The following is a 57,671-nucleotide window of genomic DNA, read 5'->3' as shown; positions in this document are numbered from 1 at the left end:
AGCCGGGACATGGGGGCAGCGACGGCCGGCAGGCGACCATCGTCGATTTCGCCGCGAGCATCGGTCACGTTGCCCGCCTGATCGAATCCGAAGGCGGCACGCTGGCCGGACTGATCGGCCACTCTTTCGGCGCCAGCGCACTGGCGCTGGCAATCAGCCGCGAATTGAAGACGAGGCCCGAATTACGGGTCGTGCTCATCGCTCCGCCGGCCTCGCTAACCGCCTATTCGCATTTTTTCGCCAAGCGGCTTGGGCTGCCGGAAATACTGCGCTCGGCAATGCAGTACCGCCTCGAACAGCGCATCGGTCTGCGCTGGGATGAAGTCGAATTGCTCTCCCTGGCTCCGCGGCTGAAGCAAGCGGCCTTGTTCATCCATGACGAAGGCGACCGCGAGGTTCCGTTCGCCAACAGTCGCCTGGCCAGCGAGGCATGGCCCGGCGCAACCCTGTGGCCCACCGGCGGCTTGGGACATCGACGCATTCTTCGCGCAGGAGAAGTGGTGGATCGCTCGGTCAGCTTTCTGCGCGGCGACATGCCGGCAAGCCTGGAGCCCCCGCCGCCTTTTCCCGCACCGATCTATTGAAGCCCTCTCGCCGGGAGCAAACCGGACTCAAGCGATTGCCAGCAATACCATCCCGGCAAACACGGCATCCCGCCAATATTTTTCGTGTCCGGCGTCGAGGCAGGGCGTACACGTTATGCGAAACCGATTTACCATGCAGGCAAACCGAAAGCAGGTCAGCCCGACGAGACCCATCAACGCAAGGCACCACGCCAGGCAAGCACCGGGACCGTCGTCCTCACCCATAACCAACATGCCTCGCCCCTCAGATGGTTAGTATCACCCCACAAGAAAATATCCAAGCCCGGCCGCGCCGCTGGAAGCTCTATCTCTCGCTGACCATTCTCGCCCTCGGTGCAGGCGCCGGTACACTGGCCTGGATCGAACTGCAGGAATCGAATTTCCAGGCCAGCTATTTCAACCAAATGGCACGGACCTCCACTTGGCAGATCGAGCCAGGCGAGGACAAGAGCATCTGGCTGCCCGTGACAGGCCCCTACGACCTGCGTCTCGGTTATGCCCAGCTCAAGGCCTTCCTGCCGCGCATGACGGCGGCCGGCTACACGGTCGTTGCCCAGGCACGGCAATCCCAGGGATTCCGCGACATTGTCGGGCAAGGGCATTTCCCGATCTACCGCGAGAAATCGCGGGCCGGCCTGACCATTCTCGACCGGCACGACCAGGCGCTGTACGACAGCCAATATCCCCGCCTGCAGTACCCGAATTTCGAGGCCATTCCCCCCGTGCTGGTGGAAGCCCTGCTGTTCATCGAGAACCGCGACCTGCTCGACCCTGAAACGCCGAAACGCAATCCCGCCGTCGATTGGGGACGGCTGACCCGCGTGGCGGCCGGGCAGGCCATGCGCCAGGTCAACCTGGGCGGCAACGGCCGTGCCGGCGGCAGCACGCTGGCGACGCAGATCGAGAAATTCCGCCACTCGCCGGGCGGCCGCACGCACGATACCGACGACAAGTTCCACCAGATGATGTCGGCTGCGCTGCGCGCCTACCAGGACGGCGAAGAGACCCTGCCGGCACGCCGGCGCATCGTGCTCGACTTCATCAACTCCGTACCGCTCGGCGGCATTCCCGGCTACGGAGAAGTCAATGGCCTGGGTGACGGCCTGTGGGCTTGGTACGGCCACGATTTCGCCAAGGTCAACCAGTTGCTGAACGACCCCGGCGCCGATCTCGCCGAGCGTGCCCTGGCCTTCAAGCAGGCCCTGTCGCTGTTCGTCGCCCAACGCCGTCCTTCCGGTCTGCTTGGCGATACCAGCGGCCGCCTCAACGCGCTCACCGACAGCTACATTCGCCTGCTCGCCGAAGACCACCGGATTCCCGCAGACCTGCGCGAAGCCGCGCTCCGGGTGACCATCCACCCCGCCCGCCAGGCTCGTCCGGGCGACGAAGTCTCCTTCGTCGAACGCAAGGCGGTCAACGACATCCGGGGTTCGCTCAGCGATCTGCTCGATGTCGAAAACCTCTACACCCTCGACCGTTACGACCTGCGTGTGCACTCCACCTTGGACGGCCCCAGCCAGCAGGCGGTCACGCACGTCCTCAACCGCTTGGCCGACCCGTCCTTCCTAGCCTGTGCCGGTTTCAGGGAAGCCCGCCTGTTGGCCAATGGCGATCCGAAACAGGTCAATTACAGCCTCACGCTCTATGAACGCACAGCGACCGCCAATGTCTTGCGCATCCAGGCCGACAACCTCGACCAACCACTCGACATCAATGCCGGCACCAAGCTCGATCTCGGCTCCAGCGCCAAGTTCCGCACCCTGGTTTCCTACCTGCTGGTCGTCGCCGACCTGCACAAACGCTACGCCGATACGCCGCCTGAAGTGCTGGCCAAACTGCCGCGCCACCCGGCCGACCGCCTGAGCAACTGGGCCATCGACATCCTGCGCGCCAAGCCCGAGACCTCACTCGAAGCGCTGCTCGAAGCGGCCATGGAGCGCCGCTACCCGGCCAGCCCGGGCGAAACCTTTTTCACCGGCAGCGGTATCCATCGTTTCGGCAATTTCAAGCACGAAGACGACGGCAAGAACCCGAGCGTCGCCGAAGCACTGGAACAGTCGGTCAACCTCTCCTTCGTCCGCATCATGCAGGATGTCGTCCATTACCACGCCTACGAAGCGGCCGATGCCCCGGCGCGCGGCCTGCGCGACAAGGACGACGACGAGACCCGCCAGGCTTTCCTGAACCGCTTCGCCGAGCGCGAGGGCCTGGGTTTCCTGCGCACCTACTGGCACAAGTACCGCGATGTAGCGCCGGAGGACCGGCTGGAAGTCCTAGCCGACTCGGTCCCCGGCCGCCCGGTTCCGCAGGCCGCTGCCTACCTGAGCGTCAAGCCGGAGAGCGACTTTGCCGGCTTCGCTGCCTTCCTGCGCAAGCGACTCGGCGACAAGGCCGGCTCCGATGCCAGCCTGCGCAAGCTGTTCGACAACCATGCCACCCGCCAGTACAGTCTGGCCGACCAGGGCTATCTGGCGCGCGTGCATCCGCTGGAACTATGGCTGGTCCGCCACCTGCAAGGCCAGCCCAAGGCCACCCTGAAGGATATCGTGCCGGCCAGCGTCGAAGCACGGCGTGACGCCTCGAAATGGTTGTTTGCCCCCCGCTTCAAGCACGCCCAGCAGGTGCGCATCAACATCGTCGTCGAGGTCGCCGCCTTCGAACGCATCGCCGAGGAGTGGCGGCGCCTGGGTTATCCGTTCGAGCATCTGGTACCCTCGCTGGCCACTTCGATCGGCAGTTCCGCCGACCGCCCGGCCGCCCTCGCCGAGTTGATGGGCATCGTCGTCAATGACGGCATCCGCCGCCCGACGGTGCGCATCGACCAGTTGCGCTTCGCCACCGGAACGCCTTACGAAACCCGTCTCGAACGCCAGCAGGAGGCCGGCGAACGCGTCATGCCGGCCGAAGTCGCCCAGGTTACCCGCCGCGCCCTGCTGCGCGTGGTCAATAGCGGCACCGCCCGACGGCTCAAGGACACCTACCGCGACGAAGCGGAAAAACCCCTTGCCGTGGGCGGCAAGACCGGCACGGGTGACCATCGTTCGAAGGTCATCGGTGCCGATGGCGGCGTGCGCAGCGCCAAGGTCATGAACCGCGCCGCCACCTTCGCTTTCTACATCGGCGACCGTTTCTACGGCGTCGTCACCGCCTTCGTGCCGGGCGCCAAGGCCGCCGCCTACGATTTCACCTCGGCACTTCCCGTGCAGATTCTGAAGGAGATGGAGCCCGCCCTGCGACCGCTGATCGCCGACCGGCCGGCAGCAACAGGCAAGTGCAAGGGCTGAGCGGCGGATACTGGCGTTCCCTCCGCTCGCCAATGCCTCCCCCGCGGCTTACCGCCAGTCCGGAACTTCGGCCGGAAGCGCCAAAATAACGAAAATGCATATGCGAATCAGGTTCGCATCATTCTCCAGAGCATCATTTCTTTGTTCGGCGACACAAAAAAACAACTAGAATGATCCGCTCACGTGTCATTTTCCCCTGTCATGCCCGAGCATCCCCCTCTCCCGCCGAACGGCGCACTGCCCGACACGCTGACATTGTTCGAACACCTGGCCGATGCCGTTTATCTGATCGATCCGGAAACATCGAACATCGTCTGGGCCAACCGCATCGCCTGGGAATGCCTCGGACTGACCTCGGACGACATCCTGAACCACAGCGTTCTTAGCCTGCAGAAGGATATCCACGGCCTGCCGCAGTGGTCCGAGATCGCCGAGATCATCCGCCGCAGCAAATGCTATCGCTTCATCGGAAGACATCGTCATCGCGACGGCCACGAAATCGAAGTGGAAGCACTCACCACCTCGTTCGAGCACGCGGGCCGTCCTTATTTCCTGTCGGTTGCCCATAACCTGTCGCGCCAGATGGCGCAGCATCGGGATTTGGAGGACAGGGAAAAACAGCTGTGGTTCGCCCTGAACGAAGCCAGCGATGGCCTCTGGGATTGGGAAGTGGCGACCGGTAAGCTGTATTTCAGCCCGCAACTCAAACGCATGCTGGGCTACGGTCCGGACGAAATGGCACCGGTGCTAGACACCTGGAAACTGAACGTTCACCCCGACGATGTCGCCGATGTACTGGGGATTTTGCACGAACACATGCAGGGCAAGCGCGCCCGTTTCGAGGCAATCTATCGGTTGCGCAACCGCAACGGGCACTATCTCTGGGTGCATGACCGCGGCCGCGTCTGCGCATTCAGTCCCGACGGCGAGCCCGCCCGCGTCGTCGGCATGGTCCATGACATCAGCGACCGCAAGCAACTTGAGCTCCAGCTCCAGGAGCTGGCCTCGTTCGACCCGCTGACCGGGCTTCCCAACCGCCGCGAAGCGAATACCTTCCTCGACACCCAGGCACAGCTCTGCCGGCGCATGAATCTGCCACTCGGCATCGCCTTTCTTGATATCGACCACTTCAAGCAGATCAACGACCTGCATGGCCATCTCATGGGCGACCAGGTGCTGCGGCAAGTCGGCACGGTAATCAAGAACACCGTTCGCGGCTCCGACATGGTCTGCCGCTGGGGCGGCGAAGAGTTCCTGATCCTGGCCCCCAACACAGCGCTTCAGGACATGCACCGGGTCGCCGAGAAGGTCCGCCAGGCGGTCATCGATGCAAAACCCGGCCTGCCCATGTCGATTACGCTCAGTGCCGGCGTCTCGGCTGCCCAGGGACGTGCCATCGACATCAAGGCGCTTATCTCCGAAGCGGACTCGGCGCTCTACAAGGCCAAATCGGAGGGACGAAACCGGGTCGAATCGGCTATTCCGACCAGGCAAACCAACTAAACCCCCTGGCCATTCAAAACAGCATAGCAACGTATATTCAAGCGATCCTGCTCGATCGGCTTGACGGTTAAACCGTTCAGCCCGGCGGCAAGGCTGTGCGCCCAGTCCTCGATGATGGTATTCCTCGTCATGGCCAAGACTGAGCTCCGCTCCCGCTGACCACGCTTGTAGCGATGCTCAGGCACACCGCAAGCGACCAAAAAAAGCCCCACCCCCGAGGACGACGAGGATGGGGCTGACTGGCCGTCAGACGAATTACTTCTTCATTTCGTCCTTGGACATGCCATCCTTCTTCATGCCGTCCTTGGCCATACCGTCGTGCTTCATGCCGTCCTTGGCCATCGCGTCCTTCTTCATGCCGTCTTTCGCCATGCCGTCCTTGGCCATCGCATCCTTCTTCATACCATCCTTGGCCATGCCGTCGTGCTTCATCATGGCGCCTTCCTTCTTCATTTCGTCGGCGTGAACGGAGGCCATACCGAGGGACAGGGTAGCGGCAACGATAACGGTGAACAGTGCTTTCATTTGTGATACTCCTTCGTGGTGGTTAAAAACAAAAATTACAATCCGCTGAACCAGTTGTAGCCCTGGTCCTCCCAATAACCGCCGGGATAGTCGTTGGTGACGAAAATCGCCCGGATGTGTTTCGGGTTCTTGAAGCCCAGCTTGGTCGGCACCCGCAACTTCATCGGGAAGCCGTACTTGGCCGGCAAAATCTGGTCGGCATAGCGAAAAGCCAGCAGCGTTTGCGGATGCAGCGCCGTCGCCATGTCGAGACTGGTGTAGTAGTCGTCCTCGCACTTGAAACCGACATAGCGGGCCGAGGTATCGGCGCCGACGCGTTCGAGGAAGGTGCGCAGCGGCGTGCCGCTCCATTTGCCGATGGCACTCCAGCCTTCGACACAAATATGGCGGGTGATCTGCGATACCTGCGGCAGCGCGTACAGCTCAGCCAGGCCCCAGGTCTTGCGCTCGCGGACCAAGCCGGCGAGTTCGAGCCGGTAATCGGTGCTGTCGATGACCGGAATTTCGTCTTCGCCGTAAAAGGCATTGAAGGGAAATGGGTTGGTAATCGCCGATTCAGGGAACTCCTCTACCAGACGGGTCGGGCTAAAGAGTTTCGCCTGTACCCGGTCGTTCCAACCCGATATCGCCTGCAAGGCTTTTTCGACACCGGCGTGATCGGTGATGCTGCATCCCGAGAGCAGCGACAGCGCCCCGAAGGACAGCCCCCGGCGCAGGAAGAGGCGGCGCTCGACATCGGCGATTTCGCTGTCGCGCAATGCTGCGAAGCCCTGCCCCATGATTGTCTTCTTCATGCTTGCATCTCCTTGACGCGACCACTCAACATGGCGAGCAAGGTGCGCGGCACGAGCACGACCATGGCGACATGGACGATGACAATTCCCAACGTCAGCGCCATGGCGACAAAATGCACCAGCCGCGCCCCTTCGTAACCGCCGAACAACTGCGCCAGCAGATGGAATTGGAAAGGCTTCCAGATCGCCAGCCCGGACAAGGCGAGCAGCGCTAGGCCAGCAACCAGCGCAACATAGGCGGCGCGCTGGGCGGCGTTATAAACCGCCAGATCGTCGTGAGCGAGCTTGCCGCGCATGGCGGCCAGCATATCGGCGAGCACTGCCGCCGGCCTGATCGGCCACAGCTTGCGCCGGAAATGGCCGGAAACCAGGCCGTAAGCCAGGTAAAACAGGCCATTGGCCGCGAGCAGCCACATCGCGGCGAAATGCCATTGCAGCGCCCCACCCAGCCAGCCGCCCAGCGTCAAATCGGCCGGGAAGCGGAATGCGAACAAGGGCGAAGCGTTGTAAATACGCCAACCACTGGCCAGCATCAGGCCAAAGGCGACGACATTGAACCAGTGCATCAGGCGTACCGGCAGGCTATGCACGAGAACACAAGCCGGCTTTTGATCATGCGACGACATCGCTTGCCTCCTCTCTTACACGCAGACCGGCCGGGCCAGGGCCTGCAAGACCTCTTTGCCGCCGCGCTGGACAAAGGCGGCAACGCCAAAGTCGCTGGCCGGGGCGCTCCCCGGCAAGGTAAAAACGACCGTTTCGGCCAGCTTGCCGCTAGCCGGAATCGCCTTTGGCCCAGACCACAAGCGCACGACGAAATCGTGTCGCAAGGTCGCGCCGCTGTTCTCGCCAGCCTTGACCTGTGTTTGCAATCCGTTCTGGTAAAGCGCGATGAACAGGCTGGCAGGCTGCCCACCGGACTCCGCGTGCAGGCTGGCCTCGACCTTGAGCGCCAGCTGGCGCGGGCCGCTGCGGCTTTGCGTCAGGACGATATCGGCCACCGCCGGGCGCTGGGCCAGAGCCGCCAGTTCCGTCGCCAGCAGCCCCGCCGAGCGGTCCGGGCGCACCGACTTGCCTTGAAGGAAGAACTGCGGCGTATACACCACCGTGCTACCGGCTGCAGCGACCAAATCGCGCTGGCGATGGCCGAAACGCGACTGGGCATAAATATCCTTCCAGCCGATGTCGTCCCAGTAATCGACATGCAGCGCCAGCGGCACGAACTGCTCGCCGACACCAGGCTGCTGCCGCAAACCGCTCAGCCAGCGGTCGGCCGGCGGACAACTGCTGCACCCTTCCGAGGTATAGAGTTCGAGCAGCCCGACCCGATGCGCCGGACTACGGGCGCTGCAGGTTTCGCTAGCGAGCACCGGGCTGGATGCGGCCAGGCCGAGCGCCCCGGCCAACAGCGCGGTAAAACAGGTTTTGTGCATCATTCGCCTCGCAAAAAAATCGTTGCCGGATGGACTGAAAATGCTGCCTCGCATCCGTTGTTAGCGATTAGTCGCGACGACCAACAATTCCTTACAGGGAGGGTTGATTTTTTTTGCACGGACCGCTCACGCATGACGGCCAACCGTTCGCCCGGCCATGGCGAACGCTCGCCGGGCGTTCACCGCCGCTCACCAGATAGTCATCGAACTATCACACAAAGCCACTTTGCTGCAGTGCAGCAAGGTGGTAGGCTCTCGCCTTATAAAAACCCGTATCAAGCGAGTAACAGCATGAGTGAAATTGACCTGAAACGATTCTTCCTTGAACAGGTACGCCTGTTTGAAAACTTTCCTGACGACAAGGTCGAGGAAATCGTCATCAAGTCGCGCCTGGCGACCTACGAAGGCAACGAGGCGATCCTTGAAACCGGCGACGAAGGCCACGCCATCGGCGTCGTCGTCTCCGGCCATGCCGAGATTTCGATGACCGACAACACCGGCACCCGCTCGGTGATCGCTCAGCTCGAAGCCGGCGACGTGTTCGGCGTCATGTCCCTGCTCACCGGCGACCGCATCGTGGCCGACGTCATCGCTGGCAACCGCTGTTTCGTGCTGATGATCCCGCAGGAGGTCTTCAACAGCCACATCCTGACCAACCCGAAGGCTGTCGGCTACCTTTCCCGTCTGCTCGCCGAACGCACGCGCGCCATGTCGGTCGACCTCGTCGCCGCGCAGGCCCGCGCAGTCAGCAAATCGGATGATCCTTACGCGCTGTCGATGCACACCAACGCCCCGGGCAAGGTCGTCGCCCTCAACGTCGGCATCAGCCAGATCCATTTTGGCATCTACGACACCCGTGAAAGTGGTGCCGACATCCACGGCATCATCGACAACGCCGACAAGCAGTTCGCCCACATCACGGTCAGCGTCGGCACCCGAAAGAAGACGCTGGATCACGCACCATTCAAGCTTTCCGATCTGTTCTCGGTGATGGCCGAGGCTACCGCCCTGCTTGGCAAGGACTTCACCTTCCATCCGGAAGACGTCACCGCCATCGGCCACCGCGTCGTGCATGGCGGCAACAAATTCTCCAGCTCGGCCGTGATCACCCCGGCCGTGATTGCCGACATCGAGGAGCTCTCGCTCTTCGCGCCGCTGCACAACCCGGTCAACGTCGCCGGCATCCGCGTCGCGCTCAAGCATTTCCCGAACGTACCGCAGGTTGCCGTGTTCGACACCGCCTTCCACCAGACGCTGGCACCCTACGCCTACCTCTACGGTCTACCCTACGACCTCTACAAGCAGCACGGCATCCGCCGCTACGGCTTCCATGGCACGTCGCACCGCTATGTCTCGATGAAGGCAGCCGAAGTGCTGAACCGACCGCTCGGCGAGCTGGAGATCGTTTCCTGCCACCTCGGCATCGGCGCCTCGCTGTGCGCCATCGACCACGGACGCTCGATCGACACGACCATGGGCATGACGCCGTCGGACGGCCTGATCATGCCCAGCCGTTCCGGCAGTATTGACCCGGCGGTGATGATCCACCTGATGGAACAGCACAGGATGTCGCCGGAGCAGCTGTCGGCCCTGATCAATACCGAAAGCGGCCTCAAGGGTATCTCCGGCATCTCGAACGACATCCACGAAATCGAGGCGCAAGCCGCCGACGGCCACCACCGCGCCCTGCTCGCCCACAAGGCCTTCTGCTATCAGGTACGCAAGAATATCGGCGCTTATGTGGCGGCCATGGGCGGCATCGACGTCCTGGTCTTTACCGGCGACATCGGCGAAACCAGCGCCACCGTGCGCAGCCTGGCCTGTCAGGGCCTCGGTTACATGGGCATCAAGCTCGACGAGGAAAAGAACCGTAACCTGTCGGCCATCGGCTCGCATGCGGTCATTTCCACCGACGATTCGCCGGTCACCATCCTCGTCATCACCAACGACGACGAACGCCTGGTGGCCTGGGAGGCCCTGCGTGCCATCGAACGCAACCAGCTGCTGCTGGAAGCCAAGGCCGACGAGCCGCCGGCGATCCCGGTCGAAATCTCCGCCCATCACGTACACCTGTCGCAAGCCGATGTCGAGGCATTGTTCGGGCCCGGTCACCAACTGACGCCGATGCACGAGCTGTCGCAACCCGGCCAGTACGCCTGCGAGGAAAAGGTCCATCTCATCGGCCCCAAGGGCCGCATCGCCAATGTCCGCGTGCTCGGCCCGACCCGCAAGGAAACCCAGGTCGAAATCGCCATGACCGAACAGTTCAAGCTCGGCGTGCAACCGCCGATCCGCCAGTCGGGCGACCTCGCCGGAACGCCCGGTCTGACGCTCGAAGGCCCGCACGGCAGCACGCAGATCGAACGCGGCGTCATCTGCGCCCAGCGTCACATTCACATGTCGCCGGAAGACGCCATGCGTTTCCGCGTGCGTGACAACTACGTCGTCCGCGTGCGCGTCGAAGGCGATCGCGAGCTGATCTTCGGCGACGTGGTTGTCCGTGTGAATCCGGCCTTCCGCCTGGCCATGCACATCGACACCGACGAAGGCAACGCCGGCAATCTGAAGACCGGCACACTCGGCTACATCGAGGAAATCCAGAGCCGCGCCTGAGATCGTCGCCCACGATCCTTTCCGCCACAACGGAAAGGATCGACGTGCTCAGCCCTCGGGCTTGGCCAGCCAGCGAAGCAGCGTGGCGTAAAAGGCTTCATGACGCACCGGCTTGGCGATGAAATCGTTCATTCCGGCTTGCAGGCAGCGCGCCTTGTCGTCGGCAAAGGCGTTGGCCGTCATGGCCAGAATCGGAATGTGCGCCCCCTGTGGCATGGCGCGCAGGCGATGCGTGGTCGCCAGCCCATCCAGCTTGGGCATTTGCATGTCCATCAGGATCAGGTCGTATTCGTTCGCTTCAACCTTCTCCAGCGCGACCATGCCATCCTCCGCAATGTCAGCGACCAGGCCGATGGCGTCGAGCATGGCGAGCGTGATTTCCTGATTGATCGGCTCGTCTTCGACCAGCAGGATGCGGCTGCCGGCAAAATCCTTGCTCAGCACGATATCGGCCGCCTCTTCCTGGCCGATCTCCAAGCGCGCACCATGGGCCTCCGGCGCCCGCCTCAGGCGTGCCGTCAGCCAGAAGGTACTGCCCTCGCCCGGCACGCTGACCGCCCCCGCCTCACCATCCATGGCCAGGGCCAGTTTCCGGGTAATGGCCAGGCCCAGGCCGGTACCGCCGTAGCGTCGGGTAATCGAATTGTCGGCCTGCTCGAAAGCCGCAAACAGGCGGGGCAATTGCTCGGGTGGAATGCCGATCCCCGTATCCTGCACCTCGAAACGCAGCAGGATGCCTTGCGCGTTTTCGTCGAGACGGTGCAGGCGCAAGGTGATCGTTCCGTTTTCAGTGAACTTGATGGCATTGGTTACGTAGTTGAGCAAGGCCTGCTGCAGCCGTGTCGCATCCCCCATCAGCAGGGGAAGCGCTTCGCCGCTGTCAACGACCAACTGGAGTTGCTTGGCCTGCGCGCGATCGCCAAGCATGTCGATGATGTTCGAGAGCAGCCGCACAGGCTGTAGCGGCGATTCGTCGAGTACGAATTTACCGGCTTCGATCTTGGATAGATCGAGAATGGCGTCGATGATCTCAAGCAGGTGCTCCGAAGCCAGTTCGAGCCTGCCCAGCCGGGCCTCCTGCTCCGGCAGAAGGCCTTCGCGACGAATCAGGTGCGCCATGCCGGTAATGGCATTGAGGGGGGTCCGTATTTCATGTGACATGTTGGCCAGGAACGCGCTCTTGGCAACGCTGGCCGACTCCGCCGCCGATTTGGCTTGGGCAAGCTCGGCCGTACGCCTGGCAACCTGTCTTTCCAGATCCTGGCGATGCGCATGCAGTTCCGCCTCGTATTGCATGCGTTCGGAAATATCGTGGCTGATCCCGAACACCCCCACTACATGCTGCCCCTCATCGAACAGCGGCCACTTGCTGGTCTGCACATGCCTCATATCGCCATTGGCATCGCGGTAGGACTCGATGACGCCCAGAATCGGTCTACCTTCACCGAGAACGATGCCGTCGGATGTGATGTAGCGGGTGGCGATTTCCGGACTGAAGAGATCCGCATCGCGCTTACCCACCATGTCGCGCCACGTCGCACAATTGGCCAATGCGGCCATGGCCTGGCTGCAGAAGCGGATGCGGCCATCGCTATCCTTGAAATAGATGAAGTCGCTCGTCTCGTTCAGGAATGCTTCGAAGTCACGATTAAAATCGGCAAGTTGTTTGGCCGTACGCTTACGTTCGGTGATATCGACATCCATGCAGACGACGATGGGCTCGGCCTTGTTGTCGCCCGGAATGGCGAATTTCGTGGCCTCGACCCAGACGGTTTCGCCGTCCCGGTTGTGCGCCATGAATTCCCGCGGACCAACCGGTACTCCGCTCGCCACGACCTGCTCCGACGCACGCTGTGCCTCCGCAGCCTCGGACGGACTCAGAATCAGTTGATCGAGCCGCCGGCCCAGCGCTTCCCCGGCCGACCAGCCGTACAGGCGTTCCGACGCCTTGTTCCAGTAAATGACCCGCCCCGCCCGGTCATACCACTGGACGGCCACATTGGGCGTGCTTGCCAGGGTTGCCGACAGTTGCTGGCGCGATGCCTCGACGCGCTCCCCGGCCTGCGCCAGGAGCCCCCACGCCCGAATCAGCGCCAGGAAAGCCCCGAGGATCAGAGCGGAAATCACCAGCAACCCACCGCGCAGCAACCATAGGTTGTCGGGCATGATTTGCCAACCGCCACGCGGGATGGCAGCCAGCTGCCAGGACCCCATCGGCAGATAGATGTCGGTCAATACGGGATTCATGGTGAAGACATCGGGTCTGCCAAAAAACACGGCGCCTTTCGCGCCATCGCCGTCTTTTCCCCGAATCGCGATTTCGACCGACAGCTTTTCGTCACGCAGACCGCTGGCGGCAAACAGCTTCTCGGCATCGATCACGGCGCTGACGATGCCCCAGAAATACTCTCGCCCGCCACGATCCGTCAGATATACCGGCAGACGGGCGGCCAGCCCCTCGCCCCCTTGAACCAGCTTGAACGGCCCGGCAAGTGAAATCTGGCGACTCTGACGCGCACGCTCTACCGATAAAAACTGCTCCGGAATGCTACTGTATTGCAGCCCCAGCGCCTTCTCGTTACCAGCCAGCGGATAAACCATGCGAATGACCATGCCCGGGGCCAACGCCAAACTGCGCAGTTGCGAGCGCCCGTCGAACAGGGGTTTGGCCGCCACATTCAAGCGCTCCTGATCGATGCCCGGTGTCAGGGCAACCAGACTGGTCAGGCCACGAACCAGCTGGATATCAGCATTCAGATGCCCCTCAAGCAAATCGCGCACCCGCCCAAGCTCGTTATGAACCGAGGCACGAATCGCCGTCTCGTGCTGTGCCTGATTGATCTGTTCGGCAAAGTAGGCCGCCAGCGCCAATCCACAAGCCAGAAGGCCCGTGACGAAAAATAGTATGCGGCGGCTCACTGCCCCTCCAAAACTTAATACACGAATCCCATTAATGAATTGTATGCATTAAGTAATAGATTTAGCAAAACCGCAGACATCAACCTCCGTTTATTACACAGGGAAGCGACATCCGCCGCCCCCCTCCCCAACTTCCTCCTAGCGGGCGGCAATCACACCGCAGGCGATCCGCTTGCCGGAATTGCCGGCAGGTTGCGATTTGTAATCATCCGGATCGGCATGGATGACAACGCTGCGCCCGACCACGCCTGTCGCACCGCTCAGGCTGAGCCCTGCGATCTCACCGGAAAAACGGGCTTCTCCGGCAGCATTGGCGACCAAATTCGGCATATCGCCACCGTGCCGCTCACTGCCGGCATGATGGCCATGAGCCTTGCTGGCGGGATTGAAATGCCCCTTCGCAGAACTCGCATCCGGCGCACTGCAATCCCCTGCCTCATGAATATGGAAGCCATGCTCGCCCGGGGTCAGGCCGGCAACCTGCGCCTCGACCCGCAAACGGCCGTTCAATTCAGTCAATGTCACCTTGCCGCTCACCGCACTCCCCGAACGAGCCAGCAGGTCAGCGCTGGCCACCGGCCCCGCCGGGGTCGTGGCGCAGGCACTCAGAAGGCTTACCGCAATGGCACTCAGGAAAAAACCGGCACGCATGATCATTTTTGTCTCCTCTTTGTCATTGATGAAGTATCACCCCTGATCGGGTAACTGAACGGACCCGATAGTTCGCCAAATGTTCAAAGTCGAATGCCAATTATTTATAACAATTTGAAATAACAAGATGCTCACTTGTTCTTAATTGAGCATTAAGGTGTTGTTACAATGGCGTCCATTCGACAATCCACGCGGATTACCCAGCAATGACCCAACGTTCTACTCTCTCCCATCTGGACTGGCTCGAAGCCGAAGCCATCCACATCATGCGCGAAGTGGCCGGCCAGTGTGCCAACCCGGTGCTGCTCTTCTCCGGTGGCAAGGACTCGATTTGCATGCTGCGCATCGCCGAAAAGGCCTTCCGCCCCGGCAAGTTCCCCTTCCCGCTGATGCACATCGACACCGGCCACAACTATCAGGAAGTGGTCGCCTTCCGCGACAAGCGCGCGGCTGAGCTGGGCGAGCGCCTGATCGTGCGCTCGGTTGAAGACTCGATGAAGCGCGGCACGGTCGTCCTCAAGCACGAAGGCGAATCGCGCAACAAGCACCAGTCGGTGACCCTGCTCGAAGCGATTGAAGAATTCGGTTTCGACTGCTGCATCGGCGGTGCCCGCCGTGACGAGGAAAAGGCCCGCGCCAAGGAACGCATCATGAGTTTCCGCGACGAGTTCGGCCAATGGGACCCGAAGAACCAGCGCCCGGAGCTGTGGAATCTCTACAACGCCCGCAGCCACAAGGGCGAGAACATTCGCGCCTTCCCGATCTCGAACTGGACCGAAATGGATGTCTGGCAATACATCGAGCGCGAAGGCCTCGAACTGCCGTCGATCTACTTCGCCCACACCCGCCCGGTCGTCATCCGCCAGGGCGCCATCGTGCCGGTCAATGTGCCGCTGGTTTCCGGCGAGCTGACCAACCTGCCGAAGGCCGGTGAGGAAATCATCGACAAGCTGGTGCGCTTCCGTACCGTCGGCGACATCTCCTGCACCGCCCCGGTCGAGTCGGATGCCGACAACGTCGCCAAGATCGTCGTCGAAACCGCCACCACCACCATCACCGAGCGCGGCGCCACGCGTCTGGACGACCAGACCAGCGAAGCCTCCATGGAACAACGCAAGAAAGAGGGTTACTTCTAATGAGCGCCCATCAAGTTGAAGATCACGGCCTGCTGCGCTTTCTGACCTGCGGCAGCGTCGACGACGGCAAGAGCACCCTGATCGGTCGCCTGCTGTTCGACACCAAGACCATCTTGGCCGACACGCTGAACGCCATCGAAAAGACCTCGCAGAAACGCGGCATGGGCGCGGTCGACCTCTCGCTGCTCACCGACGGCCTGCAGGCCGAGCGCGAGCAAGGCATCACCATCGACGTCGCCTACCGCTACTTCTCCACCGGCACGCGCAAGTACATCATCGCCGATGCGCCAGGCCACGAGCAGTACACCCGCAACATGGTCACCGCCGCCTCCACGGCCAACCTCGCCATCATACTGATCGATGCGCGCAAGGGCGTGCTGACGCAGACCCGCCGCCACTCCAAGCTGGCTTCGCTGGTCGGCATCCCGCACCTCGTCGTCGCCATCAACAAGATGGACCTCGTCGACTACTCGCAGGAAGCCTACGAGAAGATCAAGGCCGACTACCTCGAATTCGCAGCCAAGGTCGGCATCGAGGATATCCGCTTCTTGCCGATGTCGGCACTGAACGGCGACATGATCGTCGACCGTGGCGAGTCGCTGAACTGGTACGACGGCCCAACCCTGCTCGAGATCCTCGAAGCCGCGCCGGCCGCCCACACCGAACACGACGAGCCCTTCCGCTTCCCAGTCCAGTACGTCTGCCGCCCGCAGGACTCGGCCAACCCGGACCTGCACGACTACCGCGGCTTCATGGGCCGCGTCGAGTCGGGTTCGATCCAGGTCGGCGACAAGGTCACCGTGCTGCCCAACGGCCTCGAATCGACGGTCAAGTCGGTGCAACTGGGCGGCGTCGAGATCGGCTCGGCAGTTACCGAACAGTCGGTCACACTGCTGCTGGCCGACGAAATCGACACCTCGCGCGGCGACATGATCGTCAAGACAGAGGAAGCGCCGGCCGCCGTCAAGGAAATCCGCGCCACCGTCTGCTGGCTGGCCGAAACCCCGCTCGACCGCGCCCGCACCTACCTGATCCGCCACACGACGCGCGACTCGAAGGCCAAGCTGACCGGCATCGACCACCGCCTCGACGTCAATACGCTGGAAAAGGTCACCGCCGACAAGCTGGCGATGAACGACATCGCAGAGGTGACGTTCAAGCTCGCCCAGCCGCTGTTCGTCGACCCTTACCTGGAAAACCGGGGTACCGGTGCCTTCATCGTCATCGACGAGAGCAACAACAACACCGTCGGCGCCGGCATGATTCTTTAGCCATCCGCGCTTTTCCGCACTCAAAACGCCTCCTCTATGGAGGCGTTTTTCATTGCAGCTCCCTGACACAAAATTGACACGAAAAACCACAAAAATGAACGAATCATCATAAATTCTGTCGAAACCGTAATTTCAAAACAGAAAATTGCATGAACTCCAAAAATATTCAGCGAATTGATTGCCGCGACTTACTAAGCAGCCTCCCGCTTCCCGCCTGCACAGTAAAGCTACCTGATGTCACTGTGACCGACTGCAACAGCGGATTTGAAGCCATTTCCGGACTGCCTCTTTTGGCACTGCGCGGAAAGAGATTTCCCGGCATGGCCGCTGATGCGAAAACAGACCTTTTGCAACAACTGGCGGTTGGCATGGACGAAGCCCCTCAACGCATCTATCTGGCGGGCAAGGCGCACCGAATGCGTATGACTGCAAAGCAGGAAGATAACTTTCGGCTACTTTGCTTCGAACCTGAAAGTTGTGAATGCCCTTATGGCAATACTGAAGCCAACCAAGCCATGGCTGACCTCGGAGCACTCATGAATAACGCTCCTGTCGGCATTCTGTATTCAAAAGATCGTAGAGTCGTCCGCTTTAACAACGCGTTCCTGAAGATGTTCTGCTGCGATGCCGGGTTGGCAATGGGACATCCCACACCAGCGTTTTATCCCTCGGAATCAGCCTATCGCACCATCAGCGAACAGGCATCGCCACTTCTGCTTGCCGGGCTTCCATTCCGCCAGGAAATGCTCATGCGGCGAATGGATGGAACACTTTTCTGGGCCGATGCCGTCGCCTACTTGATCAAAGCGGATGACCCTCCGCTCGGGTCAATCTGGATCATTAACGACATCTCCGCCCGCAAAGCTGCCGAACAAGCTTTGCAGGAAGCACTTCTCGAAACACAGGCGATCCTACACAACGCTGCTGTTGGCATGCTGTTTTCACGTGACAAAATCATTCAGCGCTGCAACCAGCGTATTGAGGAAATCTTCGGCTACAGCCCAGGGGAACTCGTAGGGCTTCCGGCAACCTGCCTCTATCCAAACGATGAAAGCTACGCGGCAATTGGCGCGGAAGCCAGCCCCCTGCTTTCCGCGGGGCGACCGTTCATGTCTGAAAGGGAATACAGGCGAAAGAATGGCACAAGCATTTGGTGTCGTGTCTATGCCAAGGCGGTTGACCCTGCTCACACCGATCGCGGCACCGTATGGCTGGTTGAGGATATCACTGAAACTCGCGCCAACCAGCTCACTCTCGAGCAAACGCTGCGTGAACGCGAAGCGCTGATGAACAACGCACCTGTCGGCATACTGGTCACAAAAGAGCGCAAAATCCTGCAATACAACCAACATTTCGCCAGGATGTTTGGCTATACCGGGTCGGTCGCTATAGGCCATCCAGCCCGGGAGCTCTACCGATCAGACGAAGAATATGAAGCTCTAGGCGCAAAAGTGACTCCATTGCTATCGGCAGCACAACCGAGCATCAACGAGCTCTATATGCGCCATCAGGATGGATACGACCTGTGGGTTAACCTTATCGGCTACGTTGCCGACAACAATGAAACCAACCACGCCACTTTCTGGATTCTAGAGGATCGAACCGATTTCAAGCGCGCCGAAATCGCATTGGCCGAGGCTTACACCGAACAGACGTTGATCTTCGAACACAGTGTCGTTGGCATTGCCTTTATCAAAAATCGCATCATCCAGCGATGCAACCGCCGCTACGAGGAAATCTACGGATTCGCTCCCGGAGAATTGATTGGACAGTCGACGCGCATCTCGTACCCATCGGACCAAAATTTCGATACGGCAGCCAAAGTGGTCTACGAGACTTTGGGGCGGGGTGAAACCTACATTCGCGAATTCATTCATCTTCGCCCCAGTGGCGCACCAATCTGGATTCGGCTTACCGGAAACGCCATTGACCCCGCTTTCCCCAATGATGGATCAATCTGGAATGTCGAAGACATCACAATTCGTAAGGCTGCAGAAGAAAGCATTCGCGAATCTGAACTTCTCCAAAGAGCTATTCTGGATAGCGCCAAACTCATGATCTTGAGAGGTGGCCCCGCGCAGTTGGACAGAAATTTGGTTTTCTTAAGTGAGTTCTCTGCGGGTTAAGCCGCTGCGGCGAGCAGCGGCTGGTTGAAGTAAGCCGTATCCGGGGTTTGCCCGTCAAGCGTTGAGTGCGGGCGACGACGATTGTAAAAATCGAAGTAGCGGGCCAGCGCCTGTCGGACCTCGGAAACGGTGTCGTAGCCGTGCAGGTAAATCTCCTCGTACTTGACCGATTTCCAGAGGCGTTCGACGAATACGTTATCGCGCCAGCAGCCCTTGCCATCCATGCTGACCTGAATGCTGTGCTCCTGAAGCAAGCCAATGAAGGCCGAACTGGTGAATTGGCTGCCCTGGTCTGTGTTCATGATTTCCGGTCGGCCATACTTCATGATGGCCTCTTCCAGAGCATCGACGCAGGGATCAGCCGTCAGGCTGTTCGTAAGCGTCGTCCCGAAGCCGTCTTGAAATCAGATTTTCAGGTCGTGTAAAGCGAGGCTAATGGCGACGACGTCCACGAATGCGGGATCGAAGGCATCGCCGTGCCATTCGGACATCGACTGGTGCTCGGGATGGTTGGGGTCGGTCATGGCTGCCACGAAGTCTGCGTAACCGGGCGCGCCACCGACATCTTCCGGAGGTGTGGCATTCGCGGCTTTCAGGAGCATGGCACGGTGGCTCAATTCGGGATCGCCTGGCAATTTCTTCTCGACCTTGACCCGGTGTTCCCAGTGATCGCCGAAGTCGTAGATGTACTTGAACGAACTCATGCCGCCCAAGGCGGTTTTGAGCTGGACTCGTGTCTCCGGGCGAACTGGCTCCCAATCGAATTCGGGGTCGGGAATGCCGAAGCGCTTGCCACCAAAGTCGAACTCGTGCAAGTGGTAATCGCACCAGCCGAAGGTGACTTGCAGGACCTGATGTAGATTGCCCAGCGTGATCGACTCCGGCACCAGGATGCGCCGCCAGATGGTCGGCTTGATCCAGGCCAGCTCAATCTTCAGTTGCAGCAGATCGGGAATCTTCTTGGCTCTGGGCTTCTTCAGCGCAATGACGTTACTCATTTCAGGCAGCTTTCTGTTCAACGGTGGCGTGATCGGGGTAAAGATTCCACGGGAGTAGCTCATGAATCCGATTGATCGGATGCTCGGCAATCCGGGTCAGGACTGTCCGCAAGTAAGCCTCGGGATCAATCCCATTGAGTTTCGCGCTACCGATCAGGCAATACATGCTGGCTGCGCGCTCGCCGCCGACATCCGAGCCGCCGAACAGGTAGTTCTTTCGCCCCAAAGCGACTCCGCGTAATGCACGCTCTGCCGCATTGTTATCGATCTCGATTCGGCCATCTGCGGCATAGCGGATCAACGCAGACCAGTGATTGAGCGCATAGCTGATTGCATCGGCAAGGCCGGATTTGCGTGATATCCGCTGGCGCTGAGCGTCGAGCCAGGCATGCATGATCTTGAGCAAGGGATAGGCTTGCACTTGACGAATGACCTGCCGCTCACCGGGCGATCGGCCACGGATTTGACTTTCGACGGCATACAGCTCGGCAATCTGGGCAATGGCCTCGGCCGCGATGGGCGAAGCCTGGGCCCGATAGACATCGACGAATTTGCGCCGGACGTGCGCCCAGCAGGCGGCTTCCTGAATCTTGCCAATCTCGTACAAGGCATCGAACCCGCTATAAGCATCGGCTTGCAGGATGCCGCGGAAGGATTTCAGATGATCACGGGGATGTTGTCCCTTGCGATCTTCCGAGTAGGCAAACCAGACTGCTGGCGGATCGCCACTTCCCGCTGGGCGATCATCCCGCACATACGTCCACAGCCTTGCGGTCTTGGTTCGCCCCTTGCCCGGCGCGAGCACTGGTAACGGTGTGTCATCGGCATGTACCTTGCTGCCGCCCAGGACATAACGCCGGATCGCATCCACCAGCGGCGAGAGCAAGTCATGGCAATGTCCAACCCATTCGGCCAGGAGTGCCCTGTCCAGGTCCAGACCGCTGCGTGCATAAATGGCGCTTTGCCGATACAGCGGCAAGTGATCGCAGAACTTACCGACCAGCACGTGAGCCAACAGGGCAGGACCGGCAAAGCCGCGGGGAATCGGACGGGCGGGGGCCGCCGCTTGGGCAATGTGATCACACCGGGTGCAGGCCAGTTTCGGCCGCACATGGCGAATCACTTTGAAACTGGCTGGCACGTACTCGAGCATTTCCGAAACGTCCTCACCGAGGTGCGTAAATTGCCCGCCACAATCCGGACAGCACTCTGCCGTCGGCATATGCGTCACCGTTTCGCGGGGCGCTGTTTCCGGGAAGGGCTTGCGGTTCCTGATTCGCGGCGTGTCGGCCGGTTTATCCGGCGCGGACGATATCGGCGAAGCCGGCGTGAGCGGCAGTGGCTCGAACGCCAGCCCAAGATCGAGTTGCCCCAATTGCGCCAGCGTTTCCGATTTCTGGCCAAAGTGCAGGCGACGATACTTGGCGACGAGCAGCTTCAGACGGGCGTTCTCCTCAAGCAGCCTTTCAACCTGCTGGCGCAGCTTATCGACTTCGCAGGAAGCCTGGCTGGTAGAGGATTGGTCTGGCTTGGGCATGACCGAAGTCTACGGGAATTCAGGGGCAGTGAACAGCCCCCGCAGGCCGGCTTTACGCCGCCCGCTCGGGCTGCCAGGTACGCGCAGGACGCCGCCAGTCGATCCCTTCCAGGAGCATGGCAAGTTGGGCTTTGCTCAGATGAACTCGCCCATCGGTGGCATTCGGCCAGATGAAGCGCCCGCGTTCGAGCCGCTTGGCAAACAGGCACAGACCATCGCCATCCCACCAGAGCAGTTTGACGAGGTCGCCGCGCCGGCCACGAAACACGAAGACGTGACCGCTGAATGGGTCTGCCGCCAATTGCTCCTGGGCAATGGCAGCCAGTCCATCAAAGCCACGGCGCATATCAGTCACGCCGGCCGCCAGCCAGATCTGCGTTCCTACCGGCAGTCCGATCATTCCCTGGACGCCAGGCAATCCAGTACCAGATGCAGTGCCGAGGCCGTGACATCGCCACACACACGAACGCTGGTCTGGCCCCGGACGATCTCGATATATCCCGCCGCCGCGGTGATCGTCGCCTTGGTGGCCTTTGTGTCGCCCGCCGGTTCTGCAATTACGGGCAGGAACAGGGGCTGAGGCTGTATCCCAACGGCCTTGGAGTCGCCCTGTATCTCGAACTGCCCCGCCCGATATTGCCGCCGCCACTTGAACACCATGTTCGTGTTCAGCCCGTACCGCAGCGCTAGCTTCGCCACCGACACCCCGGGCTCGCAAGCTTCCACGGCCAATCGGCGCTTGAATTCAAGCGGATAATTCGGCCGGCCACGCCGTCCGCCGCTAACAACCTCTGCTGTCTCCAAAATGATCCCCGCTACTTTGTTTGGCGGGCACCACTTTCTCTCTGTTTCAAACTATTCGCCAGACGGCCATGAAAGGACGCTTACGGCTGTTCGACAGGCGCCAACTCAGCACCCGACGGGTTGCCCAATCAAGCACCGCGCTCAGATAGACGAAGCCCCGGCGCATCGGGATGTAGGTCGTATCCATGGCCCAGACCTGATTCGGACGCTCGATGGCAAGGCCGCGCAGCAGGTAGGGATAGATGCGGTGTGCCTGGTTGCGCCGACTGGTGTTGGCCTTGCGGTAGATGGCCTGGATATCGAGCTTCTTCATCAGCGTACCGACATGTTTGCGACCGATTTCATGGCCTTCGAGCTTGAGCATATCGCGCAACATCCGCGCACCGGCAAAGGGATGCTCCAGGTGCAGTTCATCAATCCGCCGCATCAGCATCAAATCGATTTCGGATGTGGGCTGCGGCTGGTAATAGACAGAAGAACGCGAAAGCTCAAGTAACTGGACTTGCCTGACGACAGGCAGATCGTGGGCCTTGTCGATCATCGTTTTGCGCTCGCATCGCCGATGCGACCGAGCGCGACGGCCAAAAAATCAATCTCCAACGCCTGCTGGCCTATCTTTGCATGCAAATCCTTCAGGTCCGGCGTGGCCGCCTGCTTCTCGGCAGCCGTCGCAAAGACACCCGAGGCGTTCTCGAGCAATTGTGTCTTCCATTGCGTAATCTGATTCGGATGAACGTCAAACTTCTCTGCTAACGCAGCCAGCGTCTCATCGCCCTTGAGGGCGGCAATCGCCACTTTGGCCTTGAAGGCGGCTGTGTGGTTACGGCGGGGTCTTCTCATTGCTTCTGCTCCTAGGCAGGCGATTTCCATCGCCCATTGAAGCAGAGATTTCACTTAACTCGATGTCCGGATTCGCGGAACCACCTCTATCCGGCCAGGTGCCGAAAATCGAGACAGCGGAAAACCCGGTCAACTGAATTGCCTCGTGGCGCGTTTACGCTATAACGAAGCCATGTACCGGATATTCCTGCCCCTTCTGGCTGGCCTGCTGCTCACCCAGCCGGCCGGCGCCGAAATCTACAAATGCCGCCTGCCGAGCGGCAAGACAGAGATTTCAAACTCGCCCTGCTCCGGTGGCAGCGGCACACTGGCCGTACGCCCCGACGAGGCAGTATCCGAGACGAACCGCCAGCAGGCCGAGCGCGACGTCGAACGCATGCGCAATTACGTCGAAAAGCGCGAAAACACCCAGCGGGCCGACATCGCAGCCGAGCGGCAGCTCCAAAGCCAGAAACAGGCGGCCACGGTGAATCAGCCACGCAGCTACGGCGACCCCGATGCCTGCCTGCGCGATGTCGCCCAGCGCGCCCTCGAAGCGAACCAGCGGGCACAAATGGAAGCCGAGTGCCGCAATCTGGTGCGTCCGCCCGAGCCACCACAGACCGTTCATGTACCAGTCTATGTGGCACCTCCGGTCTATCCCCACCACCCTCACTATCCGCACCCCCAGCCTCAACCAAAGCCCCCCCAACCGCCGGCGAGCACGCCACCAGGTGGCCAGGGCATGGTTATCTGCGCCCCGGGCAAACCCTGCATACGCTAGTTTTTGCCGCCCGCGCAGGCGAAACCGCCGAAGAAGCCCCCGGCAAGCAGGATTTTTCCGATCATGCCTTCCAGAGGGCCATGATTCGATCATAAAATGCTGCCTGTTCTGTCAGCCATCGGGCGGCCGGACTTCAGGGGGAAACAGGGTGGGAATACTAGATCAGATCCGGGCCTTGCTCGGGCAAAGCGATGCAAAGGACGCAACGCCTACGAACGTCGTCGACAGCGCCGTGGAACGGCGCAAACGAGCCCGTGTCAATGCGCGCGAAGGCACCCGGGTACTTATCGTCGATGACTCCAGAACCATTGTGACGGCACTGAAGAAATTCCTGCGCTCGGCCGGTTACGAAACGCTGGAAGCCCTGGATGCCGAATCCGGGCTGGAGCAACTGCGCGAACACAAGCCGGACCTGATCTTTCTCGACATCGTGCTACCGGGCATGAACGGCTTCGCCGCGCTGCGCGCCATTCGCCGCGACCCGGCAACACGCGACATCCCCGTCATCATGATGAGCGGCAACGAGCAGGCCATGGAGCAATTCTTCGGCACCCGCATCGGGGCGGATGACTTCATGAAAAAGCCGTTCTCGCGTTACGAGATTTTTTTCCGCATCGAGCGCCTGCTTGACGAAAATCTGGTTCCTCGTCGCGCTGTCGCGGGCGAGCAACGGGCCGCCGAGGTCACTGGGGCACACTAAGCTCGGCGCCTCCCCGGCCCGCCTCTGCCAGCCTGAAGACCTCAGGCTGCCGTTTCGTGCTCGCTGCCGTCCTTCTTCTGGCTGCCGAGCGTCAGTTCGGTATTCTCGCTAAGTGCAAAGAAAAAGGCTTCCACCGCCTTGGGATCGCCGGAAGCGGCAAACGTGGTATGGCCGCACGCGCACTGACCCACCCAGATTGCATCAAGGCCGCGCAAACCGCGCGTGCTGACCGGGTTGATCTGCGTCACATCGGCGCTGCAATGGTTGCAGACCAGTTTTTCCGGGCGTGTCGCCTCGACCTTGGCCTGAGCCTGTTCGACCCGCTGTGCCAGCGTGCCACGCTGTTTGGCTTGTCCCATATTCATTTCCCCAATCGATCAAAGGCAAGCAGGATACAGGAGTTTCCTCCCGGCGGAGCCGCTCACCCTCAAACCAGCATGTCGGCAAAGCGGTGGCAACGCCGGCCATCCGCCTTGGCCTGATACATCGCCTGATCGGCACAGCGAATGATGCCCTCCGGCGTGTTGGCCAGTCCCGGTCGGGGAAAAAGACAAATGCCGATGCTGGCGCTCAGTTCATGCTTTCCCGGAAGCTCCGGAATCGGCTGCTCGATCAGCGCGATCAGCTTTTCCGCCAAATGCCTTGCACTGTCGCAAGAGCCGATATCCTGTACCAATACGAAAAACTCGTCGCCGCCAATGCGCGAAATGGTATCCGTCTCACGCATCACCGATTCGAGCCGACGGGCAACGCTGCGCAGGACAATGTCGCCGTGGTCGTGCCCCAGGCGGTCGTTGATGCTCTTGAAGCCATCCAGATCGATGAAAAACCCCGCATGGCGCGCCTGATCCCGCCGTGCCAGCGCCAGCGCCTGGTTGATGCGGTCGTCGAGCAAGTCGCGGTTGGGCAACCCGGTCAGGCGATCATGCAACGAACGGTTCAAGTGCAACTGACGCTCTTCCTCGAGTTGCATCTCGCGTAAAAAGAGCTGCCGACGGTAGAACTCGGCCAGGTAGCCGGCGGCCCCGCCAATCAGATTGGCCGAGACCAGGAAAAAATTCTGGCTGAGCAGCACCGCCTCGGGAAAGTCTCGAATTACGCCAAACAGAAGGTTATAGAGAATCAGGACTGCAACATTGATCAACAACGCATGGATAAAGCGGGTACCCAGCAGGTTGTAGGTATAGAACGTTGCCAGCATCATGCCCGGAAAGCAGTAGGCAGCGCTCTCGAGGGGCAGGCGCCACAGCATGGCGATCAGGCCCAGCGCGGCCGACAGGCCGACCAGCCCGAGCGGTAGCTGGTTGTACCTTTCGAACCACGGCAGATAGCTCAGGATGAGCACGCCAGCCGGGACAATCAGCGCCAGCACGCGAACCTGCCACACCTCGTCGAGCAGATCCGCCGGAACGAAGAGGTGATCCACTGCACCGTAAAGGAAATAAATGATGGTGCCCAGAATGATCGCCGCCCGCCCCTGCAAACGGAGTCGCGGCAAGATGTGGCGCACGAAAGCCATCTCCGTTGCGGAGTCATGAAATCCGAGCGTCAGCAGGTTCATTCTTGTCATTATCGACGCGCCTAGATCGATCTCTTGTCGGGTGTTCCCGTCTTCTTGGTGGCGGGACACGAAGGCCACAATAGCACTGTGACCAGCCGGAATAGCGCGAGTTTCCCCAATATCGCAAGCCCGGCCGATGTGGCAATATGCCGGAATGCATGCATTGCCCCATCTTGCCGCGGTCGACTGGCTGGCGTTAATCGTCTTCTTTGCCTGCTGGGCCGGTTACGCCTGGTTTTCCGAACATAGCCGCCGTGGCGCCCGCGGGCTGATCGGCAGCAGCCAGCAGTACCGCCTGCTGTGGGCCTACCGCATGCTGGAACGCGATATACGGGTGATGGATTCCACGCTGATCGGTAACCTTGTCAATTCGGTCTCGTTTTACGCCAACACCACCATCTACATCATCGCCGGCCTGGTCGCGGCCTTGGGCGCGGCGGACAAGCTCCTCAGCGTCACCGCCGACCTGCCTTTCGGCGGCGCCGGCAACCGCGAGTTGCTCGAGGTCAAGCTGATGCTGCTGCTCGCCAGCTTCGTCTTCGCCTATTTCAAGTTCACCTGGTCATTGCGCCAATTCAACCTGCTCTCCATTCTCGTCGGCGCCGCGCCGCTGGGCAAAGCAGGCGAAGCCGGCATCGATGCTTATGCACGGCGCCTGGCCGGCGCCAACAATCTGGCGGGCGACGACTTCAACCGGGGCATCCGCGCCTATTATTTCGGCCTAGCCGCCTCCGGCTGGCTGCTCAGCCCGCTCGTGCTCGCCGCGCTCGCGCTGGCGGTACTCGTCGTGCTCTACCGGCGCGACTACCAATCGGCAACGCTGGCCGTGCTCAGCACCCCGGACTGAACCCGTGCGCACCGCCTTCTCAGCCGCCGGCATCGGCTACGGCTTGCTGGCCTATGGCATCTGGGGATTTTTTCCGCTCTATTTCAGGCAGTTGTCGCACGTTCCACCGATGGATGTCCTGTCGCATCGCGCCGTCTGGGCCTGCGTCTTCGTCGGCCTGCTACTGACGCTGCGCGGCCGCTGGGCCAATGTGGCCGCCATCCTCAAAACGCCGCGGCAGCTGGGCATGTTGGCGCTGGCCGCTCTTCTGGTTGGCAGCAACTGGCTGGTTTTCCTGTGGGCCGTGGCCAACCAGCAGGTTGTCGCCTCCAGCCTCGGCTACTTTCTGACGCCGCTGGTCAATATCCTCCTTGGCCTGCTGGTACTCAAGGAAAGGCTCAATCGCCTCGAATGGCTCTCGGTCGCACTGGCGGTCATCGCTCTTGGCAACGAGGTGGCGACGCTGGGCAGCCTGCCCTGGGTATCCCTCTTCCTCGCCGGCACCTTCGGCACCTACGGGCTGGTCCGCAAGCAGGTGCCGGTCGATGCGCTATCCGGCCTGTGGCTGGAAACCCTGTGCATGCTGCCGGTGTGCGGCCTCTACGCACTCTGGATGGCGCAAGCCGGCCATCTCGTCTTTGCCGTCGATTCCGCGTCCACCGCCGGCTGGCTGGTCGGCGCCGGGATGCTCACTGCCCTGCCCCTGATGGCCTTCGCCGCCGCCACGCAGCGTCTCGACCTGGCCACCGTCGGCATGCTGATGTACATCAATCCGACCATGCAGTTCCTGACGGCCATCTACCTGTTCGACGAGCCCCTGCAAACGACCCGCCTGATCAGTTTCGGCCTGATCTGGGCCGGCTTGCTCGTCTTCAGCTGGAGCACCTGGCGGAAATACCGGGCGACCGCCTGATGTCGCGTGCCCTCCTGTACACCATCGTTTTCATCGAGGGCTTTTGCTCGCTCGGTGCCGAAGTCATCGCGCTGCGTCGCCTGGTGCCGCATGTCGGCAGTTCCATCGTCGTCACCGCGCCGACCATCGGTTTCTTCCTGCTCGCCCTCGCGCTCGGCTACGCTGCCGGCGCCAAGGTTGCCGCCGACTACCGCCGCATCGTCGCCCGCAATTTCCTGATCTCGGCCCTGCTGGCCGGCGTGGGCTTGGCCGGTGTCAGCGTCGACGGGATGTTCGCCCACCTGCAACCGACCTGGTTTGCCTACCTCTGCTTCGTTGGTGTCGTCCTCTGCCCTCTGGCCTGGCTGCTCGGCCAGACCGTGCCCATCCTGACCAACCTGATGCAGACCCAGCGCAGCGGCGAAGCCAGCGGCATGGCCCTCTATTGGTCGACGCTGGGCTCCTTTCTCGGCTCGCTGTCGCTATCCCTGATCGTCATGCAATGGCTGGGGGTTTCGGCGGCGATCCTGGCTTGCAGCAGCGGCCTGATCGTCGGCGTCCTGCTGCTTTCCGGCCGGCAACCCGGCATGGTGGCCCTGTCACTGGCCACGCTCGTCACGGCCGCCGCGCTGAACTCCCGACAAACGCCCACGGCCGACACCGCCTACGCCGAATACGTAGTCACCGACGTTGAACTCGAAGGACAGCGGAATGCACGCGCCTTCATGGTCAACAAATCCCTCGCCTCGCTGCTCGACGACAGCGAACCGCCCCATTACACGCGCTATATCCAGCATCTGCGCAAGATCCTGCTCGACGATCTCGGCTACCGGGAGCGGGATATCCTGGTCCTGGGCGCCGGCGGCTTTACGCTGTCACACCGTGAACCGTCCAATCACTACACCTATGTCGATATCGATCCGAAAATCCGCGACATCGCCGAACGGCACTTCCTGCATGGCACAGCGCGCGGTGAATTCATCGCCGACGATGCCCGGCGCTTCGTAGCCACCACCGAACACCGTTTCGATGCTGTCGTCGTCGATGTCTATAGTTCGCACACCTCGATCCCCAGCCACCTGATCACTCTTGAGTTCTGGGCCAGCGCCCGCAAGGTCCTGAAACCCGATGGCGTTCTTCTCGCCAACCTGATTCTCGATGGCAAGCTGGAAACCCCCTACGCCCGCAGCCTGCTGCACACGATAGAGCGCGTATTCGGGCGTTGTGCCGTAGACGTGCTGCACAAGGGAAAGCCGCTGGCCAACGTCGAAGTAGCCTGCTTCGCCAGCAGCCAGCCCGGCGACCAGGGCGTCTATAGCGACGAAATAAACCGGGCCGATGTGGATCGTGCGCGTGCGCGCTAAGCCACCACGACTGCCTGACGGCGCCTGAAGCCCAATAGCGCGTTCGCGGCCAGCGCCGCAAGAACCAGCAGGCCACCGCTCAGGACCTGCGACGAGGGCGTTTCCCCACCCCACAACCAGGCCCAGGTAACGCCGAAAACGACCTCCAGAAGCCCGAGCAGGGCGATCTCGGCGGCCGGCAGTTGGCGGCTCAAGCGTACGACCAGCAGGCAGGGCAAGGCCAGCTGCACCACCCCGAGCAAAGCCAGCAAACCGACATCGTGCAGCGAGGCCTGCACGGGCCAGGCCAGTGGCAAGCTGGTCAGCGCCGACAGGCACGCCCCGATGAGCACCGCCGGCATCATGTCGACACGCTGCCGCTGCCCAGCCCCCTGCAGCAAGGTCCAGTTAGCGGCACCGGCCAGCGCCACGCAGCCCGCCACCAAAACGCCGGCCAACGAGAATCCAGGCCCGGCCTCGCCGGCAAACATCCACGCCACCCCGAAACCGGCCACGAAAATCGCCAGCCACGTCGCCCCAGGCAGGACATACCCCAGGAAGATACGGGAGAACACGGCCGTCACCAACGGCCCCAAAGCCATCATCACCAGCACATTGGCGACACTGGTCAGGGTCAGTGCCAGCATGAAGGCCGTAAACATCACGGCCCAGCACATGCCGGACATCCACAACCAGCGATCGCCCTGGCGCAAGGCATTCCAGAGGCCGGCGCCCTTGGTGGCAAGCAGACCGAGCAACAGGCAAAGGGCCGTGGAGAAACTTCGCCAGAAGGTGACCTCGAAACCACGCGCCGCTTCGAGATGGCGTGTGACAACGCCGGCGATGCTCCAGAGGAGCGTCACCACCACCATCAACACCATGGCCCGGCGGTGCGTCATCGCTCAGGAGAGGCGGCGTCTGGCCTCGAACAGGCAAACCCCGGCCGCCACCGACACATTGAGACTCTCGACACTGCCATGCATGGGAATCTTGACCAACTGGTCGCAATTTTCACGGGTCAGACGGCGCATGCCCTCGCCCTCGGCGCCCATCACCCAGGCGGTCGCCTTGGGCCATTCGGCCGCGTAAAGATCGTGCTCCGCCTCGCCGGCCGTACCGACAACCCAGATGTCACGTTCCTGCAGTTCGCGCAGCGTGCGCGCCAGGTTGGTAACCATCACGTAGGGAACCGTTTCGGCGGCCCCGCAGGCCGTCTTGGCCGCCACATCGGTCAGGCCGACCGCCCGATCCTTGGGCGCGATGACGGCATGGACGCCGGCGGCGTCGGCCACACGCAGGCAGGCGCCGAGATTACGGGGGTCGGTAATGCCATCGAGGACGAGCAGGAAAGCCGGCTCCGCCAGCGTATCGAGTACGTCGTCGAGGTGGGCCACCTTGCGCCCACCCTCGATGCGCGCCACCACGCCCTGGTGCTTGCCATCTGGCGCCATGCCGTCAAGCCGCTTGCCGTCGGTCGCAATGACACGAATGCCCTGCAGCTCGGCATGCTGGAGGAGATCGCGGGCGCGCGCATCCTGGCGCGTCGCATCGACCATGATTTCCTTGATCGAGCCCGGGTCGTGGCGAAGTTTGGAGATAACGGCGTGAAAACCGTAGATCAGGCGGGAAGTCATGGCTGCTTTCAAAATTCGGGATGGCGGATTCTACCGCGCCGCACGCCCCGCCCGGAAACCTCGGGCAGTCGACGATCAACGGTCGATCGACTGGAGCTGCGGTTCGTAGCGAGCAATCCAGCGCAACAACAACATGTCGTGCAGCGCAATGTGATTGGTGATCCAGCGCCCCAGCAAAGCCTCGAGTTCCCGAATGCGTGACACGACATGCGAAGAATCGAGCGCTGAAACGATCTGCTGCACCTTGGCCGCAATTTCCGCATGATCCTCGATATGCGCCTCGCAAACCGCCCGATCGATCACCAGCAGCATGGAATTGCGAATGATTTCCTCTTCATTCTTGAAATGATCGAGAATGAAAGCAAACACGTCCCCCAACAGGCCGACCAGATTGTTTTCGCAACTTTCCTGCTGCAACCTGCCGCAAGAGCTGCAGTTCTCGAAATCCGTCACGCTCTTGCAAACCCGCTGCAGATTCGCGATGGCATCGATCAGGAAACGATGCTCCATGTCGATCAAGCGGTGCCCGGTAACCAGCTGGGGCGGCAAGACCCCCGTGCTCCGCCAGTACGCAACAATGTCCGGAAGCTCGCCGACGGCCAATCCTTCCACGGATGGGACCGGAGCCGTTCTTTGCTTCGTCATTGCTGCGCCTCCCAATGCAAACGATACATTCTATGCGTAATTACGCAGAATCAATGTAAAAAAAGTCAATTTAACCATTGGCTGAACAACCCGCCCCGCTCACCTGTCGTTTTTTAGCCTTTACGGGCAGTTGCACGCGACACTCAGGTTTTGAGCGATACTGCCGATAATGATCCATCGGCATGAAACGGGAGATCAGGTGCTTTCGGAAAACCAGAAACGCTGGGGTGTCGATCAATGGGCTGCCTATTTGAGCAACCATGAACTGCCTTGCATGCCGCGCTCAAAAACGCGCCTAATCGAACTGGAAGCCGCGCAGGGCGAAAAATTGGCAGCGCGCGACTTGGCCGACATTGCCGCGGCCGACCCTTTCCTCTGCCTGCGACTGTTGCGGGAAGCCGAAGCGCATCGCGTCCAACGCCTTGGTCACGACACAACAACGCCGCTCGCCGCCGTCATGCAGTTGGGAACAGACACTTTCCACAAACTGTTGCTGAACTGCCCGGAAACAGACGAATCGGCATCCGGGCTGGCCGAATGTGAAGCGCGCTCCCATATCGCCAGTCGGCTCGCCCTGCGCTGGGGAACAGCACGTGCCGACATCTCTCCCGACGAAATCGCAATGGCGGCCCTGCTGTCCGAGACAGGCGAACTGCTGCTCTGGTCGTTTGCTCCCGATGTTCCCAAAAATGCCCTTGCTGCATTGCGCTCCGGGCAATCGTCACGCTCCATCCAGGCCCAGCTCGACACCTGCGGTTTCCGCTTCAAGGATCTGACCCTGAAGTGCGCCACCATCTGGCATCTTCCATCCCTGTTAACCCAGTTGATTCGCGGCATCGACAACACGCGCTCCAGCCTTTCACGGCTGTGCGTCGACACTGCCCGGCACATCCTGTCCGAGGGAAGCACCAGTCCGGCCCTCCCCTCGGATATCGCCGAAGCCAAACAAATCATCCCCGGCGCCACACTTGAGTGGCTGGCGGAACAGCTGCCGGGCATTGATGAAGCGCAAATCCCCCTCATTGTCGCCAAGGCAGCGGACCTGCTCGACCCCACCCATCATTGACGACGAAATCATCGTCACCGTCGCTTCGAGGGCACCTTGGCAGAAGTTTTCCGGGAGGTCGACTTGGCTTTCGGAGTTGCCATCTTCTTTGACCCTGTCTTCGGCACCGCCTTGGGAGCAGCCTTGGGCGCGACCTTGACAGCCCCCTTGCCCGGCTTCGCCTTTGCAGCCGGCTTGGCCTCAGCCTTGCGTAACGATGCTGTAACCTTCGGCGCGTAAGCCTTGGACACAGGCTTCTTCGCGGCCGGCCCTCGCGCCTCCTGAGCCAACACAAAATCGATGCGGTTTGACTCCAGGTCGGCCCTGACCAATTTGACACGTACCCGGTCGCCCAGACGGAAGCGCTGCCCCGTCCGCTCGCCCAGCATCTGGTGCTTGATGTTGTCGAACTGGAAATAATCAGAACCCAGTTCGGAGACATGCACCAGGCCTTCGATGTAGATGGTGTCGAGCGCCACGAAGATGCCGAACGCCGTCACCGCCGAGATCGTTCCGTCGAATTCCTCGCCGATACGCTCCTTCATGAAGAAGCATTTCAGCCAGTTCTCGACATCGCGCGTCGCCTCGTCGGCCCGGCGCTCGGTCGCCGAGCATTGCAGGCCGATATCGTCCCATTCGCGCTCCGGAACGTACTTCTCACCGGCCAGCACGGCCTTGATGGCGCGATGGACGAGCAGATCGGGATAGCGCCGGATCGGCGAGGTGAAATGGGTGTAATGCTCGTAGGCCAGGCCGAAGTGGCCAACATTGTCCGGGCTGTACATCGCCAGCTTCAGCGAACGCAGCATCACCGTCTGCAAGAGCTGGAAATCCGGCCGCTGCTTGACCTTCTCGAGCAGGATGCCGTAATCCTTGGCGCGTGGATCATCGCCACCGCCCAGGGCAAGGCCGAATTCGCCGAGGAAGGCGCGCAGATTCTGCAGCTTGTCCTCGGACGGGCCTTCGTGGATGCGATACAGGCAGGTCTGCTTGTTCTTTTCCAGGAAGGCCGAGGCACAGACGTTGGCGGCCAGCATGCATTCCTCGATGATGCGGTGGGCGTCGTTGCGCACGACCGGCACGATGTTCTCGATCTTGCTCTGCTCGTCGAACAACATCATCGTCTCGGTCGTCTCAAAATCGATGGCGCCGCGTTCGGCCCGCGCCTTGTGCAAAGCACCGAACAGTTTGTAGAGGTTTTGTACATGCGGTAGCACGGCCTGATGTACATCCGTTTCCGGCTTTTTCTCGCCGGACAGCCATGACCACACCAGGTTATAGGTCAGCCGGGCATGCGAGCGGAAAACCGCCGGGTAGAAGCGGTACTTGCCGATCTTGCCTGCGGCGCTGATATCCATGTCGCAGACCATGGCCATCCGCTCGACATCCGGGTTCAGCGAACAAATGCCGTTCGACAACTTCTCCGGCAGCATGGGGATGACACGGCGCGGGAAATACACCGAATTGCCGCGCTCCAGCGCCTCCTTGTCGAGCGCCATGCCCGGCTTGACGTAATGCGACACGTCGGCAATGGCCACCACCAGCCGCCAGCCACGGCCCTTCTTCTCGCAGAACACCGCGTCGTCGAAGTCGCGCGCCGTCTCGCCGTCGATGGTGACCAGCGGCAGTTCGCGCAGATCCTCACGCCCCTTGAGGTCGGTCTTGCGCACCTTGTCCGGCAGCTTCTTGTTTTCTTCCAGCGCCGCCCGCGAAAACTCGAACGGCAGGTCGTGCTTACGCAGCGCGATCTCGATCTCCATACCCGGGTCGGCGTAGTTGCCGAGCACCTCGATGATCTTGCCGATGGGTCGCGAATACTTGCTCGGCTGCTCGATGATCTCGACCATCACCACCTGCCCGGACTGCGGCTTGTCCTTCGTTTTCTTCTCCGGCGGCACCAGGATGTCCTGCGAAATGCGCTTGTTCTCGGGCACTACGACGACCACACCGTGTTCGACGAAAACCCGGCCGACCACCCGCGTATTCACCCGCTCGGTCACTTCGACGATGCTGCCCTCCGGGCGCCCCTTGCGATCGATGCCGGTGACCCGGACCAGCGCCCGGTCGCCATGCAGCACCTTGCCCATCTGGTGCTGGTCGAGAAAGATGTCGGCGCTGCCGTCATCGGGTATCAGGAAGCCGAAACCGTCCGGATGCCCCTGGATCTTGCCCGGCGTCAGGCTGGCCCGCTCGGGCAGGATATAGGCGCCCTTGCGGTTGCGCATCAACTGGCCTTCTCGCTCCATGGCCCCCAGGCGACGTTGGAACATCTCGCGCTCGCTACCGGCGATATCGAGCAATTCGGTCAATTCGATGAAACTCAGCGGTCGCCCTTCATCGGCGAGAATCTGCGAGACATACTCACGCGACGGCAGCGGGAATTCATAACGCGCCAGCTCGCGCTCCAAAAATGGATCGGCTCGACGGACCTTGGATAGCTTCTTTCTTGACATTAACGGTATTTCCTCTAGAATGCGCGCTCTTCGCACCTGTGCCCAGGTGGCGGAATTGGTAGACGCACTAGTTTCAGGTACTAGCGGGTAACTCCGTGGGGGTTCGAGTCCCTTCCTGGGCACCAGCGATTTTGATGAAAGGCTTCGAGCGATCGAAGCCTTTTTTCTTTTCGGCTCCCGCCGAACGACTGCGCGAATTGTCTCACAGCGCCTGCGAAAACCCCGAATCCAATATCGGCACGAAAAATGTTTACAGCCAGCGAAAATCATGTAAAATGCGCGCTCTTCGCACCTGTGCCCAGGTGGCGGAATTGGTAGACGCACTAGTTTCAGGTACTAGCGGGTAACTCCGTGGGGGTTCGAGTCCCTTCCTGGGCACCAGCGATTTTGATGAAAGGCTTCGAGTGATCGAAGCCTTTTTTCATTTCCGGGCATGACTTTCCCATATCCCATCAGCAGCGGTAACAATTGCTAACAAATGGGTACACAGCACCGGTAATCGCCCGCCGGGGCGATGCGTTATTCGGCTTGTCCAAACGACAATCACGAGCCGAATCATGAAGAAGACCGTCACCCTCTGCCTGGCTGCCACCCTGGCCATGACTATCAATACGTCAGCCCTGGCTGACTGGGGACACCACCGCGGTGATTTCCGCCCGCCTATGCATGGACACCACCATCATCGTGGCGGCGGCTGGGTTGGCCCGGCAGCGGTACTCGCCATTGCCGGCATGGCCATCGGCGCGGCGGCCTACAACAACGCCTACGCTGCGCCGGCACCGGTCTATGCCGCACCGGTTTACACCCCACCAGCCCCGGTCTATATCGCTCCGCCGGCTCGTAGCGGCGCCTGGTATTACTGCATCTCATCCGGGCAGTACTACCCCTACACCAATGCCTGCCCGGAAGGCTGGCAAGCCGTACCAGCCCGCTGAAAAGAAAACGGGCCCGCAGGGCCCGTTGTGTTACATGCAAGCAACCCTCTCCTACTTGAACGGGTGCTGCTTGAGAATGGTTTCGTCGCGCTCCGGGCCGGTCGACACGATGGCGATCGGTACTTCACACAGCTGCTCCAGGCGGTTCAGGTAAGCCTGGGCGTTGACCGGCAAATCTTCCCAGCGCTTGACGCGGAAGGTGGTTCCCTCCCAGCCCGGCATCGTTTCGTAGATAGGAACGCAACGCGCCACATCGTCGGCACCGATCGGCAGCAGGTCGACGATCTTGTCACCCAACTGATAGCCTGTGCAGATCTTGATTTCCTTCAAGCCATCAAGCACATCGAGCTTGGTGATGCACAGCCCGGTCAAGCCATTGATACGGGCCGAACGGCGCAGCAGGGCAGCATCGAACCAACCGCAGCGGCGCTTACGCCCGGTTACCGTACCGAATTCCTTGCCCACGCTGAACATCTGGTGGCCCGGTGTACCTTCGGTGTCGATATCCAGTTCACTCGGGAATGGACCGCCGCCAACACGCGTGCAGTAGGCCTTGGTGATGCCCAGCACGTAATGCAGCATTCCAGGACCGATACCGGCACCGGCCGCAGCTTGGCCGGCCACACAGTTGGAGGAGGTAACGAACGGGTACGTGCCGTGGTCGATGTCGAGCAGGGTGCCCTGGGCACCTTCGAACAGCATGTTCTGACCAGCCTTGTTGGCGTCATAGAGCGCAGCAGAAACATCGACAACCAACGGCTTGATGTATTCCGCATCGGCCATCGCCTGATCGTAAACCATCTGGAAATCGACCGGATCGGCTTTGAAATACTGGGTCAGCACAAAGTTGTGATACTCGAGTACTTCCTTCAGCTTCTCGGCAAAACGTTCCGGATGGAACAGGTCATAGACGCGCAGGCCACGGCGGGAAACCTTGTCCTCGTATGTCGGCCCAATGCCCTTGCCGGTCGTGCCGATCTTCTTGTCTGCGCACTTGGCACCCTCACGCGCTTTATCGATGGCCGAGTGGTACGGCAGGATGATCGGACACCCCGGACTGATCTTCAGGCGCGAACGGACGTCGATGCCCCCCTTTTCCAGCTCGGCGATTTCGGAAATCAGGTGATGGATGTCGAGCACGACGCCGTTGCCGATGTAGCAATCGACGCCGTCACGCACGATCCCGGACGGGACCAGGTTCAGCTTGTAGACATTTTCGCCGACAACCAGTGTATGGCCGGCATTGTGGCCGCCCTGGAAACGCACGACCCCGCTGGCGTGATCGGTCAGCCAGTCGACGATCTTGCCCTTCCCCTCGTCGCCCCACTGGGTACCCACCACGATGACATTCTTGGCCATTTTCTAGTCCTCTTGTATTGCTTCAATAATCCAGTGTTCGCCGACCAGAACCAACTTCCGGTCACAGAACGGTCCTTCGCAGGCGGTTTCTCCCGGCAGCAGCTCAACGACAATCTCGCCCTGCTCGCGCAATGCGGCGATGTGCGCCGCCAAACGCCCCCCATCCTTAAGGACATGCGGGGCCAATATGGCACCAGCAACCATGCCGGCCGGCACCAAGCGCGCCACCTCACGCAAATCCATCGAAAATCCTGTAGCCGGACGAGCTCTTCCAAACGCCTTACCAGCGCCGTCATAACGCCCGCCCGACGCGATCGCTGCCGGATAACCGGTGCAATAAGCTGCAAATATCACACCATTGTGGTAGTGATAGCTGCGCAGATCCGATAGATCAAATGAAAGCGGCAAGGCTGGCACCTGCGCCGCGATATGACGCAAGCTCTCCAATGCCGTGCGAATGGCCGGCAAATCCGGCAAGACCCGTGCAGCTTCGTCAATCACCTCCACACCACCGTAGAGATACGGCAAACGCTGCAGCGCCTCGCGGTAAGGCGATGGGACATCAGCGCAAGCATCGGCCAGCCCGGGCACGTCCTTGGACTGCAGCAGACTGAGCAGCTTTTCCTCTGACTCCTGCGGCAGACCGGCCGCCTCGATCAAGGCCCGGAAGATACCAACATGCCCCAGATCAATGCGGCTGAGCGGCAACTTGACCTTGTCGAAAGCCCCCGCCATCAGTCGAACCACTTCCAGGTCGGCGGCGATGTCGGCATAGCCGTAGAGTTCGGCACCGATCTGCAGCGGCTCACGGCTGGCGGAAATCGTCGCCGGCAACGTGTGCAAGACGCTGCCGCAATAGCACAAGCGCGTGACCCCTTGACGGTTGAGCAAATGGGCATCGATACGCGCCGCCTGCGGCGTGATATCGGCGCGCACACCCAACGTGCGACCTGAGAGCTGGTCGACCAACTTGAAGGTACGCAAGTTGAGATCCTGAGCGGTACCGGTCAGCAGCGAATCGAGATATTCCAGCACCGGCGGCATGACCAGTTCAAAGCCACGACCGCGGAAGTGATCAAGCACCGTGCGGCGCAAACGCTCAATGCGAGCGGCCTCTGCGGGGAGCGCATCGGCTAGGTATTCGGGTAACAGCCAGTTCATGAGAAAAGCATCAGGAGGATCAGACCGATCAGCATCGACGTCAGACCGACGAAGCGAATCTGCCCATCCGAAAATTGAATAAGGCGGCGAAATGTTTCACGCCAGGCAGCCGGCGCGATGAAGGGCATGGCGCCTTCGAGCACCAGCATCAGCGCGAAGGCGAGAAGCAGCGTCGAGGTCATTTGGCCTTATCGTTTCCACGTCCGGTACTCTTCATGTACTTGAAGAACTCTGAACTCGGCTCAACGACCAGCACGTCGCTTCTGTTCTTGAAGCTGCCACGATAGGCCTCTAGGCTGCGATAAAAGGCGTAGAACTCCGGATTCTGACCAAAGGCCTGGGCATAGGTCGCGGTTGCCTTGGCATCGCCTTCGCCCTTGATCTTCTGGGCGTCGCGATAGGCTTCGGCAACAATGATTTCGCGCTGGCGGTCTGCATCGGCGCGAATCTTCTCGGCCTCGGCGGAACCTTCGGAGCGCAGCTCGTTGGCCACACGCTTGCGCTCGGCTTCCATGCGGCGATAGACCGCTTCGCTGACCTCGGTCGGCAGTTCGACACGCTTGAGACGAACATCAACGATCTGCACGCCAATCTTGCGCGCGTCGGCATCAGCTTTTTCGCGCATGTTGTCCATGATCTTCTCACGCGCTCCGGAGACAACATCATGCACCGTACGCTTGCCGAACTCCTCGCGCAAACCGGCATTGACGGTCTGGTTCAGGCGGGTTTTGGCCCGCGACTCATCGCCGCCTACCGAGATGTAATACAGCTTGGGATCGACAATGCGCCACTTGATGTAGGAATCGACCAGAACATTCTTCTTCTCCGAGGTGATGAAACGCTCCGGTTCGGCGTTGTCCAGTGTGATGATGCGCTTTTCGAAATAGCGCACGTTCTGAACCATCGGCACCTTGAAATAGAGGCCCGGCTCGGAAATCGCCCGCTTGACCTCACCAAGCTGGAAAACCAGTGCGTACTGACGCTGGTCGACAGTGAACATCGACATGGCCAGAACCACCAGTACGGTCGCGACCAGCGCGCCCACAAAATTCATGCGCGAGCTCATCAACGCCCCTCCCGATCACGCGAACGCAACGAACCGTCGCGCGAAGTAGATGAATACGAACCGCCTCCGACCTTGGGCGCGGCCTCCAGTTGCGGCGGCGCATCCGACGACAACGGGGCGGATGGGCGAGCGGTGGAAGGAGCCACCGAAGCTTCCGGTGCCGCCTGGGCAGCCGTTGCCGCTGCGGTGGCCTGCATCAGCTTGTCTAGCGGCAGGTAGAGCAGATTGCCCTGCCCCTTGGCATCGACCAGCACCTTGCTGGTATTAGCGAAAATCTGCTGCATGGTGTCGAGATACATGCGCTGGCGCGTCACTTCCGGCGCCTTGGCATATTCGGCCACCACCTGCTTGAAGCGCGATGCATCGCCCTCGGCGGTCGAGATGACGCGCTGCTTGTAGCCATCGGCTTCCTGCAACAAACGGGCGGCCGTACCCTTGGCCTTGGGAATCACGTCATTGGCGTAGGCCTGGCCTTCGTTTTTCTGACGCTCGCGATCCTGGCCGGCCTTGACGGCATCGTCAAAAGCCGCCTGCACTTGCTCGGGTGGCTGGGCATTCTGCATCGTCACCTTGGAAATCAGGATGCCGCTCTGGTAGCGATCCAGGATGTCCTGCATCAGTTTGGCGGCCTGGGTGGCGATCTGCTCGCGACCTTCGTACAGCACGTAATCCATCTTGCTCTTGCCTACGATCTCACGCACGGCGGTTTCGGCGGCCCCCATCACCGCTTCATCCGTCGAGCGGTTATTGAACAGGTAATCGACCGGATCCTTGAGCACATACTGGACGGCGAACTGGATGTTCACGATGTTTTCGTCATCGGTAAGCATCAGCGCTTCCTTGAGCACCTTGTTGCGCTCGCTGCCGCGGTAGCCGATTTCGATGGTACGCACGCCGGTCAGGTTAACCAGCTCATGCGACTGGATCGGATACGGCAAGCGCCAGCGCAGCCCCGGCTCGGTTGCCTCCTTGAAGCTACCGAACTGAAGAACCAGGCCACGCTGCGAGGCATCGACGATATAGAAGCCGGAGGCCAGCCAGACAATCGCCGCCAAGCCAATCAGCAAGCCAATACCGCCTCCGAGGAAGCGCGGGTTGAAATCGATCTGCGGCATGCGCGGACCGTCGCCGCCGCCATTGCCACCGCCTCCGCCACGCTTGTTGCCAAACATGCCGTTCAGTTTGCGATTGAAATCGCGCCAGAGCTCTTCCAGATCGGGAGGTCCATCATTGGGACGGCGCGGGCCGTTGCCACCGGGCTTGTCACCGTTATCGCCACCACGATTGCCCCATTGTGGGTCATTGAGCGACATGAAAATACCTAGGGTCGGAATCATGAATAGTCGGGATTCAGTTAATGTATTCGTTGTGAGCTTCGCGTTCTGCTTCGGTCAAAGCCTTTTGCCGGGCATCGGCCTTGGCACGCGCATATTCGGCCAACGACTCGCGCAATAGATCGAGTCCTTCACCGGAGCGCGCACTGACACGAACGCGCGCGATATTACCATACTCGTCCCGATCGACTCCCCGCGAGGCGTCGGTCAGATCGATCTTGTTCCAGACGACAACTTGCCGAACATGCTCGGCACCAATTTCGGACAACACCTTGTTCACTTCGTTCATCTGCTCATCCCGGGCATGGCTCGCGCTATCGACCACGTGCAACAAAACATCGGCATCGGTCGCCGCTTCCAGAGTCGCATGAAATGCATCGACCAGTGAGTGAGGCAGGTCACGGATAAAGCCTACAGTATCGGAGATCACGATATTGCCGGCGCCAGCAATCCAGAGCTTGCGCGAGGTGGTATCCAGCGTCGCGAACAACTGGTCCGCCGCATAGACTCCGGCATGGGTCAAGGCATTGAAGAGCGTGGATTTTCCGGCATTGGTATAGCCGACCAGCGAAACGCTAAGCACATCACCACGCATTCGGGCCTTGCGCTGCACGCCGCGCTGGCGGGTCAACTTAGCCAGCCTGTCCTTCAGCAACTTGACGCGATTACCCAATAGGCGACGGTCGGTTTCCAACTGCTTTTCACCAGGCCCACGCATGCCAATGCCGCCGCGCTGCCGCTCCAAGTGTGTCCAGCCACGGACCAAACGAGTGGACAAATGCTCCAGTTGAGCCAGTTCAACCTGCAACTTGCCTTCGGCACTGGAAGCGCGCAGCGCGAAGATATCGAGAATCAGGCTGGTGCGGTCGATAACCCTGCACTTCAACGTCCGTTCAAGATTACGCTGCTGCGCAGGGGAAAGATCGTGATTAAAGATCACCAAATCAGCGTTGCCGGCGATCAGCATGGCAGCGATTTCGTCGACCTTGCCTTTACCGGCATAGGTCTTGGGATCAGGAGCATGGCGTCGCCCATGAACCTCGGCTGCCACGACACCACCCGCTGATTCGGCGAGCAGCCTAACCTCTTCCAGTTGATCCTCGAGATCGGGCTGGCCGAAGTCGAGCTGAACGATCACCGCACGTTCGCCGGCGGCTGGTCGTTCAATCATGGGCGTTTCCGGGAGAGAGAAGTGCAGCCCCGCCTGTGTGGCGGGGTGCTATACAGAGGCAGATTATTCGGCCGCCTGTTCCTGCTGGAGGTTGACCGGGCGGGCTGGCACTACCGTCGAAATGGCGTGCTTGTAGACCATCTGGGTAACCGTGTTCTTGAGCAGAACGACGTATTGATCGAAAGATTCGACCTGACCCTGCAGTTTGATGCCGTTCACCAGATAAATAGACACTGGAACATGCTCTCGACGAAGAGCATTGAGGAAGGGGTCTTGTAGAAGTTGCCCTTTGTTGCTCATGGTGTGGACTCCATGGTGGTAGTTGTTATGAGGGTCTTAATGTACCCAAATTTGGGGGGTGATGCCAAAGAATTTGCAGATTATTTCTTGTCTTTGTCGGCAAACGGGTTCTTCGCTGCCACAAACTGGATGCGCAACGGCGTTCCCTGCAGCTTGAACGCCTCGCGGAAAGTATGTTCGAGATAACGGCGGTAACTATCGGTGATGTGATCCACCGCATTACCGTGCACAACGATGATTGGCGGGTTGGAACCGCCCTGATGCGCATAGCGTGGCTTGGGCCGGAACATGTTGTGCTTGGCCGGGGCCTGTTTGGCGACAGCATCAATCAGGACGCGCGTCAGGCGCGGCGTTGACATCTTCGCCATGGCCGCCGAGTAAGCCGCATCAACCGACTTGAAGAGATTCCCTAGACCGATGTTCTCACGGGCCGATACGAAGTGAAATTTGGCGAAATCGAGGAATTTCAGCTTGCGCTGCAGGATCTGCCGAGTCTGCTCGCGGGTATAGGCATCCAGGCCATCCCACTTATTGACGGCAACGACCAGAGCCCGCCCCGACTGCACGACGAAGTCGGCAATATGGGCATCCTGGTCGGATACATCGGCCTGGGCATCGACCATCAGGATCACGACATTGGCATCCTCGATGGACTTCAAGGTCTTGACCACCGAGAACTTTTCGATTGCCTCGAAAACCTTGCCTCGTTTGCGCATGCCGGCCGTGTCGACGAGCACATACTTGCTGCCGCCGCGCTCGAAATCGATCTCGATGGAATCCCGGGTCGTACCCGGGGCATCGAAGGCGATGACACGCTCTTCGCCGAGCAAGGTGTTGATCAGCGTGGACTTGCCGACGTTGGGACGACCGACAATGGCGACCCGAACGGCGTCCGAATGCCATTCATCATCTTCCGGTTCGGGAAAGCTCTCCAGCGCCATTTCGACCAACCCGCGGACACCTTCCCCATGCGAAGCAGAAATGGCGTTCGGTTCGCCCAGCCCTAACTCATGGAAATCAGCCTCGACCATGCCGGCATTCATACCTTCAGCCTTGTTGACCGCAACAAAGACAGGGCGATCGATGCGGCGCAGCTTGTTGGCGATCTCCTTGTCGTGCGGCGTCAGGCCGGTACGACCATCGACAACGAAAATGATGGCATCGGCTTCGGCAATCGCCTGCTCGGTCTGCCGAGCCATTTCGTGGAGGATGCCATCCTTGACCAGCGGTTCGAAACCGCCGGTATCGACAACCAGATAAGGCTTTTTGCCCAGCTTGCCATGACCGTAGTGGCGATCGCGAGTCAGGCCCGGCATGTCGGCGACGATGGCGTCGCGCGACTTGGTCAGGCGGTTGAACAGCGTGGACTTGCCGACATTGGGACGGCCAACCAGAACGAGCGTAGGTTTCATTGCACCTCGAATGCGCGGACATCGCCACCGGTGGTTTGCACCAGCACAGCGGAACCCAACGCTTGCAGCGGCGCGCGAACCGGCGTGCCATCGGTTTTCTGGCGTGCTGCGAAGCTGCCATCTTCACGCGAGAGGAAGTGGATGATTCCTTCGCCATCCGCCACGGTCACCAGGCCACGACGAATGACAGGTGCCGACAAACGGCGGTTCTTCAGCTTATCCTGCTTCCACAGGCTGCTGCCGGACAGGCGATCCAGGCCGTAAACGATCCCCTTGTCGTCGGTGATAAACAGATAACGACCATCCATGACCAGACCGCTGACCGACGAAATGTCACGCGACCAGACCATGGCACCGCCTTGCCCCATGTCGAAGCAGGCGACCCTCCCCTGGAAGGCCACGGCGCAAATCTGGCGGCTGTCGACCACCGGCGTAGCCACAACATCGGCAACGCGATCCAGTTCGGTTGCCCCCTTGGGTGAAGCGACCGCCCCCTCCCAGACCGGTGCACCGTTCTGCAAGGCGAGCGCGACCAACTTGCCGCCAGGGTAACCAACAAACAGATAGCGATCGGCAAAAACCGGCGACCCGGCGCTACGCACGGAAAGCGGCGGGGTTGCACGCTGGTAGGCCCACTTTCGACCGCCATCGAGGGCATCGAACAGGAATACCTGATTGTCACCACTCTTCACGGCAACGCCTTCGTCGCCGACCACCGGAGCAGCGAGAATTTCACTCGACGCCTTGGTCTTCCAGGCAAGCTTGCCATCGTCGGAAGAAAAGGCCAGAACGTCTCCCTTCGGAGTTCCTACCACGACCAACTTGCTATTGGCACCCACCCCTGCCGACAAGGGCTGCCCGGCATCAATTTTCCAGACAACCTTGCCATCCTCTATCCGGCTGATCGTTCCCTTGGCGCTAGCAGCGTACACCGCGCCCTCGACAACGGCTGGCGTGAAGACATAGTCTCCGGCTTTTCCAACGTTGGCTGACCACAGCATACGGATATCCGCAGTTGTCTTGATCGGCGTCAGTGGCGGCATTTTGGGTGCTGAACTGGAAAACGGGTTGATCGCATCCAGACCGTCGGAAATAGTAGCGCAGCCGCCCAGCAAGAGGCCGGCGGCGGCAAGCAAGGCAGCAATGCGGCGCGACATCAGGCAGCCTCGCCCAAGCTATCGAGCTTCTGCTGCAGCAGTTCGCGGCCAGCCGACTGCTTGTCGGTCATTTTCTCCAGTGCCAACTTGTAGGCAGCGCGCGCCTCGGCCTTTTTCCCCTGAGCGGTGAGCACATCACCCTTCAGTTCGAGGAAGCGCGTATCAAACGCTGCCGCATGGCCAGCTTCAAGTTGCTTCAGGGCTTCATCGTAAGCCTGTTCGTCAAGCTGCACGGCAGCCAGACGCAGACGGGCGAGATCACGAATTTCGTTCTTGCCATTTTCAGCAACCCAGGCCAATTGAGTCTTGGCAGTCTTCAGATCGCCAGCGTCAAAAGACTGCTTGGCGGCAACCATGGCGCCCAGTGCGGCATAGGTGGTGCGACCGAATTTTTCGGCCAGCTCAGCAGAAGCTGCCTTCACTTTCTGAGCATCACCCACGGCAGCCGCCTGTTCGAGAACACCATAGACTGCCGCTGCCTTGGCCGACTGGCCACCCTGATACCAGTTCCACCCCTGCCAGCCGACTACAGCCAGCGAAGCAGCCATGACCACCCCGGTGACAAGGTTGCCATACATCTTCCACCAGGTTTTCAGGGTGTCTATCTGTTCCTGTTCTTCGAGGTCGTAATGCGCCATGCTGCTTATTCCTCTTCGTCCGAATCAATCAATTGGCCGATGATGGCTTCGGCCAGGTCATCGACTTTCAGTTTACGTTGTTCCACGCCCTCTTCGCGCAGCGACTTCAACTGGGCTTCGCCGGTGGCCGCCTCGTCGTCACCGATAACCACGGCGAAGGTGGCACCGCTGCCGTCGGCCTTCTTCATCTGCGACTTGAAGGAGCCGCCGCCACAGTGCAGCAGCACGTTGATACCTTGGTCGCGCAGACCCTCGGCAACACGGAAGGCCAAGCGTGCCGCGTCATCGCCCTGATGGACGACATAGACATCCGGCGCCGGGCTGGCCGGTTCGCCGCCCGACTCCTTGATCAGCGCGATGAGGCGCTCGACACCCATGGCGAAACCACAGGCCGGGGTCGATTTGCCGCCCAGTTGTTCGACCAGGCCGTCATAGCGACCGCCGGCACAGACAGTGCCCTGAGCGCCGAGTTTGTCGGTGACCCATTCGAAGACGGTCAGGTTGTAGTAATCGAGACCGCGCACCAGGCGCGGGTTGATGACAAACGGCACGCCGGCATCGCGCAGCACGCGCTGGACGCCCTCGAAGTGGGCCAGCGAGGCTTCGCCAAGATAGTCGATCAACTTCGGCGCCGCAGCACACATATCCTGCAGCGCGGGGTTCTTGGTGTCGAGGATGCGCAGCGGGTTGGTGTACAGGCGGCGCTTGGCGTCCTCGTCGAGAATCTCGGCGTGTTCCTCGAAATAGGCAATCAGCGCCGCACGGTGCTGGGCGCGCTCTTCGGACTGACCAAGGCTGTTGATCTGCAGTTCGATGCCGTCGAGGCCAAGGTCGGCCCACAGGCGGGCACCCATCAGGATCATTTCGGCGTCGATGTCCGGCCCGGCAAAGCCGATGGACTCCACGCCAACCTGGTGGAACTGGCGGTAACGGCCTTTCTGCGGGCGCTCGTGGCGGAACATCTGGCCGATGTAGTACAAACGGCGCGGCACCTGATTGGCCAGGCCGTGCTGGATGACGGCGCGCACGCAACCGGCGGTCCCTTCTGGGCGCAGCGTCAGCTGCTCGCCATTCAGGCTGTCTTCGAAGGAATACATTTCCTTCTCGACGATATCGGTCACCTCTCCGATGGCACGCTTGAAGAGCGGCGTCGGCTCGACGATGGGCATGCGGATCGGGCGATAGCCGTAGCTCTTGAGCCACGAACGGATGGTGTCCTCGAATAGTTCCCAGAATTCGGCTTCGTCCGGCAGGATGTCGTTCATCCCGCGCACGGACTGGAGAGTCTGACTCATGCTTGCAGTTTCTTCTTGTAGGTGCGCTGGACGTAGCGCTCGATGATGTCCTTGAATTCGCTGGCGATATTGTCGCCCTTCAGCGTCACTGTCTTGACGCCGTCCTCGTAGACCGGTGCAGACGGGGCTTCGCCGGTACCCGGCAGCGAAATGCCGATATTGGCGTGCTTCGACTCGCCCGGGCCATTGACAATGCAGCCCATGACGGCCAGCGTCATGTTCTCTGCACCGTCGTAGTGCAGTTTCCACTCCGGCATCCTGGCGCGGACGAAGTCCTGCACCTCGCCAGCCAGTTCCTGGAAGAAGGTGCTGGTCGTCCGACCACAACCGGGACAGGCCGCCACCATCGGCGTGAAGGCGCGCAGGCCCATGGTCTGCAGGATTTCCTGGGCGACGATGACTTCCTGCAACCGCGAGCCGCCCGGTTCCGGCGTCAGCGACACGCGGATGGTATCACCGATGCCTTCCTGCAGTAGCACGGACAGGGCTGCCGTCGAGGCAACGATACCCTTGGAGCCCATGCCCGCCTCGGTCAGGCCGAGGTGCAGGGCATAATCGGCACGCTTCGCCAATTCGCGGTAGATGGCGATCAGGTCCTGTACGCTCGACACCTTGCAGGACAGGATGATCTTTTCGCCCGCCAGACCGATCTCTTCGGCCTTGGCTGCCGATTCGAGCGCCGAGGTAACCATCGCGTGGCGCATCATTTCGGTGGCGTCGAGCGGTTCGCTGCGCTTGCTGTTCTCGTCCATGATGCGGGCCAGCAATTCCTGGTCGAGGCTACCCCAGTTCACGCCGATGCGTACGGGCTTGTCGTAGCGGCAAGCCAGCTCAACCATCTGGGCAAACTGCTCGTCCTTCTTCTTGCCGAAGCCGACATTGCCCGGATTGATCCGGTACTTGGCCAGCGCCTCGGCACAGGCCGGATGCTCGGTGAGCAGGCGATGGCCGTTGTAGTGGAAGTCGCCGATCAGCGGTACGTTGCAGTTCATCTTGTCGAGATGATCGCGAATCTTCGGCACAGCGGCCGCGGCTTCCAGCGTATTGACCGTGATGCGTACCAGCTCCGATCCGGCACGCGCCAACTCGGCGCACTGGATGGCTGTAGCCAGGTAGTCGGCGGTATCGGTATTGGTCATCGACTGGACAACGACCGGCGAGGCACCGCCGATTCCAACATGCGCGATACGGGTGGCGCGGGTCAGGCGCTTGCTAACAGCACTCACGGACTATTCCAGAACGAGGCGGGCGACATCGCCCTTGGTGTGTGGTACCAGATCAACCGGCTGACCGCGCCAGAACAAGCGAACGCCCGGTGCATAGCCAACGGTCAGCGATAGCGGCCCCTGCCCGGAGACGACCTGCTCGGCCCCAGCAGCGATTCGCTGGGAGAAAACAACCTTGTTGTCACGATCACGCACTTCGATCCAGGATTCCTTGTCGAAAAGGAAACGCAGTTGTGGTGCCGCATTCGCTGCTGCGGGCGCCTGGACCGACTCCGGGCTTGCCGCTCCCTGAGGCGCTTGGGCTGCCGGCGTTTCGGCCGGGGCCAGGACTTGCGGATACATGACTTGCTGCTGCGTTGTCCCCGGCGGGAATACAGGCTCATTTGCCTGAGCAGGCTGAGACGAAGGTGCCGCAGGCACGGCAGCCTGTTCCGCAACTTCCTTACGTGCAAAGGAGTCCAGCAGCGATTGCACCGTCGTACGCAAGGCCGACAGATCCGCCGGCATCAAGGTATAGGCCAGAGCAGCCAGAACGACAAGACCGACGCCAAGCAATACGAACTGCCGGTCGCGACGAGAGGCGCCCGAGCCGCCGCTATCCGGCATGGGGGCCGGGCCGGTATTCTGCATGCCCAGATTGCTGACCGGCTTTTCCAGTATCCGGTCGAGCTGCGCCATCATGGGCGTCGGGTCGAGTTGCATCAGGCGCGCATAGTTACGCACAAACCCCCTGATGAACGTATGTCCCGGGAGCACACTCCAATCGCCCCCCTCAAGCGCCTCGACCTGGCGCGGCCCCAGCTTGAGTGTCTGCGAGATATCTCCGATCTGCAGCCCCCGTGCTTCGCGTGCCAGACGCAATTGTTCTCCAACCGGCTTTTCCATCACGACGACGGGCGTTTCATCGCTCATCGATTCCTGATCAATGACCTGCTCGTTCATTCAAAATTACCCTTCAGGAATTCCTGATATTCCGTCGACGACGGGTAGCGACTGCGCAACTGCGACGCAAAACTACCTTCCGCCACACGATTACCCAGCTTGCGCTCGATGCGCAGCCCTAGCCAAAGCGCCTCGGCGCTCGGCGGTTCCATCATCTTCAGCGCATCGTTCAAATAGATGCGCGACTCCTCAAAAATTCCGCGGCGATAAAAGACCTTGGACAACTCGTACCGGGCCTGCACGGCACCATCGGACGACAGTTGCAAGGCCTTGAGCAGGTAGTTTTGCGCCCCGTCGAGATCGCCCGCCTTCAAGGCACAGGAGCCGGCATTGGTATAGGCGCGATCCGGCGTTTCATACAGCGGGCTCTTCAGCGCATTCAGGAAGTAAGCAATGGACTGGCGCTCCTTTCCGGTTTCGCACAGATACCAGCCATAGTTGTTGTTCACTTCCGGATCGTTCGGCGCCATGTCGAGCGCTTTCCGGAAATCGCTTTCCGCCTTGTCGTTTTCCTTCAGCGCCGTGCGTACCAAGCCACGAATGCTGTATGCCTGGTAGTAGCTTGAATCCGCATTCAGCGCAATTTGCAACTCATCGAGGGCAACCGCATAGCTGCCCGCCTGGAAATACAGGGCCGCCAACTCGGTATGAATCCTGGCCCGATTACGCGGATCCGTCGTTTTCTGTTCCTGGGCAGCCGAGTTATTGAACTGGTACTGCTGAGCATGTGCCGGAAGGGTACTCAGGATAGCCAGCCCGAAGCCGAACATCCAGGGTTTCAGGAATTGAATTGTCATGATCGAGCCTCCACCAAGGGAATCACGCGTCCGGAAGTACGTTTCGTCTTGTCCTTGACCTGCCCGGCCAACTGGCCGCAGGCCGCATCGATGTCGTCACCGCGCGTCTTACGCGTCGTGGTAACGATGCCGGCCTGCATCAGGATATTGGCAAAGCGGCGCACCCGCTCCGCCGGCGAACGCTTGAACGGCGAACCCGGGAAGGGGTTGAAGGGAATCAGGTTGAATTTGCACGGCACGTTCCTGACTAGCGCCAGCAGTTCGCGGGCATGGCCCTCGGAATCATTGATGCCGTCGATCATCGTGTATTCGAATGTAATGAAGTCGCGCGGCGCCTTTTCCAAGTATCGCTGGCAGGCAGCCATCAGCTCCTTCAACGGGTATTTCTGGTTAATCGGCACCAGTTCGTCGCGCAGCTTGTCGTTTGGTGCATGCAGCGACACGGCGAGAGCCACCGGGCACTCCTCGCGCAGACGGTCCATGACCGGCACCAGACCGGAGGTGGATACCGTGACGCGGCGGCGCGACAGGCCGTAAGCATTGTCGTCGAGCATCAATTTGAGCGCGGCGACAGTATTTTCAAAGTTGGCGAGCGGCTCGCCCATGCCCATCATGACGACGTTGGAGATGACGCGTTCGTCACCATGTACGACGCCAAGGGCATTATTGGCCTGCCACAGCTGGCCGATGATTTCCGCCACCGTCAGGTTGCGGTTGAAACCCTGCTTGCCGGTCGAACAGAAGGCGCAATCGAGCGCACAACCGGCTTGCGTGGAAATGCACAGTGTTCCGCGATCATCCTCGGGAATAAACACCGTTTCGACGGCATTGCCGTTGCCGACATCGACCAGGAACTTGCGCGTACCGTCATCCGACAGTTTGTCGGACACCAAGGCCGGCGGGGCCACGACCGCCCTCGCCTTGAGCTTCTCACGCAAGCTCTTGGCGATGTCGGTCATGGCATCGAAGTCCGCCACGCCGGAACGATGCATCCAGCGCAGCACCTGCTTCGCGCGGAAGGGCTTCTCGCCCTGCTCGGCGAACCAGGCGGTCAGGCCATCGGCATCGAAATCCAGCAGATTGACGGTCATTGCTTACTTCCTCTTTTCGTGCGCAGGGCGGGCGTGGCGCGAAGACGAGCCGAAGACAGTGCACACTGCACGGCAAGGCGAAGTCGACAAAGCCACGGCCGGTCTAAGCATGAAAAGAAATTAGCGGCCAGAGTAGGTGTTCATGCCCGGGAAGAAGAAAGCAACTTCCACGGCAGCGGTTTCCGGAGCGTCGGAACCGTGAACGGCGTTGGCATCGATCGATTCGGCGAAGTCGGCGCGGATGGTGCCCTTGTCGGCCTTCTTCGGGTCGGTGGCGCCCATCAGTTCGCGGTTCTTGGCGATGGCGTTCTCGCCCTCCAGGCACTGGATCATGACCGGACCGGAGGTCATGAAGGAGACCAGATCCTTGAAGAAGGGACGCTCTTTGTGCACGGCGTAGAACTGGCCGGCTTCCTGTTCGGACAACCAGGTCATGCGGGCGGCGATGACCTTCAGGCCGGCGCCTTCGAAACGGGAGTAGATCTGGCCGATGACGTTCTTCTTGACGGCGTCCGGCTTGATGATGGAAAGGGTGCGTTCGATAGCCATGGGTTTGCTCCGAGAAAGCTAGTCAGTTGAAAAACGGATCATTTTAGCAGACTCGGCGCGCTAGCGCCCGCCTCAACGAGCAGGGGTATTGGGATCGACCGCAGCCCTCAAGGGCTCGCGCAACAAGGCAAACTGACGAGGCGCAACGTACTGGAACAATTCCTTGCCATCCGCGTCGACAATCACATCCAGCCCCTTGTCCGGATAAAGGAGATGCACCCGCTTCTCGGACACCACCAGGCGCTCACCGGGCTGACCAAAACGTTGCACGACCGTCGCCTCATCGAGATTGACCGTGGGAATGATGCTGATGGCCTTGATCGGCATGGCATCGACGGCACGCAAATCGTCCGGATGCAGGGTGATCTTGCGGGTCGTGCTTTCCATATGCTTGGCCTTCAAGGCCCGCTCGCGCAAGGCAATGACTGCCTGCTCCGTCGCTTCCAGGGTAACGATGGCGCGCGCCATCACGAATCCCAGCGATACCTGGGCGCAATACCCCTCCAGCGCCCCCGCCTCATTCGGTTCGGCAATAACCGCCACCTCGAGCTCGCAACCCAGCTTCTGCCTCGCTTCGGCCAAGGTGCTGGCACTAGGACGCAGTCCGAACACCATACTCCCCCCCTGGCCATCCAGCTGTATCTGCCAAGGCAGGTTGCTGTTCGGGTCCACCCCCTCCTGCTTGGCCACCCCGGGCAGCAGAAATGGAACAATCAGGGCGACAAGGACAAGCGCAATCAGCGACAGGGCAAATTTCATGAAAAGATAGATTCGAAGAGGACGGCCGATTGTGCCACAGGCACATCCAACAAAAAGCCCCGGACGAATCCGGGGCTTCGAGAAGACCAGAAGGGAGGCCTTATAGCATACCCAGTTGCCGTGGCAACCACAGCGACAGATCCGGCCAGTAAGTAACGACGACCAGGAAGCCCAGCATCGAAAGCAGCCACGGCCACACAGCAACCGTCAGTTCGGTGATACCCATCTTGGTGATGCCGGACGCCACATATAGGTTGAGACCGACCGGCGGGTGGCACATGCCGACTTCCATGTTCACCACCATCAGGATGCCGAAGTGCACCGGATGGATGCCCAGCGCAACGGCCACCGGGAACAGGATCGGGGCAAAAATCAACACGATCGACGAGGGCTCCATGAAGTTACCAGCCAGCAACAGGATGATATTCACCGCGAGCAGGAAGGTAATCACGCCCAGGCCATTGCCCAGCATCCAGTCGGCCAAGGCTTGCGGAATGTTCTCGTTGGTCATGATGAAGGAAAACAGCACAGCGTTGGTGATGATGTAGAGCAGCATCGCTGACATGTTGGCCGAGTTCAGCAACACCTTCGGCACATCCTTCAGGCTCATGTCACGATAGATGAAGACCGCGCAGATGAAGGCATACACCGCAGACATTGCCGCCGCTTCGGTCGGCGTGAAGATACCGGAGTAGATACCGCCCATCACGACCACGATCAGCAGCAGACCCCAGACCGAGGCGCGGAAGGACTGCCAGCGCTCACCCCAGGTTGCCTTCGGCTGACGCGGGTAGTTGAATTTCTTGGCACGGTACCAGGTGACGCCACCAAGCACACCCGCCAGGGCCAGGCCCGGGATGACGCCGGCCATGAACAGAGCACCAACCGAGGTGTTGGTCGCCACCGAGTACATCACCATGACGATGGACGGCGGAATCAGGATACCCAGCGCCCCGGAGGTGGCGATGACGCCAGCACCGAACTTGTTCGGGAATCCGGCCTTGACCATGGCGGGCAGCAAGATCGAACCGATGGCCACGACGGTGGCGGGACTGGAACCCGAGACGGCGGCGAACAGCGCACAAGCCAGCACGCCGGCCAGACCGAGGCCGCCATGCCAGTGACCGACCATCGACGTCGCGAAATTGATCATGCGTTTCGCCACCCCGCCGTGCGTCAGGAAATTGCCGGCCAGGATGAAGAAGGGAATCGCCATGATCTCGAACTTCTCGATGCCCGTGAACAGCTTGAGGGCAACCGATTCGAGCGGCACCTGCGTCATGGTAAACAGGAAGGTCAACACGGTCAGGCCGAGCGAAATCGAGATCGGCATGCCGGTCAGCATGAGGATGGCCAGCAGGCCAAAAATTACCAAGGCATTCATTGCTGGTCTCCTTGCTTGTCGGATGCCTGACGGCGCTCGCCACCGGCGCGACGCTCTTCGGCGGTCGCCAGGGTCTCATGACGACGCTCCTCGCCTGAACGACGTTCACCAACCATGGTGTGCTTCATGTCCTTCATGTGCAGGTTATCGTCCATGCCATAGGGGTCGAAATCGACGGGTGGCACTTCATCTTCCAGACCATCGACATGCCCATGATCGTGATGCGGCAGCTCGCCCGTTTTGATGAAGGACCAGGTGACCTGCAGGAAGCGGAAACACATCAGCGACGAACCGAGCGGAATGGCGCTGTAAACGATCCAGGTTGGCCATTCCAGGTCAGGCGTCGTCGGCCCTTCATAGATATCTTCGGCTTGAATGCCGAAGGTATTGAAAAATGCGTAGTGCGCCCCGTTCTCCCAGACAAAGTGAGCCCCCAGTGCGGCGACGATGCCGGTAAACAAGGCACCGGCCAGCAAACCGAAGATGATGAACTTGCCGCGCATACCGTCGTCGAGACGGTTGATCAGGACGTCGACGCCAACGTGGATGCCTGTGCGTACGCCGTAGGCAGCACCGAACTTGGCCATCCAGACGAACATGATGATGCAGAGCTCCTGCGCCCAGCTGAAATTCAGCGTCAGCAGCCAGTCCTGCAGACCGGGAATATCGACCCCGGCCAGATAGCGGTGCGCCACCGAAATGAAGATGATCAGCGTGGCCGCGCCCATCAAGAACGTGACCAGCAGCTCTTCGAGGTGATTGAGCGCTTTGTTTAACATGGTGTGTTACCCCCGTTTGTAAATCGGGGGCTTTCGCCCCCGACCGTGACTCCCTTGAACCTTACAGGCTGTCCGGCTTGAAACCGATGTCCTTGTAGACCGCCTGAATCACTTCCTTGCCAACGCGGCTTTCCATCTTCTGATGGACCGGCACCATCGCCTTCTTGAAAGCCAGGCGCTCTTCCTTGGTCGGCACGTAGACCGCGGTCTTGCCACTCTTCTTCACGGCATCCAGCGACGTGTCGTTTTCGACCTTGGCGATCTGGTTGGCGTAACGGGTCGCCTGCTCCATGGCATCGTCAAGCTGCTTGCGGATATCGGCCGGCAGACCATCCCAGAACTTCTTGTTCACAATCACCGCATAGCCCAGATAACCATGCTCGGTCAGGGTCAGATGTTTCTGAACTTCGTGCATCTTCTGGGTATAAAGGTTGGAAATCGGGTTCTCGGTACCATCGACAACGCCCGTCTGCAGGGCCTGATAGACCTCCGAGAAAGCCATGACCTGCGGCAGGCCACCAACCGAACGGACTTGCTCTTCAAGCACCTTGGAGGACTGGATGCGCAGCTTCTTGCCCTTCAGGTCGGCCGGCGTCTTGATCGGCGTATTGGCAGAGAAGGACTTGAACCCGTTGTCCCAGTAGGCCAGACCGCGAATACCCTTGGGCTCGAGCTTGGTCAGCAATTGCTTGCCGACAGCGCCATTGGTCACCTTGCGCAGATCGTCATAGCTACTGAAGATGAACGGCAGGTCGAAAACCTCGAATTCCTTGACCCCGAGCGGGCCGAACTTGGCCAGCGACGGCGCCAGCATCTGGACCGCCCCCAACTGCAGTGCCTCCATTTCTTCCTTGTCCTTGTACAGGGTCGAGTTGGCATACACCTCGACCTTGACCTTGCCACCGGTCAGTTCGGCGGCTTTCTTGGCGAACATCTCGGCTGCCTTGCCCTTGGGCGTATCGGCTGCCACGACATGGCTGAACTTGATCACGATCGGCTGCTGGGCGTAGGCACCGAGCGAAGCGGCACAGAGGAACAGGCCGGCAAGCAGTTTGGATATCTTCATATTTTCTCCTCCAGTTGAACTGTCGCAAATTACGACTAGATACAAGTATTACGAAAGGAGGAATCGCTGAGTATTGTGGTTATCCACAGCTGACCGGAAACTGACAAGACGCTAGCAAGCAACGGGCAAAAAAAACCGCCGGACTTGCCGGCGGTTTGTCTTGGTCTATCGCACACCTAGTGGTGCTCGACGATCGGACGCGGCACGTGGGGAATGACCACATCCGGGGCATCATCCAGCACCAGCTCCGGGTTATCGGCCTCGTCGTCGGTCTCGTCGTTAAGAACGGCATTCATGCGCTCGACGTCAAGCGCCTTGCACCACTTGGCAACGACCAGGGTCGCCACGCTGTTGCCGATGAAGTTGGTCAGCGCACGCGCTTCCGACATGAAACGATCGATACCGAGAATCAGCGCCAAACCGGCAACCGGAACGGTACCGACGGCCGACAGCGTCGCCGCCAGCACGATGAAACCCGAACCCGTCACCCCGGCAGCGCCCTTGGAGGTCAGCAGAAGAATAACCAGCAAGGTGATCTGCTGCGACAGGTCCATCGGCGTATTGGTCGCCTGGGCGATGAACACGGCAGCCATGGTCAGGTAGATCGAGGTGCCATCCAGATTGAACGAATAGCCGGTCGGCACAACCAGGCCGACCACCGATTTCTGCGCACCGGCGTTTTCCATCTTGGCCATCAGGCGGGGCAGCGCCGATTCCGACGAGGAGGTCCCAAGCACCAGGAACAGCTCTTCCTTGATGTACCTGATCAGCTTGAAAATCGAGAAACCGTGCACCTTGGCAATAGTACCGAGCACGCCGACCACGAAAATCACGCAGGTAAGATAGAAGGCGCCCATCAGGTTGGCCAGTTGAACCAGGCTGCCGACACCGTGCTTGCCGATGGTATAGGCCATGGCGCCGAAAGCGCCGATCGGGGCCACCTTCATGATCACACCGACGATGCCGAACAACACGTGCGACAGTTTTTCGATCAACTCGAACACCGGCTTGCCGCGCTCGCCAAACGCATGCATGGCGTAGCCGAAGAGGATGGAGAAGAACAGCACCTGCAGCATGTCGCCCTTGGCAAAGGCATCGACCACGCTGGTCGGGATGATGTTGATCAGGAAATCGGTCGTCGACTGCATCTTGCCCGGTCCGACATACTTGTCGAGCCCTTTGGTATCAAGCGATGCGGGATCGACATTCATCCCCGAACCCGGCGCCCAGACGTTGACCACGATCAGGCCGATGATCAACGCGATGGTGCTGACCACTTCGAAGTACAGCACGGCATAACCGCCAGTCTTGCCGACCTTCTTCATGTCTTCCATACCGGCGATACCGACGACGATGGTGCAGAAGATGATCGGGGCGATGATCATCTTGATCAACTTGATGAAGGCGTCGCCCAACGGCTTCATGTCGGCACCGGCCGACGGATAGAAGTGCCCAAGTGCCACGCCGAGGGCAATGGCAATCAGGACCTGGACATACAGGCTTTTGAAAATACTTTTTTTCACAAGACGTCCCCCACGGATTTACAGTGGCGCGGAGTATGAACACACCACCCCCACGTGCCTATTGTGGTGATCCGAATTGTGGAAACCACGGATGGCTCAGGCCGCGAGCGATTGGTATAGGATGCGCACGATGACTACCCAGCCCCTGCCCGGCCCAGGCAGCTCCCGACGCCTGCGCCTACTGCTCGCCCTGCCGAAATTCGGCATTGTCCTGCTGGTCATCGCCCTGATCGCCTTGCTCTGGCTCCTCCAGCGCAACGAAGTCGAGGAGGAGCGGACTGCGCTGATCAAGGACGTGCTGTGGCTCGAGCAGAATCTGCGCTTTCACCTGAACGGCAGCGAGGATCACCTGCAACAGTTGGCGGTCGATCTCGTTCAGCAGCCGGAGCCGTCGCGCACCTTCCGACTTCGCGCGGCCCACATGCTCAAGAACACCCCGGAAATATCGCAAATACTCTGGCTAGATGCGACGCAGCGCGTTATCGACGCGCTTCCGAGCTCGACATTGCCGGACCAGGAAATCGAGGCCTTCGGCCTGGCCTACTCCCGGCAGGCGTTCGACCTGGCCAAGCAATTCGGCAAACAGACTTACAGCGAGCCTTTCTTTGCCGACGGCAAGCGTGCCTTTGTCGAACTGATGACCCCCATCTTCGAAGGACGCCAACTGAAAGGCATGCTCGCAGCCGTCTTTCCACTGGATACGCTGCTCAGCAGCCAGGTTCCCTGGTGGTTCACGCAAAAATACAAGGTCGTCATCATTGACGACAACGACATCCAGTACGCCACAAAAACCAGCGTCGAAGGAAACAGCGCTCAAAGCTACGAAATTCCCTTCGATCCGCCGGGG

52 protein-coding genes, 2 tRNA genes and 2 pseudogenes (2 of these 56 running past the window's edge) are annotated in these 57,671 nt (G+C 60.4%); 17 read left to right on the top strand and 39 right to left on the bottom strand.

Going from position 1 to position 57,671, the window contains the following annotated elements; all coding sequences use genetic code 11:
• The 3 genes from AB6Q56_RS03585 to AB6Q56_RS03575 form a co-directional block, all read left to right on the top strand.
• Positions 1-584 carry the 3' portion of an alpha/beta fold hydrolase gene (locus AB6Q56_RS03585; RefSeq protein WP_434515811.1) on the top strand. Its footprint begins 373 nt before the window's first position, so only the last 584 of its 957 coding nucleotides appear in the window; its start codon lies beyond the left edge, outside the window; the stop codon is at positions 582-584.
• 248 nt (positions 585-832) lie between these two features.
• The gene (locus AB6Q56_RS03580; RefSeq protein WP_434515810.1) at positions 833-3,868 is read left to right on the top strand and encodes a transglycosylase domain-containing protein; all 3,036 of its coding nucleotides are present in this window, start codon (positions 833-835) and stop codon (positions 3,866-3,868) included.
• Between the two features lie 183 nt (positions 3,869-4,051).
• Entirely contained in the window at positions 4,052-5,371 is a 1,320-nt protein-coding gene (locus AB6Q56_RS03575) for a sensor domain-containing diguanylate cyclase (protein ID WP_434515809.1), read from the top strand.
• Positions 5,372-5,626: 255 nt separating this feature from the next.
• On the opposite strand, the gene AB6Q56_RS03570 is transcribed toward AB6Q56_RS03575, so the two are convergent.
• The 4 genes from AB6Q56_RS03570 to AB6Q56_RS03555 are packed head-to-tail and all read right to left on the bottom strand — an operon-like array spanning position 5,627 to position 8,126.
• On the bottom strand, positions 5,627-5,896 hold the full coding sequence (locus tag AB6Q56_RS03570) for a pentapeptide MXKDX repeat protein (RefSeq protein WP_434515808.1): 270 nt from the start codon (positions 5,894-5,896) through the stop codon (positions 5,627-5,629).
• A gap of 35 nt (positions 5,897-5,931) precedes the next feature.
• Positions 5,932-6,690: a molybdopterin-dependent oxidoreductase gene (locus AB6Q56_RS03565; protein WP_434515807.1), complete on the bottom strand. Its 759-nt coding sequence runs from the start codon at positions 6,688-6,690 to the stop codon at positions 5,932-5,934.
• Positions 6,687-7,316, bottom strand: a complete 630-nt coding sequence (locus tag AB6Q56_RS03560; protein ID WP_434515806.1) for a cytochrome b/b6 domain-containing protein — start codon at positions 7,314-7,316, stop codon at positions 6,687-6,689. The genes AB6Q56_RS03565 and AB6Q56_RS03560 overlap by 4 nt, the downstream gene beginning before the upstream one ends.
• A 15-nt stretch (positions 7,317-7,331) precedes the next feature.
• Positions 7,332-8,126 carry a DUF1223 domain-containing protein gene (locus tag AB6Q56_RS03555; RefSeq protein ID WP_434515805.1) on the bottom strand — a complete coding sequence of 265 codons (795 nt, stop codon included), beginning with the start codon at positions 8,124-8,126 and terminating at the stop codon, positions 7,332-7,334.
• Positions 8,127-8,414: 288 nt separating this feature from the next.
• Between AB6Q56_RS03555 and AB6Q56_RS03550 the strand changes: the two genes are divergently transcribed.
• Positions 8,415-10,736, top strand: a complete 2,322-nt coding sequence (locus AB6Q56_RS03550) for an acetate/propionate family kinase (protein ID WP_434515804.1) — start codon at positions 8,415-8,417, stop codon at positions 10,734-10,736.
• Positions 10,737-10,784: 48 nt separating this feature from the next.
• On the opposite strand, the gene AB6Q56_RS03545 is transcribed toward AB6Q56_RS03550, so the two are convergent.
• Positions 10,785-13,655: a PAS domain-containing protein gene (locus AB6Q56_RS03545; RefSeq protein ID WP_434515803.1), complete on the bottom strand. Its 2,871-nt coding sequence runs from the start codon at positions 13,653-13,655 to the stop codon at positions 10,785-10,787.
• 138 nt (positions 13,656-13,793) lie between these two features.
• Positions 13,794-14,312, bottom strand: coding sequence for a superoxide dismutase family protein (locus tag AB6Q56_RS03540; RefSeq protein ID WP_434515802.1), 519 nt, complete (start codon positions 14,310-14,312; stop codon positions 13,794-13,796).
• Positions 14,313-14,512: 200 nt separating this feature from the next.
• On the opposite strand from AB6Q56_RS03540, the gene cysD reads away from it, so the two are divergent.
• From cysD to AB6Q56_RS03525, 3 genes are all read left to right on the top strand, one after another.
• Entirely contained in the window at positions 14,513-15,442 is a 930-nt protein-coding gene (gene cysD, locus AB6Q56_RS03535) for a sulfate adenylyltransferase subunit CysD (protein ID WP_434515801.1), read from the top strand.
• Positions 15,442-16,713, top strand: a complete 1,272-nt coding sequence (cysN, locus tag AB6Q56_RS03530; protein WP_434515800.1) for a sulfate adenylyltransferase subunit CysN — start codon at positions 15,442-15,444, stop codon at positions 16,711-16,713. The genes cysD and cysN overlap by 1 nt, the downstream gene beginning before the upstream one ends.
• A 149-nt stretch (positions 16,714-16,862) precedes the next feature.
• On the top strand, positions 16,863-18,839 hold the full coding sequence (locus AB6Q56_RS03525) for a PAS domain S-box protein (RefSeq protein WP_434515799.1): 1,977 nt from the start codon (positions 16,863-16,865) through the stop codon (positions 18,837-18,839).
• On the opposite strand, the pseudogene AB6Q56_RS03520 reads toward AB6Q56_RS03525, so the two are convergent.
• The 6 genes and pseudogenes from AB6Q56_RS03520 to AB6Q56_RS03495 form a co-directional block, all read right to left on the bottom strand.
• A pseudogene (locus AB6Q56_RS03520) lies at positions 18,836-19,210 on the bottom strand (transposase); the annotation flags it as partial. The gene AB6Q56_RS03525 and the pseudogene AB6Q56_RS03520 sit on opposite strands and share 4 nt — an antisense overlap.
• A gap of 33 nt (positions 19,211-19,243) precedes the next feature.
• Positions 19,244-19,837, bottom strand: a complete 594-nt coding sequence (locus AB6Q56_RS03515) for a plasmid pRiA4b ORF-3 family protein (protein ID WP_434513752.1) — start codon at positions 19,835-19,837, stop codon at positions 19,244-19,246.
• Position 19,838: 1 nt separating this feature from the next.
• Entirely contained in the window at positions 19,839-21,374 is a 1,536-nt protein-coding gene (gene tnpC / locus AB6Q56_RS03510) for an IS66 family transposase (protein ID WP_434513753.1), read from the bottom strand.
• Positions 21,375-21,426: 52 nt separating this feature from the next.
• Complete coding sequence (tnpB, locus tag AB6Q56_RS03505) at positions 21,427-21,774, bottom strand: IS66 family insertion sequence element accessory protein TnpB (protein WP_434513754.1); 348 nt, start codon at positions 21,772-21,774, stop codon at positions 21,427-21,429.
• Complete coding sequence (locus AB6Q56_RS03500; protein ID WP_434517123.1) at positions 21,771-22,100, bottom strand: transposase; 330 nt, start codon at positions 22,098-22,100, stop codon at positions 21,771-21,773. Before AB6Q56_RS03500 ends, tnpB begins: the two co-directional genes overlap by 4 nt.
• Before the next feature lie 148 nt (positions 22,101-22,248).
• Positions 22,249-23,018: pseudogene (locus AB6Q56_RS03495) on the bottom strand (IS3 family transposase); the annotation flags it as partial.
• 145 nt (positions 23,019-23,163) lie between these two features.
• Between AB6Q56_RS03495 and AB6Q56_RS03490 the strand changes: the two are divergent.
• Complete coding sequence (locus AB6Q56_RS03490) at positions 23,164-23,781, top strand: DUF4124 domain-containing protein (protein WP_434515798.1); 618 nt, start codon at positions 23,164-23,166, stop codon at positions 23,779-23,781.
• Positions 23,782-23,929: 148 nt separating this feature from the next.
• Entirely contained in the window at positions 23,930-24,481 is a 552-nt protein-coding gene (locus tag AB6Q56_RS03485; RefSeq protein ID WP_434515797.1) for a response regulator, read from the top strand.
• Between the two features lie 41 nt (positions 24,482-24,522).
• Here AB6Q56_RS03485 and AB6Q56_RS03480 read toward each other — a convergent pair whose 3' ends face one another.
• Together AB6Q56_RS03480 and AB6Q56_RS03475 are read right to left on the bottom strand one after the other, a co-directional pair.
• Entirely contained in the window at positions 24,523-24,840 is a 318-nt protein-coding gene (locus AB6Q56_RS03480; RefSeq protein WP_434515796.1) for a hypothetical protein, read from the bottom strand.
• A 68-nt stretch (positions 24,841-24,908) separates the two neighbouring features.
• On the bottom strand, positions 24,909-26,051 hold the full coding sequence (locus AB6Q56_RS03475; RefSeq protein WP_434515795.1) for a diguanylate cyclase domain-containing protein: 1,143 nt from the start codon (positions 26,049-26,051) through the stop codon (positions 24,909-24,911).
• Positions 26,052-26,196: 145 nt separating this feature from the next.
• Here AB6Q56_RS03475 and AB6Q56_RS03470 point away from each other — a divergent pair, with 145 nt between their 5' ends.
• The 3 genes from AB6Q56_RS03470 to AB6Q56_RS03460 are packed head-to-tail and all read left to right on the top strand — an operon-like array spanning position 26,197 to position 29,124.
• Positions 26,197-26,889: a DUF599 domain-containing protein gene (locus AB6Q56_RS03470; protein ID WP_434515794.1), complete on the top strand. Its 693-nt coding sequence runs from the start codon at positions 26,197-26,199 to the stop codon at positions 26,887-26,889.
• A gap of 4 nt (positions 26,890-26,893) precedes the next feature.
• A complete protein-coding gene (gene rarD / locus AB6Q56_RS03465) occupies positions 26,894-27,781 on the top strand; it encodes an EamA family transporter RarD (RefSeq protein WP_434515793.1) in 888 nt (295 codons plus the stop codon).
• The gene (locus tag AB6Q56_RS03460) at positions 27,781-29,124 is read left to right on the top strand and encodes a spermidine synthase (RefSeq protein ID WP_434515792.1); all 1,344 of its coding nucleotides are present in this window, start codon (positions 27,781-27,783) and stop codon (positions 29,122-29,124) included. The genes rarD and AB6Q56_RS03460 overlap by 1 nt, the downstream gene beginning before the upstream one ends.
• Here the strand turns inward: AB6Q56_RS03460 and AB6Q56_RS03455 are convergent.
• From AB6Q56_RS03455 to AB6Q56_RS03445, 3 genes are all read right to left on the bottom strand, one after another.
• Entirely contained in the window at positions 29,121-30,002 is an 882-nt protein-coding gene (locus AB6Q56_RS03455) for a DMT family transporter (protein WP_434515791.1), read from the bottom strand. The genes AB6Q56_RS03460 and AB6Q56_RS03455 overlap by 4 nt on opposite strands.
• Positions 30,003-30,005: 3 nt before the next feature.
• The gene (gene rlmB, locus AB6Q56_RS03450; protein WP_434515790.1) at positions 30,006-30,737 is read right to left on the bottom strand and encodes a 23S rRNA (guanosine(2251)-2'-O)-methyltransferase RlmB; all 732 of its coding nucleotides are present in this window, start codon (positions 30,735-30,737) and stop codon (positions 30,006-30,008) included.
• A 75-nt stretch (positions 30,738-30,812) separates the two neighbouring features.
• Positions 30,813-31,382: a bacteriohemerythrin gene (locus tag AB6Q56_RS03445; protein WP_434515789.1), complete on the bottom strand. Its 570-nt coding sequence runs from the start codon at positions 31,380-31,382 to the stop codon at positions 30,813-30,815.
• Positions 31,383-31,581: 199 nt separating this feature from the next.
• Between AB6Q56_RS03445 and AB6Q56_RS03440 the strand changes: the two genes are divergently transcribed.
• On the top strand, positions 31,582-32,448 hold the full coding sequence (locus tag AB6Q56_RS03440; RefSeq protein ID WP_434515788.1) for an HDOD domain-containing protein: 867 nt from the start codon (positions 31,582-31,584) through the stop codon (positions 32,446-32,448).
• 14 nt (positions 32,449-32,462) lie between these two features.
• Here the strand turns inward: AB6Q56_RS03440 and rnr are convergent, their stop codons facing one another.
• Positions 32,463-34,880, bottom strand: coding sequence for a ribonuclease R (rnr, locus tag AB6Q56_RS03435; RefSeq protein WP_434515787.1), 2,418 nt, complete (start codon positions 34,878-34,880; stop codon positions 32,463-32,465).
• 40 nt (positions 34,881-34,920) lie between these two features.
• Between rnr and AB6Q56_RS03430 the strand changes: the two genes are divergently transcribed.
• The 3 genes from AB6Q56_RS03430 (at position 34,921) to AB6Q56_RS03420 (ending at position 35,815) form a co-directional block, all read left to right on the top strand.
• Positions 34,921-35,005, top strand: a tRNA-Leu gene (locus tag AB6Q56_RS03430).
• 171 nt (positions 35,006-35,176) lie between these two features.
• Positions 35,177-35,261 (top strand) — tRNA-Leu (locus AB6Q56_RS03425).
• Between the two features lie 176 nt (positions 35,262-35,437).
• Positions 35,438-35,815 carry a hypothetical protein gene (locus AB6Q56_RS03420; RefSeq protein WP_434515786.1) on the top strand — a complete coding sequence of 126 codons (378 nt, stop codon included), beginning with the start codon at positions 35,438-35,440 and terminating at the stop codon, positions 35,813-35,815.
• A gap of 51 nt (positions 35,816-35,866) precedes the next feature.
• On the opposite strand, the gene AB6Q56_RS03415 is transcribed toward AB6Q56_RS03420, so the two are convergent.
• From AB6Q56_RS03415 to AB6Q56_RS03315, 21 genes are all read right to left on the bottom strand, one after another.
• Positions 35,867-37,174 carry an adenylosuccinate synthase gene (locus AB6Q56_RS03415; protein WP_434515785.1) on the bottom strand — a complete coding sequence of 436 codons (1,308 nt, stop codon included), beginning with the start codon at positions 37,172-37,174 and terminating at the stop codon, positions 35,867-35,869.
• Positions 37,175-37,177: 3 nt separating this feature from the next.
• Positions 37,178-38,335 (bottom strand): ATP phosphoribosyltransferase regulatory subunit, encoded by a 1,158-nt coding sequence (locus tag AB6Q56_RS03410; protein WP_434515784.1) that lies wholly within the window; start codon positions 38,333-38,335, stop codon positions 37,178-37,180.
• Complete coding sequence (locus tag AB6Q56_RS03405; protein WP_150427733.1) at positions 38,332-38,517, bottom strand: DUF2065 domain-containing protein; 186 nt, start codon at positions 38,515-38,517, stop codon at positions 38,332-38,334. The genes AB6Q56_RS03410 and AB6Q56_RS03405 overlap by 4 nt, the downstream gene beginning before the upstream one ends.
• Complete coding sequence (gene hflC, locus AB6Q56_RS03400; protein WP_434515783.1) at positions 38,514-39,401, bottom strand: protease modulator HflC; 888 nt, start codon at positions 39,399-39,401, stop codon at positions 38,514-38,516. Before hflC ends, AB6Q56_RS03405 begins: the two co-directional genes overlap by 4 nt.
• Positions 39,401-40,714, bottom strand: coding sequence for an FtsH protease activity modulator HflK (gene hflK, locus AB6Q56_RS03395; RefSeq protein WP_434515782.1), 1,314 nt, complete (start codon positions 40,712-40,714; stop codon positions 39,401-39,403). Before hflK ends, hflC begins: the two co-directional genes overlap by 1 nt.
• A 37-nt stretch (positions 40,715-40,751) precedes the next feature.
• Positions 40,752-41,906: a GTPase HflX gene (hflX, locus tag AB6Q56_RS03390; protein WP_434515781.1), complete on the bottom strand. Its 1,155-nt coding sequence runs from the start codon at positions 41,904-41,906 to the stop codon at positions 40,752-40,754.
• 63 nt (positions 41,907-41,969) lie between these two features.
• Entirely contained in the window at positions 41,970-42,206 is a 237-nt protein-coding gene (hfq, locus tag AB6Q56_RS03385) for an RNA chaperone Hfq (protein ID WP_011288708.1), read from the bottom strand.
• 80 nt (positions 42,207-42,286) lie between these two features.
• On the bottom strand, positions 42,287-43,618 hold the full coding sequence (gene der / locus AB6Q56_RS03380; protein ID WP_434515780.1) for a ribosome biogenesis GTPase Der: 1,332 nt from the start codon (positions 43,616-43,618) through the stop codon (positions 42,287-42,289).
• On the bottom strand, positions 43,615-44,775 hold the full coding sequence (gene bamB / locus AB6Q56_RS03375; protein ID WP_434515779.1) for an outer membrane protein assembly factor BamB: 1,161 nt from the start codon (positions 44,773-44,775) through the stop codon (positions 43,615-43,617). The genes der and bamB overlap by 4 nt, the downstream gene beginning before the upstream one ends.
• The gene (locus AB6Q56_RS03370; RefSeq protein ID WP_434515778.1) at positions 44,775-45,413 is read right to left on the bottom strand and encodes a YfgM family protein; all 639 of its coding nucleotides are present in this window, start codon (positions 45,411-45,413) and stop codon (positions 44,775-44,777) included. The genes bamB and AB6Q56_RS03370 overlap by 1 nt, the downstream gene beginning before the upstream one ends.
• Positions 45,414-45,418: 5 nt before the next feature.
• Positions 45,419-46,708, bottom strand: a complete 1,290-nt coding sequence (hisS, locus tag AB6Q56_RS03365) for a histidine--tRNA ligase (protein ID WP_434515777.1) — start codon at positions 46,706-46,708, stop codon at positions 45,419-45,421.
• Positions 46,705-47,934, bottom strand: coding sequence for a flavodoxin-dependent (E)-4-hydroxy-3-methylbut-2-enyl-diphosphate synthase (gene ispG / locus AB6Q56_RS03360; protein ID WP_434515776.1), 1,230 nt, complete (start codon positions 47,932-47,934; stop codon positions 46,705-46,707). The genes hisS and ispG overlap by 4 nt, the downstream gene beginning before the upstream one ends.
• A 3-nt stretch (positions 47,935-47,937) precedes the next feature.
• Complete coding sequence (locus AB6Q56_RS03355; RefSeq protein ID WP_434515775.1) at positions 47,938-48,876, bottom strand: helix-turn-helix domain-containing protein; 939 nt, start codon at positions 48,874-48,876, stop codon at positions 47,938-47,940.
• Complete coding sequence (pilW, locus tag AB6Q56_RS03350) at positions 48,873-49,673, bottom strand: type IV pilus biogenesis/stability protein PilW (protein ID WP_434515774.1); 801 nt, start codon at positions 49,671-49,673, stop codon at positions 48,873-48,875. Before pilW ends, AB6Q56_RS03355 begins: the two co-directional genes overlap by 4 nt.
• Positions 49,670-50,764 (bottom strand): 23S rRNA (adenine(2503)-C(2))-methyltransferase RlmN, encoded by a 1,095-nt coding sequence (rlmN, locus tag AB6Q56_RS03345; RefSeq protein WP_434515773.1) that lies wholly within the window; start codon positions 50,762-50,764, stop codon positions 49,670-49,672. The genes pilW and rlmN overlap by 4 nt, the downstream gene beginning before the upstream one ends.
• 120 nt (positions 50,765-50,884) lie before the next feature.
• A complete protein-coding gene (ndk, locus tag AB6Q56_RS03340) occupies positions 50,885-51,313 on the bottom strand; it encodes a nucleoside-diphosphate kinase (RefSeq protein ID WP_434515772.1) in 429 nt (142 codons plus the stop codon).
• 72 nt (positions 51,314-51,385) lie between these two features.
• Entirely contained in the window at positions 51,386-52,072 is a 687-nt protein-coding gene (locus AB6Q56_RS03335; protein WP_434515771.1) for a hypothetical protein, read from the bottom strand.
• A 100-nt stretch (positions 52,073-52,172) separates the two neighbouring features.
• Positions 52,173-53,456, bottom strand: a complete 1,284-nt coding sequence (locus AB6Q56_RS03330; protein ID WP_434515770.1) for a TRAP transporter large permease — start codon at positions 53,454-53,456, stop codon at positions 52,173-52,175.
• Complete coding sequence (locus AB6Q56_RS03325; RefSeq protein ID WP_434515769.1) at positions 53,453-54,235, bottom strand: TRAP transporter small permease; 783 nt, start codon at positions 54,233-54,235, stop codon at positions 53,453-53,455. Before AB6Q56_RS03325 ends, AB6Q56_RS03330 begins: the two co-directional genes overlap by 4 nt.
• 61 nt (positions 54,236-54,296) lie before the next feature.
• Positions 54,297-55,301, bottom strand: a complete 1,005-nt coding sequence (locus AB6Q56_RS03320; protein ID WP_434515768.1) for a TRAP transporter substrate-binding protein — start codon at positions 55,299-55,301, stop codon at positions 54,297-54,299.
• A 176-nt stretch (positions 55,302-55,477) separates the two neighbouring features.
• Entirely contained in the window at positions 55,478-56,824 is a 1,347-nt protein-coding gene (locus tag AB6Q56_RS03315; RefSeq protein ID WP_434515767.1) for a dicarboxylate/amino acid:cation symporter, read from the bottom strand.
• A 130-nt stretch (positions 56,825-56,954) separates the two neighbouring features.
• Between AB6Q56_RS03315 and AB6Q56_RS03310 the strand changes: the two genes are divergently transcribed.
• Positions 56,955-57,671, top strand: partial view of a sensor histidine kinase gene (locus AB6Q56_RS03310; RefSeq protein ID WP_434515766.1) — the beginning only. The gene runs 1,269 nt beyond the window's last position; only the first 717 of its 1,986 coding nucleotides appear in the window; its start codon is at positions 56,955-56,957; the stop codon falls past the right edge of the window.

This window comes from Dechloromonas sp. ARDL1 (assembly GCF_051122455.1).
GTDB lineage: Bacteria > Pseudomonadota > Gammaproteobacteria > Burkholderiales > Rhodocyclaceae > Azonexus.
Note: the sequence above shows the minus strand (reverse complement) of the source record. Positions and strands in the feature narration are given on the sequence as shown.

What these genes read in the sequence shown, in the direction of transcription:
- AB6Q56_RS03580 (WP_434515810.1), top strand. Translation starts at nt 833, where the DNA reads ATGGTTAGTATCACCCCACAAGAAAATATCCAAGCCCGGCCGCGCCGC.
- AB6Q56_RS03570 (WP_434515808.1), bottom strand. Translation starts at nt 5,896, where the DNA reads ATGAAAGCACTGTTCACCGTTATCGTTGCCGCTACCCTGTCCCTCGGT.
- AB6Q56_RS03565 (WP_434515807.1), bottom strand. Translation starts at nt 6,690, where the DNA reads ATGAAGAAGACAATCATGGGGCAGGGCTTCGCAGCATTGCGCGACAGC.
- AB6Q56_RS03560 (WP_434515806.1), bottom strand. Translation starts at nt 7,316, where the DNA reads ATGTCGTCGCATGATCAAAAGCCGGCTTGTGTTCTCGTGCATAGCCTG.
- AB6Q56_RS03555 (WP_434515805.1), bottom strand. Translation starts at nt 8,126, where the DNA reads ATGATGCACAAAACCTGTTTTACCGCGCTGTTGGCCGGGGCGCTCGGC.
- AB6Q56_RS03550 (WP_434515804.1), top strand. Translation starts at nt 8,415, where the DNA reads ATGAGTGAAATTGACCTGAAACGATTCTTCCTTGAACAGGTACGCCTG.
- AB6Q56_RS03540 (WP_434515802.1), bottom strand. Translation starts at nt 14,312, where the DNA reads ATGATCATGCGTGCCGGTTTTTTCCTGAGTGCCATTGCGGTAAGCCTT.
- cysD (WP_434515801.1), top strand. Translation starts at nt 14,513, where the DNA reads ATGACCCAACGTTCTACTCTCTCCCATCTGGACTGGCTCGAAGCCGAA.
- cysN (WP_434515800.1), top strand. Translation starts at nt 15,442, where the DNA reads ATGAGCGCCCATCAAGTTGAAGATCACGGCCTGCTGCGCTTTCTGACC.
- AB6Q56_RS03525 (WP_434515799.1), top strand. Translation starts at nt 16,863, where the DNA reads ATGAACTCCAAAAATATTCAGCGAATTGATTGCCGCGACTTACTAAGC.
- AB6Q56_RS03515 (WP_434513752.1), bottom strand. Translation starts at nt 19,837, where the DNA reads ATGAGTAACGTCATTGCGCTGAAGAAGCCCAGAGCCAAGAAGATTCCC.
- tnpC (WP_434513753.1), bottom strand. Translation starts at nt 21,374, where the DNA reads ATGCCCAAGCCAGACCAATCCTCTACCAGCCAGGCTTCCTGCGAAGTC.
- tnpB (WP_434513754.1), bottom strand. Translation starts at nt 21,774, where the DNA reads ATGATCGGACTGCCGGTAGGAACGCAGATCTGGCTGGCGGCCGGCGTG.
- AB6Q56_RS03480 (WP_434515796.1), bottom strand. Translation starts at nt 24,840, where the DNA reads ATGGGACAAGCCAAACAGCGTGGCACGCTGGCACAGCGGGTCGAACAG.
- AB6Q56_RS03475 (WP_434515795.1), bottom strand. Translation starts at nt 26,051, where the DNA reads ATGACAAGAATGAACCTGCTGACGCTCGGATTTCATGACTCCGCAACG.
- AB6Q56_RS03470 (WP_434515794.1), top strand. Translation starts at nt 26,197, where the DNA reads ATGCATGCATTGCCCCATCTTGCCGCGGTCGACTGGCTGGCGTTAATC.
- AB6Q56_RS03460 (WP_434515792.1), top strand. Translation starts at nt 27,781, where the DNA reads ATGTCGCGTGCCCTCCTGTACACCATCGTTTTCATCGAGGGCTTTTGC.
- AB6Q56_RS03455 (WP_434515791.1), bottom strand. Translation starts at nt 30,002, where the DNA reads ATGACGCACCGCCGGGCCATGGTGTTGATGGTGGTGGTGACGCTCCTC.
- rlmB (WP_434515790.1), bottom strand. Translation starts at nt 30,737, where the DNA reads ATGACTTCCCGCCTGATCTACGGTTTTCACGCCGTTATCTCCAAACTT.
- AB6Q56_RS03445 (WP_434515789.1), bottom strand. Translation starts at nt 31,382, where the DNA reads ATGACGAAGCAAAGAACGGCTCCGGTCCCATCCGTGGAAGGATTGGCC.
- rnr (WP_434515787.1), bottom strand. Translation starts at nt 34,880, where the DNA reads ATGTCAAGAAAGAAGCTATCCAAGGTCCGTCGAGCCGATCCATTTTTG.
- AB6Q56_RS03420 (WP_434515786.1), top strand. Translation starts at nt 35,438, where the DNA reads ATGAAGAAGACCGTCACCCTCTGCCTGGCTGCCACCCTGGCCATGACT.
- AB6Q56_RS03415 (WP_434515785.1), bottom strand. Translation starts at nt 37,174, where the DNA reads ATGGCCAAGAATGTCATCGTGGTGGGTACCCAGTGGGGCGACGAGGGG.
- AB6Q56_RS03410 (WP_434515784.1), bottom strand. Translation starts at nt 38,335, where the DNA reads ATGAACTGGCTGTTACCCGAATACCTAGCCGATGCGCTCCCCGCAGAG.
- AB6Q56_RS03405 (WP_150427733.1), bottom strand. Translation starts at nt 38,517, where the DNA reads ATGACCTCGACGCTGCTTCTCGCCTTCGCGCTGATGCTGGTGCTCGAA.
- hflC (WP_434515783.1), bottom strand. Translation starts at nt 39,401, where the DNA reads ATGAGCTCGCGCATGAATTTTGTGGGCGCGCTGGTCGCGACCGTACTG.
- hflK (WP_434515782.1), bottom strand. Translation starts at nt 40,714, where the DNA reads ATGTCGCTCAATGACCCACAATGGGGCAATCGTGGTGGCGATAACGGT.
- hflX (WP_434515781.1), bottom strand. Translation starts at nt 41,906, where the DNA reads ATGATTGAACGACCAGCCGCCGGCGAACGTGCGGTGATCGTTCAGCTC.
- hfq (WP_011288708.1), bottom strand. Translation starts at nt 42,206, where the DNA reads ATGAGCAACAAAGGGCAACTTCTACAAGACCCCTTCCTCAATGCTCTT.
- der (WP_434515780.1), bottom strand. Translation starts at nt 43,618, where the DNA reads ATGAAACCTACGCTCGTTCTGGTTGGCCGTCCCAATGTCGGCAAGTCC.
- bamB (WP_434515779.1), bottom strand. Translation starts at nt 44,775, where the DNA reads ATGTCGCGCCGCATTGCTGCCTTGCTTGCCGCCGCCGGCCTCTTGCTG.
- AB6Q56_RS03370 (WP_434515778.1), bottom strand. Translation starts at nt 45,413, where the DNA reads ATGGCGCATTACGACCTCGAAGAACAGGAACAGATAGACACCCTGAAA.
- hisS (WP_434515777.1), bottom strand. Translation starts at nt 46,708, where the DNA reads ATGAGTCAGACTCTCCAGTCCGTGCGCGGGATGAACGACATCCTGCCG.
- AB6Q56_RS03355 (WP_434515775.1), bottom strand. Translation starts at nt 48,876, where the DNA reads ATGAACGAGCAGGTCATTGATCAGGAATCGATGAGCGATGAAACGCCC.
- pilW (WP_434515774.1), bottom strand. Translation starts at nt 49,673, where the DNA reads ATGACAATTCAATTCCTGAAACCCTGGATGTTCGGCTTCGGGCTGGCT.
- rlmN (WP_434515773.1), bottom strand. Translation starts at nt 50,764, where the DNA reads ATGACCGTCAATCTGCTGGATTTCGATGCCGATGGCCTGACCGCCTGG.
- ndk (WP_434515772.1), bottom strand. Translation starts at nt 51,313, where the DNA reads ATGGCTATCGAACGCACCCTTTCCATCATCAAGCCGGACGCCGTCAAG.
- AB6Q56_RS03335 (WP_434515771.1), bottom strand. Translation starts at nt 52,072, where the DNA reads ATGAAATTTGCCCTGTCGCTGATTGCGCTTGTCCTTGTCGCCCTGATT.
- AB6Q56_RS03330 (WP_434515770.1), bottom strand. Translation starts at nt 53,456, where the DNA reads ATGAATGCCTTGGTAATTTTTGGCCTGCTGGCCATCCTCATGCTGACC.
- AB6Q56_RS03325 (WP_434515769.1), bottom strand. Translation starts at nt 54,235, where the DNA reads ATGTTAAACAAAGCGCTCAATCACCTCGAAGAGCTGCTGGTCACGTTC.
- AB6Q56_RS03320 (WP_434515768.1), bottom strand. Translation starts at nt 55,301, where the DNA reads ATGAAGATATCCAAACTGCTTGCCGGCCTGTTCCTCTGTGCCGCTTCG.